Raw genomic sequence first — 56391 nt, 5'->3', positions numbered from 1 at the left:
GATGAGCCCGTGGTGACCCAGGTCAACGACGGAGCCGACCCCGGCGACAACGAACGCTGGCCGTCCTGTTCCGCGTCCGCCCCCTCCATCGTCTTCCGCATGCTCGACATGCTGAACGTGCGGGACGGGGACCGCGTGCTGGAGATCGGAACCGGAACGGGCTGGAACGCTGGTCTCCTCGCCCACCGGGTGGGATCCGCTCTGGTGACTACGGTGGAGGTGGACCCGGCCCTGGCCGACCGTGCGACAGCCAACCTGAAGGCCGCCGGTCTGGAGCCGACCGTCATCACAGGAGACGGAGCCACACTGGAGGTGGGCAAGTCCCTGGACCGTCTCCTCGCCACCTGCTCCGTCCGGCGAATCTCCCCTGCCTGGGTGACTGGCATGGCGCCGGGCGGCGTCATGCTGCTGCCCTGGGAAACGCCATGGATGTGCTTCGGCCTGTTGCGGCTCACCGCATACTCCGACGGGACCGCCTCCGGCCGCTTCCACCCGCACAGCGCGTTCATGCTCATGCGCGGCCAACGCACCGATCTGCGGATCTTCCGGGACGTCGTACGGGACGACCACGTACCCGACGAGCGGACCACAGGCCTGGCCCCCTGGACGGTTACCGGCGACGACTGGGCAACACAGTTCGCCATCGGCCTCCAACTCCGTGACGTGTGGTGCACCTGGCACGAGAATCCCGACGTGGACGGCGTCGCCTCCCGCCTCTGGGTGGCCACCACCGACGCGACGTCTTGGGCCGCCGTCGACTACGACGGACGGCAAGATGAACGGTTCACGGTCTGGGAGCACGGGCCCCGGCGCCTATGGAGCGAGGTAGAAGCGGCCCACCACTGGTGGCACACGGTAGGCCGCCCCACACCGGATGCGTTCGGAATGATAGTGGACGCAGACGGCACGCAAGCTCCTTGGCTGAAAACGCCAGGACACCCGATCCCGATCATGGGATGACCGTCTGCTGCCGAGTTGGCCCTACAGGCCGCCCTCGGTCATGCCGTGCACGGCCGGGATCGTGCCGAGCCGGCCCTTTTGGAAGTCCTCGAAGGCCTGCTCAAGCTCGGCGCGGGTGTTCATCACGAACGGGCCGTAGTGCGCCATCGGTTCGCGTATCGGCCGGCCGCCGAGGAGGACGACCTCCAGGTCGGGCGCGTTCGCGTCCTGCTTCTCGTCGGCGCGGACGGTCAGCGAGCCGCCCTCGCCGAACACCGCCGTCTGCCCGGTGTGCACGGGCCGCCGTTCGGCGCCCACGGTGCCGCGTCCGGCCAGTACGTACGCGAGTCCGTTGAAGTCCTCCCGCCAGGGAAGGGTCACTTCCGCGCCCGGCGCCAGCGTCGCGTGCACCATCGTGATCGGCGTGTGCGTGATGCCCGGGCCCTCGTGGCCGTCGAGCCCGCCCGCGATGACACGCATCAGCGCGCCCCCGTCCGGGGAGGTCAGCAGCTGCACGGAGCCGCTGCGGATGTCCTGGTAGCGCGGGGCCATCATCTTGTCCCTGGCCGGCAGGTTCACCCACAGCTGGAGCCCGTGGAAGAGCCCGCCCGACGTCACCAGGTGCTCCGGCGGCGCCTCGATGTGCAGCAGACCGGAGCCCGCCGTCATCCACTGGGTGTCACCGTTGGTGATCGTGCCGCCACCGCCGTTGGAGTCCTGGTGGTCGAAGATCCCGTCGATGATGTACGTGACCGTCTCGAAGCCACGGTGCGGGTGCCACGGGGTGCCCTTGGGCTCGCCCGGCGCGTACTCCACCTCGCCCATCTGGTCCATCATGATGAACGGGTCGAGGTACTTGTAGTTGATCCCGGCGAACGCGCGGCGCACCGGGAAACCCTCCCCCTCGAACCCCTGCGGAGCGGTGGTCACGGCGAGGACCGGCCGCGCCGAAACGCCCTCCGGCGCGGTCACGCGCGGCAGGGTCAACGGGTTTTCGACGGTCACAGCAGGCATGGGACGGCCCTCCTTGCGGGATGCTCTACATTCAAAGTAGTTGAATCCTGAACATCCGGCAAGGCGTGCTTCATTCCCGTGAGGTGCCGGGGGGTGCGAGGGGGGGTTGGCGAGGGGGTTGGGCGAGGTGGGTCGGGTGCGGTCCTGGGCGCGCGCTTCGGGGGGCCCGCGGCGGCGGCCCGTCACCGCCCTATCGGGAAGGAGGGCTGGAGGGAGAGCCCTGGTCGCTCTGCGGCGACGCACCGTAGTTCGCGGTCAGCTCGGCGGCGTACGCATCGGGGACGGACCGGCCGGGGAAGGTCACCGGCAGCCAGAACTCCAGCGCACCGGCCGCATCCACGAAAGGCCCGTACCGGACACTCCACTCGTGCCGGGCGGCCTCGTCCGGGAAGCCTCGGACGACGGCCACCTCCGGGTCCCGTTCGCCCCAACAGCCCCAGCGGCCGGAGGGACCGGTCAGCACGACGGTCTGCGTCATGATGGCGATCGAATCCACGAAGTCCCGGCCCTCGTGGAACCCGATCTCCGCCCAGTAGTCGTCCGCGGTCGCCTCGACGGACAGCGACAGTGCCGACTCGGCGATGCCGTGCCCCTCGACCACGACCAGGTCGACCCGCTGGTCGCCGTGCAGCCCGGCCAGCGCGACGAGCGCCGGCCAGGCGTCCGGTGTGAGCAAATAGTCGAACTCGCAGAACACCGCGTCGTCGGCGAGTTCCCGGAACACCCGCGCGGGCAACCTGGCATCGAGGTCGAAGACGGCGGCGGCGCGGGCGCGGACGGCGTCCGGGTTCGAGGTCATGAAGGGGGTCCTGCTCCTTGGTTTCGCCCGGTGCCCGCATGGGCGGGGCGGTCACCGGCGAGCGTACTCACGTCATGATCGGCCGGACGCTCCTAGCCGTACATGCGCCGCATCGCGAAGTCGACCATCTGCTCCACGGCCTTCGCGTCGAAGACCATCCGGTGGTCGCCCTCCATGTCGAGCACGAAGCCGTACCCGGTCGGCAGGAGGTCGATCACCTCGGCTCCGGTGATCACGAAGTACTTGGACTCCTTGCCCGCGTACCGCCGCAGCTCCTTGAGCGAGGTGAACATCGGGATCACCGGCTGCTGGGTGTTGTGCAGCGCCAGGAACCCGGGGTTGTCGCCGCGCGGGCAGTACACCCGGGCCCCCGCGAAGATCTGCTGGAAGTCCTCGGCGGAGAGCGAGCCGGTCGTGAAGGCCCGCACCGCGTCGGCGAGCGACGGCGGCGACGGCTCCGGGTACAGCGGCTGCTCGCCGTAACCGCCCTGCATCTGCTGCTGGGGCGGGGCGTACTGCTGCTGCGCGCCCGGGTTCTGGTCGTAGCCGTACATGACCCCCAGCCTACCGACGCGGGGTCCCGGCGAACACCGGGTCTCAGCCGCCGAGTGCCGAGCCCTTGACCGCCTGTATGAAGGGTGCCCATGCGCTGGCCGCGATGATCAACGCCGGGCCCCCGTCGACCTTGCTGTCCCGCACGGGGACGACTCCGGGGAGGCTGTGGGCCACCTCTACGCAGTTGCCGCCGTCGCCGTTGCTGTAGCTGCTCCTACACCACCGGGCTATGTCCAAGTCGACCGCTGTGCCCACCATTTCGGTACTCCTCAGCCGCCTCTTCGATCAGGGCGAGGGACGCCTCGAGCGGCAGCGCGGCAGCCCTCAGCCGATCGTATGCCTTGTGGTAGTGCCTCACGATCACCGGATCGTCGATGATCTGCCCGTGGTACGGGCCCTCCGTGTACAAGGTCGGCGGCTCCGCCTCGAACTCCATGAACGTAAGCGACAGCATGGTGCAGGGCTGCGGAGGCACGTTCCACGGCAGCACTTGTAGAACGACGGACCGGCGACGGATCAACGCGACGATCTGGTCGAGCAGTTCCGCCATGTCGGCACGAGGCAGCAGCGGGTTGCGCAACAATGACTCGCCCAGGATCACCCAGTACTCCGGCCGCCTGGGCGCACCAAAAACCGCAGCCCTCCGTAACCGGGCTTGCACCTTCGCATCGACGTCCGCAGCAGGCGCCAGAGGGTGCGTCGCGTGAATGACGGCTCGCGCATACGCCTCCGTCTGGAGCAGTCCCGGGACGAGAGCGTTTGCCCACTCCTCGATGACCAACGCCCGCGTCTCACTCTCCGCCACCGGGGCGAAATATGCAGCGTGAGCACCCTGACGCGCCTTGCGCACGTCCTCGCAGCAGCGCTCGAAGAATCCGTTCGTTCCCAGCACCTGATCGACATGGCGGGCCAGATCCAGCGGCATCTTGCGCTGACCCCGCTCGATCTCGCTGAGGTAGCTCACCCCGTAGAAGCTGCCCTCCACCAGGCCCTCCAGCGTGAGCCCGGCCCGCTCGCGCTGATAACGCAACTCCTTGCCGTAGAACTCCGGCACACCGGCCGATCCGTCAATCTCCTTGCGCGCAGCCATGGTTGCCGCCCTTCCACCACCCGGGCCGTGGACCCCGAACCCCTTCCGAAGGTACGCGAGGCCACCCCACCCTGTGAGGAGTTCGTCACACACCGCACTCGCAGGAGGCACCCCATGACCCGCACCCCCGCACCCCTCACGCCCCGCCGGGACGACACGTACAACACCGTGATGGACCTGCGCGCCGCCCTCGCCGAGCACGGCATCGCGCTGCCCTCCCTCGGGCGGGACTTCGGTACGCCCCCGCTCGTGATCCTCGGGAACTGCAACACGGACACCGCGCGGGCGCTGACGGCGGCGCTGCGGGAGGGGCGGAGCTGAGGGGCCGGGGGCGTGCCCGGGCCCCGGGTGGCCCGGCAGGGTTTCCCTGCCTGACGCGTCACAGTTCTCGGCCAGAGGTTGCGCGTTATTACCCGCGGGTAGCATCATCGTAGGGACTGACCTACTTGCTGGTAGATGTAACCGACACCCTGCTTACGGAGCCGTCGCCATGGGGCACTACAAGTCGAATCTCCGCGACATCGAGTTCAACCTCTTCGAGGTGCTCGGACGCGACAAGCTGTACGGCACCGGCCCGTTCGGGGAGATGGACGTCGACACCGCCAAGTCGATCCTTGAGGAGATCGCCCGCCTCGCCGAGAACGAGCTGGCCGATTCCTTCGCGGACGCGGACCGCAACCCGCCGGTCTTCGACCCGGCCACGAACACCGCTCCGGTCCCGGAGTCCTTCAAGAGCTCCTACAAGGCGTTCATGGACTCCGAGTACTGGCGGCTCGGCCTGCCCGAGGAGATCGGCGGCACCGTTTCGCCCCGCTCCCTGATCTGGGCGTACGCGGAGCTGCTGCTCGGCTCGAACCCCGCGATCTGGATGTACTCCTCGGGCCCGGCCTTCGCCGGCATCCTCTTCGCCGAGGGCAACGAGCAGCAGAAGAAGATCGCCGAGATCGCGGTCGACAAGCGCTGGGGCTCGACCATGGTGCTGACCGAGCCGGACGCCGGTTCGGACGTCGGCGCCGGTCGCACCAAGGCCGTCCAGCAGGACGACGGCTCCTGGCACATCGAGGGCGTGAAGCGCTTCATCACCTCCGGTGAGCACGACATGGAGGAGAACATCCTCCACTACGTCCTGGCGCGCCCCGAGGGCCACGGCCCGGGCACCAAGGGCCTGTCCCTCTTCCTCGTCCCGAAGTTCCACTTCGACTGGGAGACCGGCGAGCTGGGCGAGCGCAACGGCGTGTACGCGACGAACGTCGAGCACAAGATGGGCCTGAAGGCGTCCAACACGTGCGAGATGACGTTCGGCGACCAGCACCCCGCCAAGGGCTGGCTGATCGGCGACAAGCACGACGGCATCCGCCAGATGTTCATGATCATCGAGTTCGCCCGCATGATGGTCGGCACGAAGGCGATCGCGACGCTGTCGACGGGTTACCTCAACGCCCTTGAGTACGCCAAGGAGCGCGTCCAGGGCAGCGACCTCTCGCAGTTCATGGACAAGACCGCGCCGAAGGTGACGATCACTCACCACCCGGACGTGCGGCGCTCGTTGATGACGCAGAAGGCGTACGCCGAGGGCATGCGCTCGCTCGTCCTCTACACCGCCTCCATCCAGGACGCGATCCAGGTGAAGGAGGCGGCGGGCGAGGACGCGAAGGCGCTCATCGGCCTGAACGACCTGCTCCTGCCCATCGTGAAGGGCTACGGCTCGGAGAAGTCGTACGAGAAGCTGTCGTCCGAGTCGCTTCAGACCTTCGGCGGCTCCGGGTACCTCCAGGAGTACCCGATCGAGCAGTACATCCGTGACGCGAAGATCGACACGCTGTACGAGGGCACGACGGCGATCCAGGGTCAGGACTTCTTCTTCCGGAAGATCGTCCGTGACCAGGGCGCGTCCCTGAACACGCTCTCCGAGGAGATCAAGAAGTTCCTCGCCGAGCAGAACGGCAACGAGGCGCTGGGCGGCTCGCTCGACTCGCTGGCCAAGGCGGCCGTCGACCTGGAGGCGATCGTCGGCACGATGATCACGGACCTCACGGCGACGGGCGAGGACGTCAAGAACATCTACAAGGTGGGTCTCAACACGACGCGCCTGCTGATGGCTTCGGGTGACGTGGTCGTCGGCTACCTGCTGCTCAAGGGTGCGGCTGTGGCTGCCGAGAAGCTGGCCTCGGCCTCGGTCTCCGCGAAGGATGCCGCCTTCTACACCGGCAAGATCGCCGCTGCGAAGTTCTTCGCGGCGAACGTTCTGCCGGGGGTCGCCATGGCCCGTTCGCTGGCCGAGACGGTCGACAACTCGCTGATGGAGCTGGACGAGGCGGCGTTCTAGCCTCTGCGGTGCCGGGGGCTCGGGGTGGTCGGACCCCGGGCCCCTTTTCGCTGCCCCGGCCCCGACCCGCCCCGGTCCCCGGGAACGGCCACGCATGGCGCGGGGCCTTTTCGCGCAGTTCCCCGCGGCCCTTGAGGGGTGGGTTGTCGGGTGCGGGTTGTGGACGGTTGCTCGCGCAGTTCCCCGCGCCCCTCAACCCCCTCTCGCCTGCGGGCCGTGGTCGCTTTTCGCGCAGTTCCTCGCGCCCCTTGAGGGAGCGGTTTCGGGTGCGGGCCGGGCGTGGCTGGTCGCGCAGTTCCCCGCGCCCCTTGAGGGGCTGGCTTTCGTCCGCGGGTCGTGGGTTCTTCTCGCGCAGTTCCTCGCGCCCCTGTAGGGCATCCGGAATCGCTTCTCGCGGCCACCGCGGCAGAAACTCGCCTTCGTCCGCGGGCTGTGCGTGGCTGGTCGCTCAGTTCCTCGCGCCCCTGTCAGCACTGGTGCAGGGGCCGTGCTGGCCTGCTCGGGCATCTTCAGCCTGTCCGGCGATTGAGGACGAGCGCCGTTCAGGCGCGAACGGGGGGGCAGGGGGCGGAGCCCCCGCCCGGGGTCTGGGGCGGAGCCCCAGGGGGCTGGACCTTTCGGCATCCGTCACGGGCGGGTGGGTGGGAAAACCCTCGGGGTCTGGGGCGCAGCCCCAGGGCGCCGCACCCCCAAGTAGCCGCACAGGATGGGGGCCGCCCGCACCCCCTGCCGGGGGACGGGAGGGCAGACCCCGCGAGGGCAAACGGGGCAAGACGCTCGGCGCCCGGAGGCGGGGTCGGGCCGCCGTTAGGGTGGCGGGCATGAGCACACCCTCCCGCTTCGACCGCGGCCACACCGACGACCTGATGACCTTCCTCGCGGCGAGCCCGTCGCAGTACCACGCCGTGGCCAACGCGGCCGCTCGCCTGGAGAAGGCCGGGTTCCGGCAGGTCCGGGAGACGGACGCGTGGGACGGCACGCACGGCGGGAAGTACGTGCTGCGAGGCGGCGCCATCGTGGCCTGGTACGTGCCCGAGGGCGCCGCCCCCCACACCCCGTACCGGATCGTCGGCGCCCACACCGACTCCCCGAACCTGCGCGTGAAGCCGCAGCCCGACTCGGGGGCGTACGGCTGGCGGCAGGTGGCCGTCGAGATCTACGGCGGGACGCTGCTCAACACCTGGCTCGACCGCGACCTCGGCATCGCGGGCCGCCTCACCCTGAAGGACGGCAGCCACCGCCTGGTCAACGTGGACCGGCCGCTCCTGCGCGTGCCGCAGCTCGCCGTTCACCTGGACCGCTCGGTGAACACCGACGGGCTCAAGCTCGACCGCCAGCGTCACCTCCAGCCGATCTGGGGCCTGGGAGACGACGTACAGGAAGGCGACCTGATCCGCTTCCTGGAGGAGGAGGCCGAGCTCGACGAGGGCGCGGTGGCCGGCTGGGACCTGATGCTGCACTCGGTTGAGGCGCCCGCCTACCTGGGCCGCGACCGTGAGCTGGTGGCCGGTCCCCGGATGGACAACCTGCTGTCCGTGCACGCCGGAGTCGCGGCACTCGCCGCCGTCTCCACCGCCTCCCCCACTTCCGGCACTTCCCGCACTTCCACCACTTCGGCCGCCGACGAGCTGCCCTTCATCCCGGTGTTCGCCGCCTTCGACCACGAGGAGGACGGCTCGCAGGCCGACACCGGCGCCGACGGCCCACTGCTCGGCAACGTCATGGAGCGTTCGGTGTTCGCGCGCGGCGGCACGTACGAGGACCGCGCCCGCGCCTTCGCCGGAACCATCTGTCTGTCGTCCGACACCGGGCACGCCGTGCACCCCAACTACGCCGAGCGCCACGACCCCACGCACCACCCGCGTGCCAACGGCGGCCCCATCCTCAAGGTCAACGTGAACGCCCGGTACGCCACCGACGGCGCCGGCCGCGCCGTGTTCGCGGCGGCCTGCGAGCGCGCCGGGGTGCCGTGGCAGACCTTCGTGTCCAACAACGCGATGCCCTGCGGCACGACCATCGGCCCCATCACCGCGGCCCGGCACGGCATCCAGACCGTCGACATCGGTGTGGCGATCCTGTCGATGCACAGCGCGCGCGAACTGTGCGGCGCCGACGACCCGCACCTGCTCGCGGCCGCCCTCACCGCGTTCCTGGCAGGCTGAGTCCCCGACCCGTACAACCACCGCACCGCGCAAAGGGATTGACCGTCCGGGGCCCGGGTACTCGGACGGTCCACCACCTTTCACGGAGGCGAGATCCATGGGCTTGGGCGGCTGCATCATCCTCATCGCGGTGGGGGCGATCCTCACGTTCGCGACGGACTGGCACGCCAGCGGCGTGAACGTCGACGTCGTGGGCCTGATCCTGATGGCCGTCGGCATCATCGGCGTGGCCGTCTTCACCAGCGTGCTGCGCAGGCGGCGCGTGGTGCCGGGCGCGACCGTGGTGGAGGAGGAACGCCACCACGACGGCCTCCTGTAACCGAGCCGAACCCACCGGCCGTTCCCCGGCCGCCCCAGTGGCTGTGTCCACCGCCTCACGTGACCCGTGCCACCTGTGGCCCGGGGAGTGAGCCCTGCCCCCGCGACCCCGCGTATCCTCGACTGTCCGGACCCCGACCAGGTCAGGACAGGTCAGGACAGGTCCGGGAAGCCGGGAACGGGGAGCTAGGGGGTACCGCCACCGTGGAGTTCCGTGTCCTGGGGACGGTCGCCGTGGCGACGGAGGACGGCGCGTTCCTCGCACTCGGCCCGGCCAAGCGGCGCAGCCTGCTGGCCATGCTGCTGCTCCAGCCCAACACCGCGGTCTCCGTGGAACGGCTCACCGAGGCGCTGTGGGACGAGGAGCCGCCCCTGCACTCGCGCACCGTCCTTCAAGGGCACATCTCGCGGCTGCGGGCGCTGCTGGCCGAGCACGGCGCCGAGGCGTACGGCATCGAACTGGCCACGCAGGGCCCCGCCTACGTCCTGCGCCTGCCCGAAACCCTCATCGACGCCCACCGCTTCGAAGAGCTCGTCACGCTCGCCCGCGGCCGGCACCGGCCCGACGACGCGGTGCTGATGCTGCGCGACGCGCTCGCCCTGTGGCAGGGACCCGCGCTCACCGGCACCGTCGCGAGCCCGCCCCTGCAAGCCGCCTCCCACACCCTCGAAGAGCTCAGGCTCGCCTCCGTGGAGGCCCTTGCCGAGGCGTACGGGGAGCTCGGCGAGCACGGCCGCGCCGCCGCGGTCCTGCGCACCGAAGCCGTCGCCCACCCCCTGCGCGAGCCCCTTTCGGCCGCGCTGATGCTGGCGCTGAGCCGGTCCGGGCGCCAGTCCGACGCCCTCGAATGGTTCCACCGCACCCGCCGCCTGCTCGCCGACGAACTCGGCGTGGATCCGGGCCCCGCGCTCTCCGAGGCGTACGCCGTCGTCCTGCAAGCCGGTGTCCCCCCTGTCGCGGCCGGGCCCGCCTCCACCGCCGAGCCCGAACTCGCCTTCACCGTACCGGAGTTGCTGCCGCGCAGGCCGCGCGGCTTCACCGGCCGGCACAACGAGCTCACCGCTCTCGGGCTCGCCACCGCCGGGCAGTACGGCGCCATCGCGCTGGTCACCGGCGGCGCGGGCGTCGGCAAGACGGCGCTCGCCGTGCACTGGGCGCACGAGCGCCAGAACGACTTCCCCGACGGCCGCCTCTTCGCCGACCTGTGCGGCTACAGCGACACCCCGGCCCGCCACGTCACCGTCGTACTGCGCGAGTTCCTGCTGGCGCTCGGCGTGCCCGTGCAGCGCATACCCGAGACCGAGGCCGGCATGGGCGCGCTCTACCGCTCCCTGACCGCCGACCGCCGGATGCTGGTCGTGCTCGACAACGCCCGCGACTCCGAGCAGGTCCGCCCGCTGCTGCCGGGCGGCGACCACAGTGTCACCCTGGTCACCAGCCGCGACCGGCTCGGCGGTCTCGTCGCGTCCGACGCGGCCCGGCCCGTCCGCCTCGACGAGCTGCCCACCGCCGACTGCACCGCCCTGCTGGCCGCCGTGCTCGGCGAGAACCGCGTCGCCGCCGAACCCGAGGCCGCCGCCCACCTGGCCGGCCTCTGCGACGGCCTCCCCCTCGCGCTGCGCGTCACCGCCGCCCGCCTCGCCGCCCGCCCCCAGTGGACGCTGGCCACGCTCGCCGGTGAACTCGCCGACGAGCAGCGCCGGTTGGGGCTGCTGCGCGTCGAGGACACCGGGGTGGCGGCCGCCCTGCACCTGACCGTGCGGCAACTGCCCGAACAGGCCCGCCGGATGTTCTGCGCCCTTGGCCTGCACACCGGCTCCGAACTCGACCGCTACAGCGCCGCGGCGCTCGCCGGCTGCACCCCCGACCAGGCCGCCGCCGCCCTCGAACGGCTCGCCGCCGCCCACCTGGTGGTCGAGTCGGGACCCCACGGCCCCGCCCACATCCCGGCCCGCCCGGACGCTTCGGCCCGCCCGGACGCGCCGAGCCGTACGGACGCGCCGAGCCGTACGGACGCGCCGAGCCGTAGGGACGCGCCGGCCCGCCCCGACGCGTACGCCCTTCACGACCTCGTACGCCTCTACGCCCGCGCGCTCGCGCCCGAGGCCGACCCGGACGGCCTCACCCGCCTCCTGGACCACTACCTGCACACCGGTCTGGTCGCGACCGCCACCGCCGAGCCCGGCAGCCAGCCCTGCTTCACCCCGCCCCCCGGGGCCCGGCGGCCCGCCGCAGTGCGTGAGTTCGAGGACCGCCAGGCGGCCCTCGCCTGGTACGACGCCGAGCGGGCCACCCTGCGCGGCGCGGTCGCCGCCGCCGTCACCGCCGGGATGCACGACCGGGCCTGGCGGCTCGTCCTGCTCCAATGGCCGCTCATCCTGTGGCGGGTCCGCGACGGCTGGGTCCCGCTCCTCGAACAGGCCCTGGCATCAGCCGAGTTGGAGCAAGAACTCGACGCGCAGTCCCGCACCCGGGCCCTGCTGGGCTGGGTGCTGCACGAGGAGGGGCGCTACGACGAAGCGCTTGCCCAGCTGGAGAAGGCCCCCGACCTGGCCCGCCAGGCCGGCGACGTCACCAGCGAGGCCATCGCCCGCATCAACCTCGCCCTCATCCTCACCCAGTACGGCGAGATCGACCGGGCAGGCGACCTGCTCGCCCACGCCCTCACCCTGGCCGGCCGTGTCCGCGACCGCTCCACCGAGATGCTGGCCCACCAGCACCTCGCCCGGCACTTCCTGAACGCGGCCGCCCATGAGCTCGCCCTCGAACACTCCCGCCGCGGCCTCGAACTCGGCCCCTCGCCCGAGGCGATCCCCCGCCGGGTCCTGCTGCGCACCAGCTACGGCGAGGCCCTGGCCGGGCTCGGGCATACCGAGGAGGCGCGGCGCGAACTCATGAACGCGGCCCGCGAGGCCGACGACCACGGCTACGAGGAGGGCGCTGCCGCCGCCCGCACCCACCTGGCCGAACTGCCGCCCGCCTGACCGTTCTATTGTCTGACCGTGCGCCCGACCGCCCGTACCCGCGCCCCGGCATCGCTCGCGCGACGCGTCAGCTGAACGACCGGGATGCCGGTGAGGCTGGTGGGACGCATGTGGGCGAGCGATGTGTGTGGGCGAGCGGTGTGCCCGGCACACGGACTCGAATCGGACCTGACCTGACCTGACCTGACCTGACCTGACCGGGAGACGCGATGCGTGAACGCGAACGCGAACGCAGGCGCAGCCGCATGCGCGTAGACGTACGGGTAGGCGCAGGCGTGGGCGTACGCGTGGGCGTCGGCGGAGGCGTAGGTGTGGGTGTGGGTGTGGGTGTGGGCACGACCGCCGGGGTCGGGGCGGGCGCGGGCAGCGGTAGCGGCGCGGGCAGCGACCCGGCCGTCGGCACGACCTCCCGTGTCGTTCCCGCCCTGCTGTGCGCGGTGTTGTGCGTCGCCGCCCTGACGGCCTGCACCGACCGCGTCCCGCCCGCGGCGTCCGGCTCCGGCTCCGGGACCACGACGGTGGCCGGCGGCTCCCACTCGCCGGAGTCCGGGACCTCGCGCGAGCGGGCCGGCTCCCGGCCCTCCGTTCCCGCGTCCGGCAACGGCAACGGCAACGGCACGGCCGAACCGGGTCCGACGTCCGGTGCCGCCGTCTCCAGCGGCGCCCTCGGCGCCACTCCGGCCGCCCTGCCCGTCCCGCCCACGCACTCCCCCTCGCCGAGCGCCACGGGCGCGCAGCTCCCCACGCGCCCGGCGGACGACGGCGGCGAGGACGCCCGCGTCTTCTGCTCGCCCACCGCGCTGTCCTTCACCTTCCGTGTCGCGAACGGCCCATCCGGGGGCGGCGGTTCACGGCACGGCGCCGACGCCCGGGTTCAGGACGACGCCGTCCTGGTGGCCCGCAACACCTCCGGCCACACCTGCGTCCTGCGGGGGCTCGCGGAGCTGACCGTCACCGACGCCACCGGCCGTCTGTCGATCCCCTCCGCCCTGACCGAGGCGGCCGCGAAACCCTTCGCCCTGCACCCGGGGGCGGGCGGGACGGCGCACGTGCGCTACCTCACCCTCCCCGGCTGCCGGGGCACCACGGTGCGGGTGACGCTGCCCGGCTTCGACAGCGCGAGCACCGTGCCGGCCCTGGACGCGCACGGCCGCCCGGCCACCCTGTCCGTGTGCGGGCCGGCCATACGCACCGGGGAGTTCAAGCCGGGGTTCGGCTAGCCGGCGGACGTCTGGTCCGCCGCGGGGTCCATCCCGGCAAGCACCAGCGGCAGCCGGGTCACGCCGGCCTCGGCGATCCGTACCGGCACCCCCCAGTCCTGCTGGTGGACGTGGCAGGCGGGGTACTCGTTCGCCGGGTCGTCGTCGCAGGAGGCCGCCATCGCCGACACGTGCAGCACGCCCTCGGTGACGTCCGGGTTCAGGCTCAGCTCGCGCGCGAGGTCCGTACCCGTACCCTCGCCCGCCAGCAGCAGCTCGGGCGGGGTCGAGGAGACGAGAAGCCGGGTGGAGGGCCCGTACCGGGTGTCCAGTTTCTGCCCCGCGGGTGCCTGGAAGACCACGTCCAACCGGAGCCCGCCCGGGGCCACTTCGGTCGCCGCGCGCCGGGTGCGGTGGGCCACCGCCTCGACCCGTACGGCCTCGTCGGGCAGCCGCAGCCGGGTCAGCCGGTGCCGCGCCGACTCGACGACGACGATGTCGTCCCCCACCAGCACCGCGCCGCTCGGCTCCCTCAAGTCCGTTGCCAGCGTGCTCACTTCACCGCTGCTCGGGTCGTAGCGGCGCAGCGCGTGGTTGTACGTGTCCGACACGGCGACCGAGCCGTCGGGCAGCGCGGTGACGCCCAGCGGATGCTGGAGCAGGGCCTGCGCGGCGTCCCCGTCGCGGTGCCCGAAGTCGAAGAGTCCCGTACCGACGGCGGTGTGCACCGCGCCCTCGGTGTCGACGTAGCGCAGCGCGGACGTCTCGGAGTCGGCGACCCAGAGCCGGTCCTCGGTGGCCGCGAGCCCGGACGGCTGCGCGAACCAGGCCTCGGCGCCCGGCCCGTCCACCAGGCCCTCGTTGGTGGTGCCGGCCGCCACCTCGACCGTCCCGGTGGCGGGGTCGTACGTCCACAGCTGGTGCACCCCGGCCATGGCGATCCACACCTTGCCCCGCCACCAGGCCACGTCCCACGGCGAGGACAGGTCGACGTCGAGCGCGGGCCCGGACGTCGGCTGCCCCTGCCACCACTGCCTGCCGGTCCCCGCCAGCAGCTCGATCTCCCCGCTCACCGGGTCGAAGGCGCGCAGCGCGTGATGGACGGTGTCGGCGACGACCACCCTGCCGTCGGGGAGCAGCGCGAGCCCCTGCGGCTCCTTGAACTGCCCCTCCCCGCCGATCCGCCGCACGACGCTCTCACCGTCGGGGGCGAGCTCGACCAGCTGGTGGCGGGTGGTGTCGGACACCAGGAGGTTCCCGCTGGGCAGCACGAGCGCCTTGCCGGGGAAACGCAGGTCGGTGGCGACGGGCTCCGGCGGCACGTACGGGCCGTCGCCGCGCCGCAGCGTGCCCTTGGCGCCGTGCTCGGCCTCCAGCTCCTCGACGAGCCGTTCAATGGCGTGGGCGTGACCCTCGCCGGCGTGCTGGGCGACGACATACCCCTCGGGGTCGATCACCACGAGCGTGGGCCAGGCCCGCACGGCGTACTGCTTCCAGGTCGCCAGGTCCGGATCGTCGAGCACGGGGTGTTCCACGCCGTACCGCTCGACGGCGTCGACCACGGCCTGGTGCTCGGCCTCGTGCACGAACTTCGGCGAGTGCACGCCGATGATCACCACGGTGTCGCGGTGCTTCTCCTCCAGCTCGCGCAGTTCGTCGAGGACGTGGAGGCAGTTGATGCAGCAGAACGTCCAGAAGTCGAGGATCACCGTCCGTCCGCGCAGCTCGGCGAGGGTGAGCTCCTTCCCGCCGGTGTTCAGCCAGCCGCCCTTGCCGATCAGCTCGGGGGCACGGACTCGGGCACGTCGTCGGGGCGCGGGCGCGGGGGTGGGCGCCGGGGCGGCATCGTTCATGCTTCCAGCTTGCCATCCCGGTATGAACAGCTCGTGTCGCCGTTCGGCGGGGCTCCGGGACGGGCAGGGGTGTAGCCATGAAATACCTCGTGCGGGACAAGATCTTCGCGATCGGCGACGACTACTGGATCGAGACGGAGGACGGCCGCCAGGCCTTCCTCGCCGACGGCAAGGCGCTGCGGCTGCGCGACACCCTGGAGCTGAAGGACCCCTCGGGGCGGGTGCTGATCACGCTGCGGGAGAAGATGTTCAGCCTGCGGGACGCGATGACCATCGAGCGGGACGACCAGGCCCTGGCGACGGTGCGCCGCAAGCGCCTCTCGCTGCTGCGCAACCACTACCGCGTGAACCTGGTCGAGGGCAGCGAGCTCGACGTCACCGGGAAGATCCTGGACCGCGAGTTCACCGTCGAGTACGAGGGTGAACTGCTGGCCCACGTGTCGCGCAAGTGGTTCCGGGTGCGCGAGACGTACGCGGTGAATGTGGTGCGGGAGGACGCGGATGCGGCGCTGATGATCGCGGTGGTGATCTGTGTGATCCGCATGGACGAGAAGGAACGCGACCACGCGACCTGACCCCCACCCCGCGCAACCCCCCACCCCGGCGCCCTCCAGGGGCCCAGCCCCTGCCACCCCGGCCGCTCTACTGGGGTGCGGCCCGCTGCCACCCCGGCCGCCCTACCGGGGCGCGGCCCCGCTGCCACCCCGGGTGCCCTACCGGGGCGCGGCCCCATTGCCATCCCGGGTGCCCTACAGGGGCGCGGCCCCGCTGCCACCCCGACCGCCCTACCGGGGCGCGGCCCCATTGCCATCCCGGGTGCCCTCCAGGGGCGCGGGGAACTGCGCGACCAGCCCCTACCGACCCGCAGCCGGAATCGCCACCGAGGACCCGGGGCTCCGCCCCGAACCCCACACGCGCCTGAACGGCGCTCGTCCTCAAACGCCGGACAGGCTGAAGACGTCACCCCCGCCCCACACCAAATCGCCCAGCGAGGCAGCATGCCAACCCCGCCCGACACCAACCCCCCAAGGGGCGCGGGGAACTGCGCAACCAGCCCCCACCGGGCCGCGGCCGGAGACGAGACCGCAGACCCGGGGTCCAGACACGCTGAAGACCCCGACCCCGCCCGACACCCAACCCCCAAGGCCCGCGGGGAACTGCGCAACCCAGAGACCCCCCAGCCCCCTACAACCCCGGCACCCTGTCCTTGAGGGCCGGAAAGACCTCCCGCGTCTCGGCGACCCTCGCAGCGTCGAGATCCACGGTCAGAATCTCCTCACCCCGTCCCGCCTCCGCCAGCACCTCGCCCCACGGGTCGACGACGACACTGTGCCCCGCCTGCTCGACCCCCGCATGCGTCCCGCCCGTCCCGCAGGCCAGAACGTACGCCTGGTTCTCGACCGCCCGCGCACGCGCCAGCAGCGTCCAGTGGGCGCGGCGGCGCTCGGGCCAGCCCGCCGAGACGACCAGCGCATCGGCGCCCGCGTCGATCAGGCCGCGGAACAGTTCCGGGAAGCGCAGGTCGTAACAGGTGGCCAGCCCCAGCGTGAGCTCGGGCAGCGGCACCGTGACGAGGCGGTCACCCGCGCCCATCAGCACCGCCTCGCCCTTGTCGAAGCCGAACCGGTGGATCTTGCGGTAGCTGTGCGCGAGCGCCCCGTCGGGCGAGAACACGAGGGAGGTGTTGTAGAGCGCGCCGTCCTCACCCCGCTCCGGAACCGACCCGGCGTGCAGCCAGATCCCGGCGTCCCTGGCCGCCTCGGACATCGCCTGCGCCGTGGCGCCGCGCAGCGTCTCCGCCTCGTCCGCGAAGAGTTCGTAGGCGAACGCGCCCACCGTCCACAGCTCGGGGAGCACGACCAGATCGCTCGCCCGTTGCTCCCGTACCAGTGAACCCACCCGATGGCGACGGGAATTGACGGACTCGTCGGGGTTTACGTCAATCTGGATGAGCGAAGCGCGCACAGTACCACCGTCCTGGCCTTCGAGCCGTCAGCACTATGGGAAACAGCCTACGATCGTCACACGAAAGCACTGCCGGGGTGCTGCCCGGCAGCGTAACTTAGCGACCAAGCCTCCCACGCAGTCCCGCAGTCCAGCCCGCGTACAAAAGAACCGCCGAGGGGTCCCGTGACCGTCCATCCCAGCCTTCAGACCTACGCCGATGCCTGGACCCACTCCATCGAAGCGATATCGGAGCTGGTCCAGCCGCTCGTCGAGGGCGAGTGGAACCGCGCGACACCGTGCCCCAACTGGTCGGTGCGCGACATCGTGTCGCACATCATCGGCATGGAGTGCGAGCAACTGGGCGACCCGAGGCCGATCCACACCCTGCCGCGCGACCTCTTCCACGTACAGACCGAGTTCGCTCGCTACATGGAGATGCAGGTCGATGTGCGCCGGCACCACACGGCGCCGGAGATGACCTCCGAGCTGGAGTACACGATCATCCGCCGGGCGCGTCAGCTGCGCAACGAGAACCGTGACCCCGACACCAAGGTGCGCGCCCCGCTCGGCGCCGAGCAGACCCTGGAACTCGCGCTGCGGATGCGGGCGTTCGACGTGTGGGTGCACGAGCAGGATCTGCGCTGGGCCCTCAACAAGCCGGGCAATCTGGACTCTCCGGGTGCGTACGTGGCCCGCGACATCCTGCTGAGCGCGCTGCCCAAGGTCGTGGCGAAGGGCGCGGGCGCACCGGTCAACTCGGCGGTCGTCTTCGACATCCACGGGCCGCTCGAATTCCTGCGTACGGTACGGATCGACGCGGACGGCCACGGCACCATCGACGGCGCGCCGTCGCTCGGCCCGCTGGCCACCCTCGCCATGGACTGGGAGACGTTCCTGCGGCTCGCGTGCGGCCGGGTCCGTCCGCACGCCGTCGTCGACCGGGTGAAGGCGGAGGGCGACCAGGACCTGGCCGACGCCATCCTCAGGGAGTTCGCGGTCACCCCGTAGGGCGAGGCGCCCCCGCTACACGGGCACATGCACCGCTTCCACCCTGCTCGCCACCAGCCGGTCCCGCTCGCGGCGCTGGGCCCGCGCCCGCAGCCGCAGGATCTGGGCCAGACCCAGCGCCTCCAGGAAGAACACCGAGGAGAACGCCACCCGGTAGTTGTCCCCGGTCGCGTCGAGCAGCACGCCCACCGCGAGCAGTGTCGTCATGGAGGCGATGAAGCCGCCCATGTTGGTGATGCCGGAGGCGGTGCCCTGGCGCTCGGGCGGGTTGGCGGGGCGGGAGAAGTCGAAGCCGATCATCGAGGCGGGCCCGCACGCGCCGAGCACCAGGCACAGCGTGACGAGCAGCCACATCGGCGCGTGCGCCCCGGGACAGGCGATGGTGGCGGCCCACATGAGGGCGGTCGCCCCCACGGTGCCGAGCGCCAGGGGCAGGCGGGCCGCGTGGTGGCGGGCTATGAGCTGGCCGTACACCAGGCCGATCACCATGTTGGAGAGCACCACCAGGGTGAGAAGGCCGCCGGCCGTCCCCCGGTCCAGGCCCTGCGCTTCGACGAGGAACGGCATGCCCCACAGCAGCAGGAACACCATCGCGGGGAACTGGGTGGTGAAGTGCACCCACATCCCCAGCCGGGTCCCCGGCTCGCGCCACGACTCGGCGATCTGACGGCGGACGAACGCCGCGCCGGCGTGGTGGGCGGGCGGCGGCTCGTGGCCCTCGGGGTGGTCACGCAGGAAGAGCAGCAGCAGGACAAGGACGACGACTCCGGCGAGCGAGCTGCCCGCGAAGGTCTGTGTCCAGCCGACGCCGTGCAGGGCGCGGGCGATGACGAGGGTGGACACCAGGTTGCCGGCCATCCCGAACAGCGCGGCGACCTGCCCGATCATCGGGCCGTGCTTGGCGGGGAACCAGCGCGAGCCGAGGCGCAGCACGCTGATGAAGGTCATCGCGTCGCCGCAGCCGAGCAGCGCGCGGGAGGCGAGCGCGGTGGCGTACGAGGGGGAGAGCGCGAAGCCGAGCTGCCCGACGGTGAACAGGACCGTCCCGAGCACCAGGACCTTCTTGGTGCCGAGCCGGTCGACCATGAGGCCGACGGGTATCTGCATCCCCGCGTACACCAGCAACTGGAGTATGGAGAAGGTGGAAAGGGCCGAGGCGTTGACGTGGAAGCGGTCGGCGGCGTCCAGGCCCGCGACACCGAGCGAGGTGCGGAAGATGACGGCGACGAAGTAGACGCCGACGCCTGTGCCCCATACGAACGCGGCCCGGCGCCCGCCCAGTGGCTGCGGGGCCGGCAGTACGGCAGAACTCATCGGTCGTCCCCCCTGACCAGGACCTTGACCCAGCTCAGGTGCTGGCGCACACAGTGCGCGGCGCGCTCGCCGTCGCCGTCCCTGATCGCGGCCAGCATCTCCTCGTGCTCGGCGATGTTCTTGGCGACGCGGTCGGGCTGGGCGTGCATGACGGCGACGCCCATGCGCAGCTGCCGGTCGCGCATCTGGTCGTAGAGGCGGGCCAGGATCTCGTTCCCGGCGTTGCGCACGATCTCGGCGTGGAAGCAGCGGTCGGAGACCGCGAGCGCCGCCAGGTCGCCGGCGGCGGCCTGTGCCTTCTGTTCCGCGAGCAGTTCCTGGAGCCGCACGACGAGACGCGCGGGCGCGGGCACGGCTCTGCGGACCGCGAACTCCTCGACGAGCAGCCGGGTTTCGACCACGTCGGCGGTCTCCTGTGCGGAGACGGCGAGCACGAGGGCGCCCTTCTTCGGATAGAGCTTGATGAGCCCTTCGACTTCGAGCTTGAGCAGCGCCTCGCGCACCGGTGTCCGCGACACCCCTACCGCCTCGGCCAGTTCGCCCTCGGTGAGCAGCGTGCCGCCCTCGTAGCGGCGGTCGAGCACCGCCTGCTTGACGTGCATGTAGACGCGGTCGGCGGCGGGGGGCCGCTTGGTGACGGGGGCGGGGGCGGGGGCGGAAGACATGCGCACAGGATAGATACAACAGGGGTGCATCTGGAACCACCGTCCGGATCGCGGGACGGGGCGGAACAAGGCGGGGCGGGGCGGGGCCGGGTGAGGTGGGGCCGGGGCGGGGCGGGGCGGGGTCGGCTCTGGACAGGGCGCTGCCCCGGACGCGCCAGGCGCCCGGGGCAGCGGGTTCGAGCGATGCGTACGCGGTCAGCGCCGGTTCGCGGCGCGGCGGCGCAGGACCGTGTAGCCCGCCCCGCCCACCAGCACGAGCCCGGCGGCGCCCGCGGCGAGCGCCGGCGTGTCGCTGGACTGCTCCTTGAACTCGGCGCCCGCCGCGACCGCGCCCTTGGGCACGACGGAGGTCTGGCCCGCCGTGTTCACCGACGGCGCGGAGGACGGGACGGACGGCGTCTTGGCGGGCGTGGCGCCGTTCAGCGTGCACCCCTTGGGGAGCTTCGGGAAGTTCTGGATGGCGTACTGGGACCCCGCGCCGCCCTCCACCTTCGACTTGAGCTGCGGGGCGGTGCCGTAGGGGTTGAGGATTTCCGCGTAGATGCCGGCCGACGCGGGCAGCTTGGGGTGCTTGCGGTCGAGCGTGCCCAGCGAGGGGACCGGGGTGCCGGGGCCGTCCTGGAAGGTGACCTTGGGGCCGTTCGGGCTCATGGTCAGCACCGCGGCGGTGCCCGCGCCGATGGAACGGCTCTGGGTGACGGTGCAGCCCTTGGTGGTGACGCCGCTCGCCGCGGGGGCGCCGGGCTTCGTGGTGGGCTTGCTCGCGGGCTTGCCCTGGGGCAGGGCGTACGTCTTGGCGGTGCCGCCGGGAGACGTGATCCTCACACTCGGGGTGGCGCCCGACGCGTTGATCAGCTCCGCCTTGAGGCCGGGCACGTACTCGTGGGCGGTGGACACCGGCTGGTCACGGTTCACGACGGCGATGACCTTCACGGCCCAGACGTCGCCCGGCTTCCAGCCGGGGCCCACGGCGCGCAGCCAGACCTCCGGCCCCTCGGCGCCGTTGCGCAGCACCGCGAGCACACCGTGTGTGGCGTCCTTGTGGACGAGGACCTTCTCGCCGTCGTAACGCGGGTTCGCAGACTGGCTCGCCGCGGGCTTGGGGGCGTCGGCGGCGAAGGCGACGGCCGGGGTGAGGAGGGCTCCGGCGAGTGCGGCGACGGCGATCGCGGCGCGGAGCGGGGTACGGAGCGAGGTACGGGCGTAGGTCGACATGAACGACTCCAGGGCACAGGGCGGCCGGACGGCCGAAGGAGGAAGAAGGAGAGGTCGCATGCCGCCTCCTCTGCCGGGTGGGGCCGTTGAGGCTGGGCGGGGCTGCAAGAACAAACCTAGGGAGCACCTGTGCGAGAAGCGTCCGCTCCCTGTCACGGGAGCGTGACAGACCTCACGTCCGGGCAGCCCCGCCGCCCGTCACACCACTGTCCGCTTCCCTCGCGGCCCTGTCCACCGGGCTCACGCACGGCACCGGTTTCCGGACGCACCGCGGCCCCCGGCGCGTCCGGGGACGCATCGGGGGCCGCGGGCCAACCGCCGCTGGGAACAGCCGTGTCGCAGGAGCGGTCAGCCCTGGGGGCCGGGCCGGTCAGGCACTGCTCAGGCCCAGGTGATGAGGCGCTTGGGGCGCTCCAGGACGGCTGCCACGTCCGCGAGGACCTTCGAGCCGAGCTCGCCGTCGACCAGCCGGTGGTCGAAGGAGAGCGCCAGCGTGGTGACGTGGCGCGGCTTGACCTTGCCCTTGTGGACCCACGGCTGGAGCTTGATCGCCCCGACCGCGAGGATCGCGGCCTCGCCCGGGTTGAGGATCGGAGTCCCGGTGTCCACGCCGAACACGCCGACGTTGGTGATGGTCACCGTGCCGCCCGACATCGCCGCGGGAGACGTCTTGCCCTCGCGGGCCGTCGACACCAACTCGCCGAGCGATGCGGCCAGTTGCGGCAGGGTCTTGGCGTGGGCGTCCTTGATGTTCGGGACGATCAGACCGCGCGGGGTGGCCGCGGCGATGCCCAGGTTCACGTAGTGCTTGAGCACGATCTCCTGGTTCACCTCGTCCCACGCCGCGTTGACGTCCGGGTTGCGCTTGATCGCCACCAGGAGCGCCTTGGCGATCAGGAGCAGCGGGTTGACCCTCAGGCCCGCCATGTCCTTGTCGGCCTTCAGCTCCTCGACCAGCTTCATCGTCCGCGTCACGTCGACGGTCACGAACTCCGTGACGTGCGGCGCCGTGAACGCCGAGCCGACCATGGCCTGCGCGGTCGCCTTGCGGACGCCCTTGACGGGGATCCGCGTCTCGCGGGCGTCCCCGGACTGAACGGCCGGAGCGGGAGCGGGAGTTGTTTCACGTGAAACAGGGGTCGCTTCGGCGGGGGTGGGCGCCGCTGCGGCGTGCACGTCCTCGCGCGTGACGACGCCGTCGGGGCCGGTCGGCACCACGGTGGCGAGGTCGATGCCGAGGTCCTTGGCCAGCTTGCGGACCGGGGGCTTGGCGAGCGGGCGGTCCGGCGCGGGCGCCTGGCCGTTCAGCTCGGTCTGCACGGCACGCAAAGCCTCGGCCGGGGCCTGCTCGGGGACGGAAGCACCCTTGCGCGGGCGGCGCTTGGTGGAGGCCTCGGAGACGCCGTAGCCGACGAGGACGGGCTGGCGGCCCTTGGGCGCCTCCTCCTCGGGGGCTTCGGCGGGCACGGCCGGTGCCTCGGGTGCGGCGTCCTGGGCGGGCGCCGCGGCCGAGGGGTCCTCGGTGCCCGGGGCCACGTCCACGGTGATGATGGACGTGCCCACGTCCACCGTCACGCCCTCCTCGAAGTGCAGGGAGCGCACCACACCGTCGTAGGGGATGGGGAGTTCGACGGCCGCCTTCGCGGTCTCGACCTCGCACACCACCTGGCCGTCGGTGACGGTGTCACCCGGCTGCACGTACCACTTGAGGATTTCCGCCTCGGTGAGTCCTTCGCCGACGTCCGGCATCTTGAACTCGCGGTAGCGGGCTGCGTTCTCAGTCATTGTCGTCACGACCATTCCCTCAGTACGCCAGCGAGCGGTCGACGGCGTCGAGCACCCGGTCGAGACCCGGCAGGTACTCCTCCTCCAGGCGGGCCGGCGGGTACGGGGCGTGGTAGCCGCCGACCCTGAGCACCGGGGCCTCCAGGTGGTAGAAGCAGCGCTCGGTGATCCGGGCGGCGATCTCCGCCCCGGCGCCGTAGAAGACCGGAGCCTCGTGGACGACGACCAGGCGGCGGGTGCGCTCGACCGAGGCCTGGATGGCGTCGAAGTCGATGGGCGACATCGAGCGCAGGTCCAGGACCTCGATCGACTTGCCCTCTTCCTGCGCGGCGGCCGCGGCTTCGAGGCAGACCTTCACCATCGGTCCGTACGCCACCAGCGTCAGGTCCGAACCGGCGCGCGCCGTACGGGCCTTGTGGAGCGGGTCCGGGATGGCCTCCGTGTCGAGCTCGCCCTTGTCCCAGTAGCGCCGCTTCGGCTCGAAGAAGATCACCGGGTCGTCGCACTGGATGGCCTGCTGCATCATCCAGTACGCGTCGGACGCATTGGAGGGGCTGACCACCTTCAGGCCCGCCACGTGCGCGAACAGCGCCTCGGGGGACTCGCTGTGGTGCTCGACCGCGCCGATGCCACCGCCGTAGGGGATGCGCACGACGACCGGCAGCTTGATCTTGCCGAGCGCGCGGGCGTGCATCTTGGCGAGCTGGGTGACGATCTGGTCGTACGCGGGGAAGACGAATCCGTCGAACTGGATCTCCACGACGGGCCGGTAGCCGCGCAGGGCCAGGCCGATCGCGGTGCCGACGATGCCGGACTCGGCGAGCGGGGTGTCGATGACCCGGTCCTCGCCGAAGTCCTTGAACAGCCCGTCGGTGACCCGGAAGACGCCGCCGAGCTTGCCGACGTCCTCACCCATGACCAGGACCTTGGGGTCGGTCTCCATCGCCTTGCGCAGCGACTCGTTGATCGCCTTGGCGATCGGCAGCTTCTGAACGGCCATGGCTAGTTGCCCTCCCCGTCCGAGAACGACGCCTGGTAGGCGGCGAACTGGGCGCGCTCCTCGTCGACCAGCGCGTGGCCGTCGGCGTAGATGTGGTCGAAGATCGCCATCGGCTCGGGGTCGGGCATGGCACGCACCACCTCGCGCACCCGCTTGCCCAGCGTCTCCGACTCGCTCTCCAGCTCCTCGAAGAACGCCGCGTCCGCGTGGCCGGCGTTCTCCAGGTAGGCCCGCAGACGCAGGATCGGGTCCTTGGCCTCCCAGGCCTCGCGCTCCTCGTCGGCCCGGTACTTCGTGGGGTCGTCCGACGTGGTGTGCGCGCCCATCCGGTACGTGAACGCCTCGACCAGGGTGGGTCCTTCACCCCGCCGGGCCCGCTCAAGGGCGGACTTCGTCACGGCGAGGCAGGCCAGCACGTCGTTGCCGTCGACCCGTACGCCGGGGAAGCCGAAGCCCTGGGCGCGCTGGTAGAGCGGCACGCGCATCTGCTTCTCGGTGGGCTCGGAGATCGCCCACTGGTTGTTCTGGCAGAAGAACACGACCGGGGCGTTGTAGACGGCGGAGAAGGTGAAGGCCTCCGCGACATCGCCCTGGCTGGAGGCACCGTCGCCGAAGTAGGCGACCACGGCGCTGTCCGCGCCGTCCTTGGCCACGCCCATCGCGTACCCCGTCGCGTGCAGCGCCTGCGAGCCGATCACGATCGTGTACAGATGGAAATTGTTGGTGTTCGGGTCCCAGCCGCCGTGGTTGACGCCACGGAACATTCCGAGCAGGTTGGTCGGATCGACGCCACGGCACCAGGCGACGCCGTGCTCGCGGTAGGTCGGGAAGACGTAGTCGTCGTCCCGCAGCGCACGCCCGGAGCCGATCTGAGCGGCCTCCTGGCCGAGCAGCGAGGCCCACAGGCCGAGCTCGCCCTGCCGCTGGAGCGCGGTGGCCTCGGCGTCGAAGCGCCGGGTCAGCACCATGTCGCGGTAGAGACCGCGCAGTTCCCCGGCGCTCAGGTCGATGTCGTAATCAGGGTGCTCGACCCGCTCGCCCTCGGGCGTCAGCAGCTGTACGAGCTCGGGTTCGGCGGCCTTCTTCGCGCCGGCGCCGGCGGTGCGCTTGCTGCTGCGGCGCGGTTTGCGCGCGGCAGTGCTCTCCACGGTCACGTGCGTGCTCCTCCGTCTGTCCGGCTCCCGGGTTCGCCGGTGAGCCTGGGGGTCCCCCCGGCTCGTCCGGAGCTTGGGGGAGGCTCGCCTGTCCGTCTCAAGTGCACGGGGTGTGTGCGCTCGGCCGGGGATCAGGCGTGACAGGTGCCCCGGCGAGCGCCCTGCCAAAGGCACGTTACCCAGTGCTGCGCATTACTGCGAAACCCCACTTGACCTGCGATTTTGCTTGGATTTCCAAGTAAATCGAGAAACTGGGGAACAGTCGCTGGTCACAGCCTTGCAGGCCGCCGGAACAACGGCACGTTATCCCGGTCACGGACGTTCGGGAAGGGGTCACTTATGGCACTCTTCGGCGTGCTTCGGATGAATGTGTGAGACTGATTCCGTGCGCGAAACAGGCAAAATCACCGTATTCCTGCTCGACGACCATGAGGTGGTCCGTCGCGGCGTCCACGAAATGCTCTCGGTCGAGGACGACATCGAAGTGGTGGGCGAGGCCGGCACCGCGGCGGACGCCCTCGTCAGGATCCCGGCCACCCGTCCCGACGTCGCCGTCCTGGACGTACGGCTCCCGGACGGCAGCGGCGTCGAGGTCTGCCGCGAGATCCGTTCGGGGAACGAGGACATCAAATGCCTGATGCTCACCTCGTTCGCGGACGACGAGGCGCTTTTCGACGCAATCATGGCCGGGGCCTCGGGATATGTCCTCAAGGCGATTCGCGGCAGTGAGCTGCTGACCGCCGTGCGCGATGTCGCGGCCGGCAAGTCCCTGCTCGACCCGGTGGCCACGGCCCGCGTCCTTGAGCGACTGCGCGACGGCGGCAAGAGCAAGGGTGACGACCGCCTGGCCGGCCTCACCGACCAGGAGCGCAAGATCCTCGACCTGATCGGCGAGGGACTGACCAACCGCGTGATCGGCGAACGTCTGCATCTCGCGGAGAAGACGATCAAGAACTACGTCTCGTCGCTGCTCTCCAAACTGGGCATGGAGCGCCGCTCCCAGGCCGCCGCGTACGTGGCCCGGATCCAGGCGGAGAAGCAGCACTGAAAGCGCCCGGCCCGCGAGGGTCCGGGCCCCTGCTCCGCGAGCGCCCGGCGTAGGCCCCGAAGAGCATTCGGGACCTACGGCCCCGGCGTCACGGGGCTCCCAGCTCTTCCACCTACCGCCGCGGAACGCAAAAGTAGGGGGCATGTCCTCCGAGGAAGCCCGCGCCATCGACCTGCTCGGCCGTGTTCCGTACGGCCGCGTGGCCACGATCATGCGTGCCCTGCCGTTCGTCGCCCCGGCCCGCCACATCGTGGTCGACGGCCGGGTCCTGCTGCGCCTGCACTCGGGCCTCGGCTACCACCACGCCTGCCTGGGCAGCGTGATCGCCTATGGCGCGGACAACTGCGGCTCGGGCGCGGACCAGGTGTGGTCGGTGCAGTTCACCGGCACCGCCGAGCCCTTCGAGCCGACCGCCGAGGAGCTGGCGCTCTTCGGCGCCGCGCCCCGGGAAGTGGACGGTGAGCCCTTCGACCCGGTGTACATGCGCATCGAACCCCAGTTCGTCACGGTTCATTCGCTGGACTACTCCACAGAGCGCCAATCCACAGAGCGCCAACTCAAACACGTTGCGTGATCTAACATCTGTCGGGTGCCGCGCTCATCTGCAACTCCACCCGTGAGCGCCCTGCTGCGCCGCTACGAAGCCCCCGGTGAACCGCTTTCCTGCGAACGGGTGGCCCAGGGCCTGCTGAACCGCGGCTACCGCCTCGCCACCACCCGCGGCGACTACTTCCTCAAGCACCACCTGGACGGCGACCACGAGGCCATCGCCCGCCAGCACCGGGCCACCGAACGCCTCCAGACCCTCGGCGTCCCCGTCGCCCCGCCCGTACCCGACGCCCACGGCGACACCGTCGCGGTGATCGGCGGCCACTGCTACGCCCTGCACCCCTGGGTGCACGGCCGCCACCGCGACGGCGCCCAGCTCTGCACCGTGGAGTCCCGCCGGCTCGGCGCGCTGCTCGGACTCGTGCACACCAGCCTGGCCCAGGTCATGGAGCCCGACGTGGCGCAGGGCGAGCACCACAGCGCCGACCCCGCGGACAGCCTCGCGCTCATCGACGACCTGGTGGCGCGGGCCCGCAGGCACCGGCCCCGGGACAGCTTCGACGAACTCGCCGAACACCGGCTCCTGGAGCGGCGGGTGCTGCTCGGTGAGCACGCCCACCGGCGCCCCGCGCCCCCCGCCACCGGAGCCTGGGTGCACGGCGACTTCCACCCGCTGAACCTGCTGTACCGCGGCGAGGGCCGCTCGGCCGAGCCCGCCGCGATCGTCGACTGGGACCGGCTCGGTGTGCAGCCACGCGCCGAGGAGGCGGTACGGGCCGCCGCGATCTTCTTCGTGCGCCCCTCCGGCGAGCTGGAACTGGCCAAGGTACGGGCCTACGCGCGGGCCTACCGGCGGGCCACCGGAGCCGACGCCGAGGAACTGGCCGCCGCCGTGCACCGGGTGTGGTGGGAGCGGCTGAACGACTTCTGGATCCTGCGCTGGCGCTACCAGCTGCACGACAGCAGGGCCGACCCGCAGTTTCCTGCGGCATCGGCCCTGGCGGTCTGGTGGACCCGCGAGTACGAGGCGGTGTGCGAGGCCTTCGCGGGGTGAGGGTCAGTCTTACGGGGTCGGCTTGGTGCCGCCGGTGTTTCCGGTGGTGGTGCCCGTGTTCCCGGCGGTGGTGCCACGCGTGGTCCCGGTGTTCCCGGACGACGTGCCCGTGTTGCCACTGGACGTGCCCGTATTGCCGGAGCTGGTGCCCTCGGTGGTCCCGGTGTTCCCGGACGTCGTACCCGTGTTGCCACTGGACGTGCCCGTGTTCCCGGAGCTGGTGCCCTCGTTCCCGGAAGTGGTGCCCTCGGTGTCCGTGCCCTCGTTCGTCCCCGACGTCGTGCCCTGGTCGGTGCCCGGCGAGTGCGACGACTGGGACTTGCTCGGGGACGGCGACGCGGAACGCGAGCGGTGACGCGAGGGCGACTCGCCGTTGCCGTTCGTGCTGCTGCTGTACGACTGGCCCTGGCTGGTGCCCGGGGTGTCCGGGGTCTGCGGGTTGTCCGATGCGGGAGCCGACTGCGAAGTCTTCGGGGAGTTCGAGGTCGTTCCCCCGCCGCCGCCCGAGCCTCCGCCCGAGCTCTGCGTCGCCTTCAGCGCGAAGGCCACACCCGCGGCGATCGCGACAATGGCGAGCACCACGAAGAGCACCATCCTGCCCGAGCTGCTGCTCCGCTTCGGAGCGCCGTGACCGTACCCGTCGTACCCGCCGTCGTCCGGGTTGGACGGCGGCAGGAGCGGGCCGCCGAACTGCGAGGTGTCCCCGTGCACGGGGTGGCCCATGGCCGCGGTGGCACCGGCACTGCCCATCGCCGGGGTGCGGGGGCCCTCGTGCATCAACGCGACCGGGCCGGTGTTCCAGGTGCCGGTGTGGCCGCCCTGCGCCTGAAGCATCTGGAGCCCGTACTGGACCAGGCCGCGCATCTCCTCGGCGGACTGGAACCGGTCGTCCGGGTCCTTGGCCAGAGAACGCATGACGAGGCCGTCGAGCTCGGGCGGCGCGACATGAGCCACCTGGGACGGCGGTACCGGCATGTCCTGGACGTGCTGGTAGACCACCGACAACGGTGTCTCGCCGATGAACGGGGGCCGCTGCGCGAGGAGTTCGTACAGCAGACAGCCGGTCGCGTACAGGTCGGAGCGATGGTCGACGGCCTTGCCGAGCGCCTGCTCCGGCGAGAGGTACTGCGGGGTGCCCATGACCATGCCGGTCTGCGTCATCGTCGACTGGGCGCCGTGCAGGGCGCGCGCGATGCCGAAGTCCATCACCTTGACCGCGCCGGTGTCGGTGATGATCACGTTGGCGGGCTTGATGTCACGGTGCACGATGCCGTGCTGATGCGAGTACGCCAGCGCCTCCAGCACCCCCGCGACGATGATCAGCGCCTGCTCCGGCGGCGGCGCGTCCGCGTCGACCAGGAGCTCACGGATGGTGCGCCCCTCGACGAGCTCCATCACGATGTACGGGACGATCTGGCCGCCCACGACGTCCTCACCGGAGTCGTACACCGCCACCACCGCGTGGTGGTTGAGGCCGGCCACCGACTGCGCCTCACGCGTGAAGCGCGCCTTGGACACCGGGTCCTCGGCGAGATCGGCCCGGAGCAGCTTCACCGCGACGGTGCGGCCGAGGCGCACATCCTCGGCGGCGAACACCTCCGCCATGCCGCCGCGACCCAGCCGGTGGGTGAGGCGGTAACGGCCGTCGCCGACGAGACCGCCGACCCACGACTCGTGTTCCTGCCCATCGGCCATCCCGGCGCCGTTTCCGTCGGGTTCGGGTGCCATCAGTCCTCGCCGTCGTATCTGGCCGCGTCCGCGGTCTTCCTGAGGGTCTTCCGTCGTACTCATCCGCTGGTTGTGCAGTAGTGCACGCTACAGCGTTGGCGCGTGACCCCGGTCCGGGATGGACCGGCCATCCAATCGGTTCCGCGTGTACCCATGCACATCTCGTACGCTTTCCATGCCATTCCTGTAACGCTTGCGCGTTTCTTGCCGCGCGTACGGTCACGGAACGGGCACTCAGCTTGACGTGAACCACCCCTCGGGCAGACTTGGCCTGAAAAATCGAGGATCATCACTGGCCACCGCGCCAAGGGGGATGCACAGTCATGAGCCAGGACGGCGCACACGGCCGCTATGCGGGCGGTTCCATCGCGGGCGGGCGCTACCAGCTCCGCGACCTCCTCGGCGAGGGCGGAATGGCGTCGGTGTACCTCGCGTACGACTCCGCCCTGGACCGCCACGTCGCCATCAAGACCCTGCACACCGAACTCGGCCGGGAACAGTCGTTCCGCGAGCGGTTCCGCCGCGAGGCACAGGCGGTCGCCAAGCTCCAGCACACCAACATCGTCTCCGTTTTCGACACCGGCGAGGACACGGTGGTGTTCAGCGGCTCCGGCGCCGGTGGCGACGGCGTGATGCCGTACATCGTCATGGAGTACGTGGAGGGCGAACCGCTCAGCTCGACGCTCCAGCGCGACATCCAGCAGTACGGCGCGATGCCCGCCGACAAGGCCCTCAAGGTGACCGCCGACGTGCTGGCCGCCCTTGAGGTCAGCCACGAGATGGGCCTGGTCCACCGGGACATCAAGCCCGGCAACGTCATGATGACCAAGCGCGGCATCGTGAAGGTGATGGACTTCGGCATCGCCCGCGCCATGCAGTCCGGCGTCACCTCCATGACGCAGACCGGCATGGTCGTCGGCACCCCCCAGTACCTCTCGCCCGAGCAGGCGCTGGGCCGCGGCGTGGATGCCCGCTCCGACCTGTACTCGGTCGGCATCATGCTCTTCCAGCTGCTCACCGGGCGCATCCCCTTCGACGCGGACTCGCCGCTGGCGATCGCGTACGCACACGTCCAGGAGGAGCCGGTCGCGCCCTCCTCGGTCAACCGGTCGATCACGCCGGCCATGGACGCGCTGGTCGCCCGCGCGCTGAAGAAGAACCCGAACGAGCGCTTTCCCAGCGCCCAGGCCATGCATGACGAAATCCTCCGCATCGCCTCGTCGGGCCACATGGGAGCCGCCCCCGTCATCACCGGCGGCGGTCCCCTCTCCAGCGGCGCGAACGTCGGCGCGACGGTCTTCCCGCCGCTCGACTCGCAGGCCGCGCCCGGCCTCCAGGGCAACGTGCAGACGCCGTACCAGACGGGCCCCTACGGCCCGCCCACCCCGGCGCCGACGCAGCAGCCCCAGCCGTCCTACGGGTATCCGCAGCAGCCCGCCCCGATGGCGTCCCACACGCCGCCGCCGTACTCGATGTCCCCGTCCCCGACCCCGTCGCCCGCCTCAGGCGGCGGCAAGCGCAACACCGGCGTGATCGTGGGCGCCGTGGCGGTGGCCCTGCTGGCGGTCGGCGGTCTCGTCACGGCGCTTGCGCTGAACAACGGCGACTCGGGCGACGGCGGAGGCGACGCCAAGGCCAGCAGCTCGGCGGCCGCCGGGCACAAGGGCCCCGAGCGTGAGCGCACCATGGACACCGACAAGTGCACGTCGCCCCAGACCTCCACGCTCGACCCGGGCAAGGTCCAGGCGCCCGACTTCTCGTACAAGGACATCCTGTCGGTGAAGTCCTGCATCCAGGCCGCGGGCTGGAAGGTCAACACCGAGACCGTGGACAACGGCCAGTGGGGCCAGGACGTGGTGGTCACTCAGTTCCCGGCCGCCGGCGTGGACGTGGACAAGAAGAACGCGCAGTTCACGATCCAGATCTCGTCGGGCAACCCGCCCGGGCAGTAACCACGCCCCGCTCCTCCACCCGAAGGCCCGTCGCCCCTGCCGCCGGGCCTTCGGGCGTATGGGGGCACGGCGCGTGCCGGGCCGCCCCGCGTGCCGACGGCCGGTGCCGCTTCCGAAGGGAACCCCGCCTCCCGGCGGCCGTCCCATTCGGCGCACTCGGGACGGCTTTCGGGATGCCGCACAACTCGCCCCGTGTGACGCTGATTCGGCCACCCCAGGCGATCTCGCGCACCGTACGGGAAGGGGCCTCTGCCATGGCTCCAGGGATCCGGTCGCTCACCGCGGCCGTTTCACTGACGGGGGCTCTGCTCCTGACGCCCCTGCCCTACGCGGCTGCCGTCGGCGACCCGCCCTCCGGCCCGTCCGTGTCTCCCTCGACCACGGCCGGGCCCTCGCTCTCACCCTCTTCCTCTTCCTCTTCCTCGCCCTCAGCCTCTTCCTCGTCCTCGCCCGACCCTTCCGGTACTCCCTCGTCCCGGGTCTCCTCCGAGGAGCAGCACCTGGCGGGCAGCAGGGCGGGCGTGGGCCGGACGCGGCCCGGCCGGGTCGATGCCCAGTACCCCTCCGTGCCGGACGCTCCCGACGAAATCGCCTCGGCCCTGAACGAGGCACAACCGCGGCCCGCCGAGCGGACCCCCGCCCCCGAGCCCTCGCAGCCGGGGTCGCCGCAGGCGTCCATCCCCACGGCGCCCCAGCCGCCGGCCCGGCACCGCCAGTCGCCCCGGGCCCTCTCCACCGAATCCGATCTCCGCTTCCATGTCCTCTCGCTGGGAGCGGGCCTGACTCTGACGGGCCTCGGTCTCGGATTTCTGGGGCTGCGGCTCCGACGACTCTGAACGAGGCGCGGCACGGTCGGCGGTGTTTCACGTGAAACACCGCGCCGTGGGCCGGAATCACCGCCCGCCGGGCGGTGGATCACCCCTTCCCGGGGGCACAACGTGATGTGAGGCACGTGTGCGAGAGAATGGGCGGCATGGAGATGCCGAGGAACGATAAGTCGCCGGACAGCCCCCACATCCTGGTCGTAGGCCAGGACGGGATGGCCATCGGCGGTGGAGACGACGAGTCCCGCGAGGTCCCGGTGACGGAAATGGTCGAACAGCCGGCGAAGGTCATGCGGATCGGCAGCATGATCAAGCAGCTCCTTGAGGAAGTCCGCGCGGCTCCTCTCGACGAGGCGAGCCGCGTACGCCTGAAGGACATTCACGCCTCGTCCGTGAAGGAACTGGAAGACGGCCTCGCGCCGGAGCTGGTCGAAGAGCTGGAGCGGCTCTCCCTCCCGTTCACGGAGGAGGCGATCCCTTCCGAGGCCGAACTGCGCATCGCGCAGGCCCAGTTGGTGGGCTGGCTCGAAGGTCTCTTCCACGGGATCCAGACGGCGCTGTTCGCCCAGCAGATGGCGGCCCGCGCCCAGCTGGAGCAGATGCGCCGTGCGCTGCCGCCCGGGGTGTCGCACGACGAGGACGACGAGGACGGCCCGCACACGGGCGCCCGCTCGGGCCCGTACCTGTAACCCGTCCGCGGCGTCGGATCTACGGGAGGGGGGCGCTTGTGGCGCCCCCCTCCCGGCGGATTCACGCGGACACCCGGACGTCAGGCGGTCACGTCACGCCCACGGGTCGTCGGATGCGTCCCTCACCCGGCCGCGAGCAGGACCTTCCCGATGTGCTGGGAGGCTTCGAGCACCCGGTGGCCCTCGGCCGCGTCCGCCAGCGGCAGCGTCCGGTCCACCACGGGCCGCACCCCGCCGCCGGCGATCAGCGGCCACACGTGCTCACGCACGGCCGCCACGATCGCCGCCTTCTCCGCCGCGGGCCGCCCGCGCAGCGAGGTCGCGGTGACCGCGGCCCGCTTGGTGAGCAGCGCGCCCAGGTTCAGCTCGCCCTTGGCGCCGCCCTGGAGACCGATCACCGCGAGCCGCCCGTTGACGGCGAGCGCCCGTACGTTCCGCTCCAGGTACTTGGCGCCCATGATGTCGAGGATGACATCGGCGCCGATACCGTCGGTCGCCTTCAACACCTCGTCCACGAAGTCCTGTTCGCGGTAGTCGATGAGGATGTCCGCGCCCAGTTCGGCGCAGCGCGCCAGTTTGCCGGAGCCTCCGGCGGTGACCGCGACCTTGGCACCGATCGCCTTGCCCAGCTGGATCGCCATGGTGCCGATACCGCTGGCCCCGCCGTGCACCAGAAGCGTCTCGCCGGGCCGCAGGTGGGACACCATGAACACGTTCGACCAGACGGTGCAGACGACCTCGGGCAGGGCCGCCGCCTCGGTCAGTCCCACGCCCTCGGGCACGGGCAGCAGCTGCCCGGCCGGCACGGCCACCTTTTCGGCATAGCCGCCGCCGCTCAGCAGCGCGCACACCTCGTCGCCGACTTTCCACCCGGACACCCCGGGCCCCAGCGCGGAGATCCGCCCGGAACACTCAAGGCCGGGATACGGGGACGCCCCGGGCGGCGGGTTGTAGAAGCCCTGCCGCTGGAGCACATCGGCACGGTTGACGGCGGCCGCGGCCACCTCGACGAGGACTTCGCCCTCGCCCGGTACGGGATCGGGGACCTCGGCCCAGACCAGCGCCTCGGGACCGCCCGGCTCAGGAATCGTGATCGCATGCATGCGGTCGACGCTACTCCGGCTCGCCCCCCAAGGGCGTGCCACCGGCTCGTACGATCGTGATGAGCCGGTCCGTCAGCTGGAGCGGGCTCGCCCTGGGGTCGTCGTACGCCAGCAGTCGGTGCCCGCGCAGCACGCTCACCACCAAGTCCTTGGTTTCCCGGACCCCGCGCCCCACCTCGTCCTTGCGCACGGGCCGCTCCACCATGTCCAGCCCGCTGCCCTGCTGGATCAGGTCCTCCATCACGGTGCCGGCGCTCGGACTGAGCACGGAAAGACCGAGCAGCCGGCCGGCCGCGCTGGCGCTGGTGATGACGGCGTCGGCGCCGGACTGGCGCAGCAGCGGCGCGTTCTCCTCCTCGCGCACCGCGGCGACGATCTTGGCGCCCCGGTTGAGCTGGCGGGCCGTCAGCGTGACCAGGACCGCGGTGTCGTCGCGCTGGGTGGCGATGACGACCTGGCGTGCCTTGTGCAGCTCGGCGCGCACCAGCACGTCGCTGCGGGTGGCATCGCCGATGACTCCGACGAATCCCTCCGCGTTGGCGGCTTCGATCACTTTGGCGCTGGGGTCGACGACCACGACCTGGTCCTTCTTCAGGCCTCTCGCGCACAGGGTCTGGATCGCAGAACGGCCCTTCGTCCCGAAACCGACGACGACGGTGTGCTCTCGCAATTGCGCCTTCCAGCGGTTGAGCCGCCACTCTTCCCGCGTCCGTTCGGTGAGGACTTCGAGGGTGGTGCCGACCAGGATGATCAGGAACAGCACGCGCAGCGGTGTCACGAGCAGGATGTTCGTGAGCCGCGCGGTGTCGCTGTAGGGGACGATGTCGCCGTAGCCCGTCGTGGAGAGGGTGACGGTGGCGTAGTAGACGGCGTCGAGGAAGTCGACCTTGCCATTGGCGTTGTCGTGATAGCCGTCGCGGTCCATCCAGACGATGAGGGTCGTCAGTATCAGCACGGCGAGTGCCATGAGGATGCGTTTGGCGACCTGCCGAAGGGGCCGGTCCACCACCCGGCGGGGGAGTTGCACCCGCCGGGTGATCAGGTTCTCGCCCGCCTGGCGTGCCATCGCGTCATGGCCGGGCAGTTTCACGTGAAACTCCCTTGTCGGCAACGGGAGTTGACGGGCGTTGCGACATGTTTCACGTGGAACATCCCCTGCCGCCAGGCGCGGTGTCGGCGCCGCGATGAGGTTTCACGTGAAACACCCGCCGCCCGATCCCGCCTGCGCCCACGGAAGGTCGAGGATTTCGACTTCCTGACCCGCCCGTGCCCCGCCCGGCGGCACCACCGCGAGCCCGTCGGCGGCGGCGATTCCGCGCAGCATCGCCGGGCCGTTGTAGTGCAACGGCACGACCCGTTCCGCACGGTGCACGACCGGGACGAGGCGGGTGTCGTGCGGATGGCCCTGCACCTCGTTGCGCAGCGGCGCGGTATAGCTCACCGGGCGTGCCCGCCGGGCCAGTTCACGCAACAGCGGCTCCGCCAGGGTGAGCAGTCCTGAGACCGCGGCCAGCGGATTGCCGGGCAGTCCGACCAGGTGTTTGCCCACTCCGATCTGCGCCAGCAGCATGGGGTGGCCGGGCCGCACGGCGACGCCGTCGACCAGGAGCTCGGCCCCGGCCTTGTGCAGCACGGGGTGGACGTGGTCGACGGGTCCGGCCGCGGTGCCCCCGGTGGTGATCACGAGGTCGGCCGCGGAGCCGGTGACGGCGGCGAGCAGCGCGCCCGCGTCGTCCTTCAGCCGACGGGTTCCGAGCACGTCGGCGCCGATCGCCTTCAGCCAGACGCCGAGCATCGGGCCCAGCGCGTCGCGGATCAGCCCGTCGTGCGGGCGACCCTGCGTGAGCAGTTCGTCGCCCAGGACCAGCACCTCGACGCGCGGTCTCGGCACGGTGCCGAGCTCGTCATATCCGGCTGCCGCGGCCAGGCCGAGCACGGCCGGGGTCACGAGCGCGGTGGCGGGCAGCAGCACATCGCCCGAGCGGCACTCCTGGCCGCGCGGGCGGATGTCCTGGCCGTGCAGCACCACGCGATCGGCCTGGAGCAGGGTGCGGGCCGCGTCGCTGCGGGCGTGTTCGCTGCGGATCACCGCGGTGGCGCCGGACGGGATGCGGGCACCGGTGGCAATGCGCACGGCCTCGCCGTCGCCGAGCGGGGCCGGTGCCGCGTGCCCGGCGAGGATGCCGCCGTCCTGCACCGCCCAGGGACCGGGTCCTGCGACCGCCCAGCCGTCCATGGCGGAGGTGTCGAAGGAGGGCAGGTCGGTGAGCGCGGTGAGCGGTTCGGTGAGGATTTCACCCAGGGCCCGCTCCAGCGGCACCCGGTGGGCACGGGGCGGCGCGGACCGGCCGGCCCGAGCGGCCACGGCCCGGGCGTCGTCCCAGGCGGAGGCGCGGTGGCGCGGCGTCTTGTGGGCGCCGGACGCGGGGAGCTCCGTGGAGGGCCGGTTCGCGACCACGGTCTCTCGCTGCGGGATGGCCGGGCCGGTTTCCCGCAGCAGGGCGAGGGCTTCGTCGGATCCGTCGTCCGCCGCCGGGGTCTTGGCGGTCATCCCGCGTCGTTCTTCGGACCGTCGGAGGCTTCGGCCTCGGCCGCCCAGCGGTTGGCGAGGGCGGCCGCCCGGCGGGCCGCGTCCACGACGTCGTTGCCCTCGCCGCCCGCTTTCGCCGCCGCGTAGCCGACCAGGAACGTGGTGAGGGGGGCGGCGGGCCGGGCCACGCCGTGCGCGGCGTCCCTGGCCAGGTCGAGCAGGACGCCGGTGTCGACGTCCAGTTCGATGCCGAGTTCGTTCTTGACTGCGGTGATCCATTCGTCCAGCACGTCCCCATGGTCCCTGATCCGGGCCCGCGCCGCTGCGAGGTCTTCCCAGGTGTCGCAGTCGAACGAGGCCAGCGGATCCGCCGTGACGCGGGTGAGGTCGAGTCTGCGGGTGAGCAGCCGCAGCGGGAGACCGGCGAGCGAGCCGTGTTCGGCGGCGAGCAGGGCGAGCTCGCGGCGCAGCGGTTCCGCCCGGTAGACGGCGACCAGCGGCTGGTCGCGGCCGTCGGTGTCGGCGCAGAGCGCGCCCTCGCGGCCGGTGCTGCGCAGCGCGTCGAGAAGGGCTGCGACGGTGGGCGCGGCCAGGAAGGGCAGGTCGGCCGAGAGCACGAGCACGGACTTGGCCGACGTGTGCCGTACCCCGGCGTCGAGAGCGGCCACCGGCCCTCCGCCTGCCGGTTCCTCCCGGGCCCAGGTCACCGGTCGCGCGGTGGTCCGCCTGCCCCCCACCACGACGGTGGTCGCGGCGCCGGCGCAGGCGGTGAGCACCCGGTCGAGCAGGGAACGGCCGCCCACGCTGAGCCCGGGTTTGTCGGCGCCGCCGAGCCGCTTGGCGGCGCCCCCGGCGAGCACCACGGCGTCGTACGCGGCCGCGTCGTCGTGCGCCGTGTGCGCGGCGAACCGCGCGGTCTCGATGGCGTCCCGCCCGGTTGCGATGTCCTGCTCGGGAGCTGCGGCGTCCTGCTCGGGGGCTGCCGCGGCGTTGTGCGGGGTGGCGGCGGCGTCATACGCGGTCATCTCCCGAGTATGGGCCGCCGCCCGATCACCGCCACCACCGCTACCACCGGGGCCACCGCGACCACCGCGACCACCGCGACCACCGCGACCACCGCGATCACCGCGATCACCGCGAACGTCCCGGGTCGGCGGGAACGTTTGTCACAGGGTGCGCAGCAGCACCACCGGGTGCTCCACACAGTCCGCGACGTACCGCAGGAAGCCGCCCGCCGTACCGCCGTCGCAGACCCGGTGGTCGAAGGTGAGGGAGAGCTGCACGACCTGGCGTACGGCGAGTTCTCCTTCGTGCACCCACGGCTTGGGAATGATCCGGCCGACGCCCAGCATGGCGGCCTCGGGGTGGTTGATGATCGGCGTGGAGCCGTCGACGCCGAAAACCCCGTAATTGTTGAGGGTGAAGGTGCCGCCGGTCAGCTCGCCCGGAGTCAGCGTGCCCGTGCGGGCCGCCTCGGTGAGCCGGACCAGCTCGGCGCCGATGGATTCGACGTCGCGGGCGTGGGCGTCACGCACGACGGGGACGACCAGGCCGCGCTCGGTCTGGGCGGCGAAGCCCAGGTGCACCTCGGGCAGCCGCACGATCTCACGGGCCGCCAGGTCGACCGTCGAGTTGAGCTCGGGGAACCGGGCGAGCGCCGCCGTGCAGATCCGGGCGAGCAGCGCGAGGACGGACACCTTGGGGCCGCCTGCCGCATTCATGGCGGTGCGCGCCGCCATCAGTTCGGTGGCGTCGGCGTCCACCCAGCAGGTCGCGTCGGGAATTTCGGTCCGGCTGCGGCTGAGCTTGTCGGCGACCGCGCCGCGGATGCCGCGCAGCGCGATCCGCTCGCCGCCGGCCGTGCGGGAGGCGGTGCTCGACGCGGCGCCCGTGGCGGCCACGGGTGCGGGCGGGACCGGGGCGGGGGAGGCCGGCGCGGGGGAGGCCGGGGCCTTCATCGCCGTCTCCACGTCGGCGCGCAGAATCAGCCCGTCGGGCCCGGACCCGCTCAACTCCCGCAGGTCGAGCCCGTGTTCGCGGGCAAGCCTGCGTACGAGGGGTGAAATGACCGGCACGGGCCCCGTCGCCACGGCCGGGGCGGAGGGTTTCGCCGGGGTGGTGACCGCCGTCGCGGGAGCCGGGGCGCCGACGGGCGCCGCGAGCGACACGGCGGGCCTGATCCGGCCGCGGCGGCGGGCGGTGGCCGCCCCCGTCCCGTAGCCGACCAGGACGTTGCCCGAGTGCTCGGAGGATGCGGCTTCCTCGGCCGCCTCATGCTCCTGCGGAGCGCCGACCGCCACGGTCAGCAGGGGCGCGCCGACGGGCAGTTCGGTGCCTTCCTCGCCGAAGCGCGCGGTGACCACTCCCCCATAGGGGCAGGGCACCTCGACCATCGCCTTGGCCGTCTCCACCTCGACAACCGGCTGGTCCACGGCCACCACGTCGCCGACCGAGACGAGCCAGCGCACGATCTCCGCCTCGGTCAGCCCCTCACCGAGGTCGGGCAGCTTGAACTCCAGGACCTTCGGCATCAGCGCCCCGCCTCCCACTGGAGCCGCGCCACCGCGTCGAGCACCCGGTCCACGCCCGGCAGATGGTGCTTCTCCAGCATGGGCGGCGGATAGGGAATGTCGAACCCGGCGACCCGCAGCACGGGCGCCTCCAGGTGGTGGAAGCAGCGCTCGGAGATCCGGGCCGCGATCTCGCCGCCGGGGCCGCCGAAGCCGGCCGACTCGTGGACCACGACGGCCCGCCCGGTGCGGCGCACCGACGCGCACACCGTCTCGTCGTCGAACGGCACCAGCGAGCGCAGGTCGACGACTTCGAGGTCCCAGCCCTCCTCGCGGGCCGCCTCGGCCGCCTCAAGACACACCGGCACGGACGGGCCGTATGTGATGAGCGTGGCGCTGGTACCGGTGCGGCGCACGACGGCCTTGCCGATGGGCTCGACCGGCGTCGGGTCCTCGGGCGACCAGTCGGACTTCGACCAGTACAGCCGTTTGGGCTCAAGGAAGACCACCGGGTCGTCGGACGCGATGGCGGCCCTGAGCATCCCGTAGGCGTCCTCCACGGTGGCGGGGGTGACGACCTGGAGACCGGGCGTCGCCATGTAGTAGGCCTCGCTGGAGTCGCTGTGGTGCTCGACACCGCCGATGCCGCCGCCGTAGGGCACCCGCACCACGAGGGGCATGGCCATTGCGCCGCGGGTGCGGTTGCGCATCTTGGCAACATGGCTGATCAACTGCTCGAACGCCGGATAGGCGAAGGCGTCGAACTGCATCTCGACGACCGGCCGCAGCCCGTACATCGCCATGCCGACGGCCGTGCCGAGGATCCCGGCCTCGGCGAGCGGGGTGTCGGTGCAGCGGTCCTCGCCGAACTCCTTGGCGAGCCCGTCGGTCACCCGGAAGACCCCGCCCAGGGTGCCGACGTCCTCGCCGAGGACGTGCACGGTGGGGTCCGCGGCCATGGCGTCGCGCATGGCGCGCTGGAGCGCCTGCGCCATGGTGGCGGGCTTCTTGGCGGTGGTGGCGGTGGGGGTGGCGGTGGCCATCAGCGGGCCTCGGCTTCCAGCTCGGCGCGCAACTGGGCCGCCTGCTCGCGCAGTTGCCCGTTCTGCTCGGCGTACACCTGGGTGAACAGGTCCATGGGGTCGAGGACCGGGTCGGCGTTCATCTGCTCGCGCAGCGCCGCCGCCATGGCCTCGGCGCCCTCGGCGGCGGCACGTATGCCGTCCTCGTCGAGGATCCCCCGGGCGGTCAACTCGTCCTCCAGGATCCGGATCGGATCGTGCTCGCGCCAGGCCTCGACCTCGGCGGAGCCCCGGTAGCGGGTCGCGTCGTCGGCGTTGGTGTGCGCCTCCATCCGGTACGTGACCGCCTCGATCAGGGTGGGGCCGCCGCCGCGCCGGGCGCGGGCGACAGCCTCCGAGAGCACCTGGTGCACCGCGGGCGCGTCATTGCCGTCCACCAGGCGGCCCGGCATTCCGTAGCCGACGGCCTTGTGGGCGAGGGAGGGCGCGGCGGTCTGCTTGGCGAGCGGCACGGAGATCGCGAAGCCGTTGTTCTGCACCAGGAAGACCACCGGGGCCTGCCACACGGCCGCGAAGTTCAGTGCCTCGTGGAAGTCGCCCTCGCTGGTGCCGCCGTCACCGACCAGGGCGAGCGCCACCACGTCGTCACCCTTGAGGCGGGCCGCGTGGGCCAGACCCACCGCGTGCGGCAGCTGCGTGGCGAGGGGGGTGGAAAGCGGCGCGATGCGGTGCTCCCGCGGGTCGTAACCGGTGTGCCAGTCGCCGCGGAGCAGGGTCAGCGCCTGCATGGGGTCGAGGCCACGCGCGACGGCGGCCAGGGTGTCGCGGTAGCTCGGAAACAGCCAGTCGCGCTCCTCAAGGGCGAGCGCCGCGGCGACCTCGCAGGCCTCCTGGCCGGTGGAGGACGGGTACACGGCGAGGCGGCCCTGCTTGGTGAGGGCGGTCGCCTGCGCGTTGTAGCGGCGGCCACGCACCAGCTCCGTGTACAGCTTCAGCATCAGCGGGCGGTCGAGCTCGGCGCCGGTACCCAGGACCCGGAAGGGCTCGGGGTCCGGGAGGAGCGGCGCGGGGTCGGTGCGCGGCCTCCAGGCGGGCGGAGGGGTCGGCCGGTATGCGGCGGCACCGGGGAGCTCTTGGACCGTCATGCCAATGCACCTCCTTGTAGGGAGCGGACATCCAGGGCGGGGCGCGCGACTGTGACGCCCCTCACCTACCGATTGTTCGGTCGTGGACGCATTTTGGCTACAGGCACCCTCAGCCTGTGGACAAACGGTTCTCCACAGCCTGTGATGGGAACAGGTCGTCCACAACAGGAAGGCGGGGGGACATGGCAGCTGAACAAATGGCCACCGGCGACGCCCGGCCGGTGCCGGCGCGCCCGCTGGACGAGATCGACCACGACATCCTGCGCATCCTCCAGACGGACGGCCGGGCCTCGATACGGTCCGTGGCCGAGCGGGTGCACGTCTCGCGCGCCAATGCCTACGCCAGGATCAACCGGCTCGTCGAGGACAGCGTGATCCGCGGCTTCACCGCGCGCGTGGACCACGAGAGGGCGGGCCAGGGCGCCGCCGCGTACATCACGCTCAAAATCGTGCAGAACTCCTGGCGCACCGTGCGCGCACAGCTCAGGCAACTGCCGGGCGCGGCACACATCGCCCTGGTGAGCGGTGACTTCGACGTACTGCTCCTGGTGCACACCCCGGACAACAGGGCCTTGCGCGAACTCGTCCTGACCCGGATCCAGTCCATCCCGGAGGTGCTGTCCACGCGCACGCTGCTGGTGTTCGAGGAGACGGACCTCGACCCCGTCTGAGCGCCGCCGACGGCGCCCGGGCGCAGGTGACGACCGATGGCGCCCGGGCGCAGGTGACAACCGATGGCGCCGTGGCACAGGTGACGACCGATGGCGCCGTGGCACAGGTGACGACCGATGCTCCTGGGCGGGGTGCCTGCCCCGGCCTTCTTGGCAGCGGCCCGTCAACGGCCCCGGGCCTCAGTGCCCGGTCCGCAACCCGTCGAACGCCATCCTGACCACGGTGTCCGCCATCTGGTCCCCGTCCGCCTCGCCCTCGCGCTGGGGCCGGTACCACTCCACCAGGGAGTTGACCATGCCGAAGAGCAGCCGGGTGGCCAGCCGGATGTCCAGGTCGGCCCGGAGATCACCGTCGGCGACGGCCGCCTTGAGCAGGTCGGCGACGCGCTGGTCGAACTCCCTGCGCCGCTCCATCGCCCAGCGTTCCGTCTTGGTGTTGCCGCGGACGCGCAACAGCAGCGTGACGTAGGGCAGTTCCGCCGTCAGGACTTCGACGGTACGCCGCGTGACGTACTCGACGCGCTCGATGGAACGGCCGCGCACGGCGCCCGGCTCGTCCAGGACGCCGAAGAGGCCGTCGATGGCACGGCTCACGGCCCGCCGAAGCAGCTCCTCCTTGCCGGCGACATGGTGGTAGATCGACGACTTGGAGATCCCGGCGGCCTTGGACAGGTGCTCCATCGAGGTGCCGTCGTAGCCCCGCTCGTTGAAGATCCGGACCGCGACCGTCAGAAGCGTCTCCGGCGTGTACGTGTCGCGCTTCGCGGTCGTCATGAGCCCGTCTCCTCGTCGCCGGCGTACGCCTGTCGGTACAGCGCGAGCGAGGGCGCGTAGCGGCCGGTGGGGCAACGCTCGTGAAGCGCCGACAGCAGGTCGTACGCCCAGTCCTGACCCAGGCGCCGGTTCCATTCGACGGGCCCGAGCGGGTAGTTGACGCCGAGCCGCATCGCGGTGTCGATGTCCTCGGGCGTGGCGACGCCCTTGGCGACGGCGTCGGCGGCGAGGTCGACGAGCATCGCGACGGTACGGGCCACGATCATGCCCGGCACGTCACCGATGACGCTGACCTCCTTGCCGAGCTTCTGGAACAGGCCGACGGCCTCGCTGACCGCACGTTCGGAGGTGTCCTCGCTCGCGGAGAGCGCGATGCGGGTGGCGCCCCGGTAGTCGAGGGCGAGGTCGAAGTAGACGACGTCCGCGAACTCCACGGACGTCTTGCCGTCGGCCGGGACGAGCTGTCCATCCCCCGGAAGCTCGATGTAGGGGCCGCCCTCGTTGACGCTCTTCACGTCGATGCCGGCCTCGGTCATCATCGCGACCAGATCGCGGGCGGGGCCCAGGTCACCGACGACGGTGACGGCTGCGGGTGCCTCGGCGGGCGGGGCGGTGCGGGGCGCCGGGCGCCCCGCCTCCTTTGAGGGCGCGCCCCCAGCGGCACCGGGCGCTTCGTAGGCGTACCAGCCGCGCCCGCTCTTGCGTCCGTGCAGGCCGGACTCGACGAGCCGGCGCTGGGCGAGGGACGGGGTGAACTTGGGGCTCTGGAAGAAGGACTCCCAGACCGAGCGCGTCACCGCCTCGTTCACGTCCTGCCCGATGAGGTCGGTCAGCTCGAACGGGCCCATCCGGAACCCGCCGCACTCGCGCAGCACCGCGTCGATGGTGGCCGGGTCCGCGCCGCGCTCCTCGTGGACGGCGAAGGCCTCGGCGTAGAAGGGGCGGGCGATGCGGTTGACGATGAAGCCCGGGGTGTCGGTGCAGCGCACCGGCGTCTTGCCCCAGGCCTTCACCGTTTCGTACGCCCGGACCGCTGCGGCCTCGTCGGTGGCGAAGCCGCTGACGACCTCGACCAGCGGGAGCAGCGGCGCCGGGTTGAAGAAGTGCAGGCCGACGAAGCGGCCGGGGTGCCTGAGCGCCCCCGCGATCGCGGTGACGGACAGCGACGAGGTGTTGGTGGCGAGCAGGCAGTCCTCGGCCACCACCGCCTCCAGGGCGCTGAACAGCTCCTGTTTGACGGGGAGTTGTTCGAGGACCGCTTCGATGACGAGCGCCGCGTCGGCGAGCTCGGCGAGATCGGCGGCCGGGTGCAGCCGGGCCAGCGCCGCATCGCGCGCGGCGCCGTCGATGCGGCCCTTGTCGACCAGCCGGTCCAGGCGTCCGGCAAGGGCGTCGGCGGCCTCGCGCGCGCGGCCCGGCACGGCGTCGTGGAGCCGTACGCGGTGCCCGGCGACCAGGGCGACCTGGGCGATGCCCTGGCCCATGGTCCCGGTGCCGACGACGGCGACGGTACGGCTCGGCGCGATCGCTGAGGCGCTGGCGGTTTCGGTCATGAACGCGATCCTCCCCTACGGCGTGCCCGCGGGCCCGGCGGGCCCCCTTGCGGGGCCGCACGACAGGGGCCCCGACGGGCGCGGCCGGCAGTTGTCCACAGGTTTCCCCGGGCCCTCTTGTCCCGACCGATCGTTCGGTTACTCTAGCGGTGTCCGGCTCTCCCTGCCCAGCTCGAAGACTCGACGAGGAGTTGCTCCATGCAGCTGACCGAGAAGCACAGGCCCACCTTGGACGGGGCCCTGGAGGCAATCCGCACGCGTGCGTACTGGTCGCCGCACCCGGAGCACCCCAAGGCCTACGGGGAGACGGGCGCCGAAGACGGCAAGGCGGCCTTCGACGCGCTCCTGAACCGCCGCTTCGACCTCGACCAGCCGGGCACCGACGACTGGGCGGGCGGCGAAGTCTCGCCCTACGGCATCGAGTTGGGCGTGCAGTACCCGCACCCCGATCTGGACGTGCTGCTGCCCGCGATGCGCGCCGGCATGGCCGACTGGCGGGCCGCCGGACCCGAGACGCGCGCCCTGGTCTGCATCGAGATCCTGGCCCGCATCGGCGCACGCACCCACGCGTTCGCGCACGCGGTCATGCACACCAGCGGCCAGGCCTTCATGATGGCGTTCCAGGCCGGCGGCCCGCACGCCCAGGACCGCGGCCTCGAGGCCGTCGCGTACGCCTACCAGGAGCAGACACGCACCCCGTCGGGCAGCGCCGCCTGGTCCAAGCCGCAGGGCAAGCGGGAGCCCCTGGAGCTCACCAAGACGTTCACACCGGCCGGGCGCGGCATCGCCCTCCTCATCGGCTGCAACACCTTCCCGACGTGGAACGGCTACCCGGGCCTGTTTGCCTCGCTCGCCACCGGCAACCCGGTCCTGGTCAAGCCCCACCCGCGCGCGATCCTGCCGCTCGCGATGACGGTGAAGGTGGCGCGCGAGGTCCTGGCCGAGGCCGGCTTCGATGCCAACCTGGTGGCGCTCGCGGCTGAGCGGCCCGGCGAAGGCATCGCCAAGACCCTCGCGGTGCGCCCCGAAATCAAGATCATCGACTACACGGGCTCCACGGAATTCGGCGACTGGCTCGAGACCAACGCGCGCCAGGCGCAGGTCTACACGGAGAAGGCCGGCGTCAACACGGTGGTCATCGACTCCACCGACAACTACAAGGGCATGCTCGCCAACCTGTCCTTCTCGCTGTCCCTGTACAGCGGCCAGATGTGCACCACCCCGCAGAACCTGCTGATTCCGCGCGACGGCATCACCACCGACGCGGGGAAGAAGTCCTACGACGAGGTCGTCACCGACATCGCGGGTGCGGTCGGCGGTCTCCTCGGCGACGACGCCCGGGCCAACGCGCTGCTCGGTGCCCTGGTCAACCCGGACGTGAAGTCCCGTCTTGAAGCCGCCTCCGGCCTCGGTGAAGTCGCCCTGCCCTCACGGGAGGTGGCCAACCCCGAGTTCCCGGACGCGGTGGTGCGCACCCCGGTGATCGTCAAGCTGGACGGCGCGAAGCCGGACACGGAGGCCGCCTACCTCTCGGAGTGCTTCGGCCCGGTCTCCTTCGCCGTCGCCGTCGACTCCACGGCGGACGCGATCGAGCTGCTGCGCCGCACGGTCCGCGACAAGGGCGCGATGACGGTCGGTGCGTACACCACATCGTCCGAGGTGGAGCGCGCGGTGGAGGACGTCTGCCTGGACGAGTCGGCCCAGCTGTCGCTCAACCTGACGGGCGGGGTCTACGTCAACCAGACGGCCGCCTTCTCCGACTTCCACGGCTCGGGCGGCAACCCGGCGGCCAACGCGGCCCTGTGTGACGCGGCGTTCGTGGCCAACCGGTTCCGCGTGGTGGAGGTCCGCAGGCAGGGCTGAGCGCAGGGCTGAGCCCAGGGTTTCGAAGGGGCGGGGGCGCGTGCGTCAGTCGGGGACGACGGCGTGCCTCTGCACCCAGGCGTGCATCGCGATGGCTGCCGCGGCTCCCGCGTTGATCGAGCGCGTGGAGCCGAACTGGGCGATGGAACACACCAGGTGGGCGTGCTCGCGCGCCTCCTCGGTGAGCCCGGGGCCCTCCTGGCCGAAGAGCAGCACACACCGCCGCGGCAGCTCGGTCCGCTCAAGGGGAACCGCGCCGGGCAGATTGTCGATGCCGATGATCGGCACACCCTCCGCCGCAGCCCACGCCGTCAGCGACTCGGTGTCCGGGTGGTGGCGCACATGCTGGTAGCGGTCGGTGACCATCGCCCCGCGCCGGTTCCAGCGGCGCCGCCCGACGATGTGGATCTCCTTGGCCATAAACGCGTTGGCGGTGCGCACCACGGAGCCGATGTTGAAGTCGTGGCCCCAGTTCTCCACGGCCACATGGAAGTCGTGCCGCCGGGTGTCGAGGTCGGCGACGATCGCCTCCCGCGTCCAGTACCGGTAGGCGTCGACGACATTGCGCCGGTCGCCGTGCGCCAGCAGTTCCGGGTCGTACCGCTCGCCCTCCGGCCACGGCAGCGGGTGCGGGCCCACCCCGACCTCGGCCGGGCCGAAGCCTTCGTCGTACTGGATGGGGTCGCCGGCCGGGGCGTCCTCGGCCGGGGCCGGCTGTTCGGTGCTGCTCACCCCACGAGCGTACGTGGCCGCTCGATCTCCTCTGCCCGCTGCCCGCGCCGCTCGGGACGGCGCACGCCCGGCCTGAGCCGGGCCGCCAGCGCACCCACGGCGCGCAGGAAGGGCGTCGGCAGGAAGACGGCGTCGGCGGCGATCATCGCGAGCGAGAAGAACGGCAGGCCGAGCAGGACGGCGATCCCCGCGTGCTCCAGCATCATCCCCACCAGCAGGACGTTCTTGACCCGCCGATTGAACAGCGTGAACGGGAACGCCACTTGCACCATGACCGTTCCATAGGTGAGCAGCATCACGATCACGCCGCTCGCGCCCAGGAGGGAGGAGAGTTCGGGCCACGGCGAGAAGTAGTCCAGCTTCAGCGGGTAGAACAGCGCGGTGCCGTCCTGCCAGCGGCTGCCCTGGATCTTGTACCAGCCGGCCGTCGCGTAGACCAGGCAGACCTCCGCCATGATCACGACCATGGCCGCGTTGTGGACGAGGTTGCCGAGGACGTCGAGCAGCGCCCGTGAGTCGCTGCTCGCGAACCTGGCCACGGCCCACCACAGGCCCTGACCGGCCCACACGCCCCAGAACACGACCCACAGCCACCACTCGCCGCCACCGAAGACACCGGACCCGGACATACGCCAGGTGCCGGCCAGCAGCGCAAGGCCGCACACCGCCCACAGCACCGGGCCGACCCGGTCGCGCCCTGCCCCGCGCGCCGCGCGCCGCGCGTCCAGCGACCACACCTGCGCGCACCGCGTGAAGACCAGATAGATCGCCATCAGGTGGATGACGTTGTCACCGCCGTCCCCCTCGAAGACGGAGCGATTCTGCAGGGAGAGCACACCGATCATGAAGACGACGGACATGGTGCGGGTGCGCCAGCCCAGCATCAGGAGAGCGCTGGACACGATGGCCAGCGCGTACACGATCTCGAACCAGACCGTGCTGCTGGACCACAACAGCACGGTGAACGCGTGGTTGCCGGACACCAGACGGTTGCCGAGATCCCAGCTCCAGGGGCCGTCGGGCCCGTACAGCTCATGCCGGTTGGGCAGTTCGCGCAGCAGGAAGAACAGCCAGGTCGCGGAGAAGCCGATGCGCACGACGGCGCTCTGGTACGGCCCGAGCGCCGCGGCCGAGGCAATCCGCAGGGCCCGCGCCGCATGCGTCTCGGGCGCGGGAGTCTGCTCGGGGGCCGAGGGGCGCTCGGGGGCCGAGGGGCGCTCGGGGGCCGAGGGGCGCTCGGGGGCCGAGGGCCGCTCGGGGGCCGAGGGGCGGTCGGGGGCCGAGGGGCGCTCGGGGGCCGAGGGGCGCTCGGGGGCCGAGGGCCGCTCGGGGGCCGAGGGGCGGTCGGGGGTGAGGGTGCTGGCGGGCGTGGGGGTCTGCTCGGAAGCCGGGGCGTGCGGTGGCGCTTCGGCGCGGGCGGCGCCGGGCGCCGCCTCCGCTCCGCGCTGCGGGCCGTTCGGCGTTCGCCCGTGCGCTGCCGGGCCGTCGTGGTCGTACGTACTCACCGCTTCGCCTCCGTGCCTGCGTCACCGGCGCCCTTGGGCAGGTCGGCCGGGGTCACCGTCCACCACGGCACCACCCGGTAGGTCGGCCGGGTGTCGGTCTTCTCGTCGCTCCACGGGGGGCTCTTGACGGATGTGGTCATGGACCTGACCTGGATCCGGTCGACGGTGCCGCCATCGCGGTGGGTGCCGAGCCGGAGCATGACGATGCGGCGCAGATACTGCTCCGAGAGCTCGCCGCGCAGACCGCTCGGCTTGTTGTCGTCGGTGTGCGATCCCACGAAGAAGTCCCAGCTGCGCCGCAGTTCGTTCTGCTCGGTGTGGCTGGGCAGCGGATTGTGGCGGATCCCCGCGCCGTCCTGTGCGGAGAAGTCGATCCAGTCGGTGGTCCTGGTGCTGCCGTCGGGCAGTTTGATCTCGGCGCGCGCCTGGACGTCGATGTTCTGCTGGAGCGGATTGGGCGCGAAGAGCTTCCAGTTCTGCTCGAACTCGGGGTAGATCCAGTCGTCCACGACCTTGCCGTACTGCTTGCTGATCGTGTTGGACGGCGCCACGTGCAGGAACACCATCCCGATCTGGAAGCAGGCGACCACGGCGATGGCGGCGAGCCCCAGGGCGGCCACGAACTGGAACCGGACGGGCAGCCCCGCGATCCCGAGCCCGGAACCGGCCCCCCCGTCGGCGTCCGCACCTCGCGAAGGACCGGCCGCGCCGCCGGCGCCCGCAAGGGCCTGGGGAGGTACGAGCCCCTGGCCGTCGGCGGGGTGGCCCGGGCCGTCCGCGGTAGCGGGGCGGTTGGCCGAACCAAGGCCGTCGGCCGACTGAAGGACGTCGGCCGGGTGGAGGTTATGGGCCGGGTGGAGGTCATCGGCCGGTTCCGAACCGTCGGCCGGTTCAGGACCATCGACCCGTTCAGGACCACCGGCCCGCTCGGGACCGTCGGCCGGGCGACGGCCATCGACCGGTGGGTGAGGGGTATGTCCGTCATGGGCGACCGCCGAACCGAAACCGGCGCCCTCGCCCGCACCGGAAGCCTGGCCGGTTTCCGGGACCGGACCCGGTGCCCGCGAGGCTCCGCAGTCGCACGTCACCCGGTTGCCGGATCCGTCCTCAACGGCCCTGACCTGCTCGGATTCCGCCCCGTCGGCCTTGCCCCCGGCCCCGGTCCCGTCCCTGTACGAATCCATCCCGCCCCGATCGGCACCCACTGAGTTATCCACAGGGTTGACACCCTACGGGCCGTCGACTCACCATTGAAGTCATTGAACCGAACGATCGGTCGGTTGGTAGACCGCCGCACAGCAGCTCGGCAGGGGGCCGGAATGACCGGAGTGACCGCGACAGCCACGGCAGCCGCAGAGACGGGTGAGTCGCACCAGGCGGTGTTCGACGCGGCCGTCGCCGCGGACGAGCGGATCGAGCCACGCGACTGGATGCCGGAGGAGTACCGCTCCTCGCTGGTCCGCCAGATGGCGCAGCACGCCCATTCCGAGATCATCGGCATGCAGCCCGAGGCGAACTGGATCACCCGTGCGCCGTCCCTGCGCCGCAAGGCGATCCTGATGGCCAAGGTGCAGGACGAGGCGGGCCACGGTCTCTACCTCTACAGCGCGGCCGAAACGCTCGGGACCGGCCGCGACGAGCTCCTGGACAAGCTGCACTCGGGTCGCCAGAAATACTCGTCGATCTTCAATTACCCCACCCTCACCTGGGCCGACGTCGGGGCGATCGGCTGGCTGGTGGACGGCGCGGCGATCACCAACCAGGTCCCGCTGTGCCGCTGCTCCTACGGTCCCTACGCCCGCGCGATGGTCCGCATCTGCAAGGAGGAGTCCTTCCACCAGCGGCAGGGGTACGAGCTGCTGCTCGCCCTGTCCCAGGGGACACCCGAGCAGCACGCGATGGCGCAGGACGCGGTGAACCGCTGGTGGTGGCCCTCACTGATGATGTTCGGCCCGCCCGACGACGAGTCGGCGCACTCCGCGCAGTCGATGACGTGGAAGATCAAGCGCCACTCCAACGACGAGCTGCGCCAGCGCTTCGTGGACATAGCGGTCGGCCAGGCGGAGGGCCTGGGGCTCACGCTGCCCGACCCCGAGCTGCGCTGGAACGAGGAGCGCGGCCACCACGACTTCGGCGCGATCGACTGGACGGAGTTCTGGGAGGTCCTGAAGGGCAACGGCCCCTGCAACGAGCAGCGGATCACCCAGCGGCGCCGGGCCCACGAAGAGGGCGCCTGGGTCCGCGAGGCGGCGGCCGCCCACGCCACCAAACAGCAAGCGCAGCACGCGAACGGAGGGGCAACGGCATGAGCACGCACGACTGGCCGCTGTGGGAGGTGTTCGTGCGCTCACGCCGCGGGCTGTCCCACACCCACGCGGGAAGCCTGCACGCGCCGGACGCCGAAATGGCCCTGCGCAACGCCCGGGACCTCTACACCCGCAGGTCGGAGGGCGTCTCGATCTGGGTCGTGCCGTCCGCCGCGATCAGCGCCTCCTCGCCCGACGAGAAGGACTCGTTCTTCGACCCGGCCGCCGACAAGCCCTACCGCCACCCGACGTTCTACGAGATCCCCGAAGGGGTGAAGCACCTGTGACGGCCATCGTCTCGGCGGACGCCGCCCTGGCCCTCGGGGACGACGCCCTCGTGCTGTCGCACCGGCTCGGGGAATGGGCCGGCCACGCGCCCGTCCTCGAAGAGGAGGTCGCCCTGGCCAACATCGCGCTCGACCTGCTCGGCCAGGCCAGGGTCCTGCTCTCCCAGGTCGGCGACGAGGACGAACTCGCCTACCTCCGTGAGGAGCGCGCCTTCCGCAACCTCCAGCTCGTCGAGCAGCCCATCGGCGACTTCGCCCACACCATCGCCCGCCAGCTGTACTTCTCGACGTACCAGCACCTCCTCTACGGCGAACTGGCGTCCGGGGAGGGCGAGTTCGCGGCGCTGGCGGCGAAGGCGGTCAAAGAAGTCGCCTACCACCGCGACCACGCCGAGCAGTGGACGCTGCGCCTGGGCGACGGCACACAAGAGAGCCACGGACGCATGCAGCGGGCCTGCGCGGCACTGTGGCGCTTCACCGGCGAGATGTTCCAGCCCGTGCCGGGACTCGACATCGACTGGGCCGCTCTCGAAACGCGGTGGCTGGAATCGGTGACCACGCTCCTCGGCCGGGCCACCCTGACCGTCCCCGAAGGCCCCCGCTCCGGAGCCTGGGCGGCGGGAGCGGGCCGCCAGGGACTGCACACCGAGCCGTTCGGGCGCATGCTCGCCGAAATGCAGCACCTGCACCGCAGTCACCCGGGGGCGTCATGGTGACCGACACCCGCCCCAGCGCGCTGGAAACCGAGCTGCGCCGCCTCGCCGGCTCCGTCCCCGACCCGGAACTGCCGGTGCTGACCCTCGACGAGCTCGGCGTGCTGCGCGGACTGCGCGTCGAAGCCCCCGGCAGGGTGCGGGTCGAGCTCACGCCCACCTACACCGGATGCCCGGCCGTCGAGACCATGGCCACGGACATCGAGCGCGTGCTGCACGACCACGGCATCCCGGAGGTCTCGGTCGTACGCGTGCTGTCCCCCGCCTGGTCGACCGACGACATCAGCGCCGAAGGGCGCCGCAAGCTCGCCGAGTTCGGCATAGCCCCGCCGCGCCCCCACACCATCGATGGACCGGTCGCGCTCACCCTGTCGGTCCGCTGCCCGCACTGCGGCTCCACCGACACCGAACTGCTCAGCCGCTTCTCCTCCACCGCGTGCAAGGCGCTGCGCCGCTGTGTGTCCTGCCGTGAACCATTCGACCACTTCAAGGAGTTGTAGATGTTCCATCCGCTCCGGGTCAGCGAGGTCGAGCAACTGACCGACGACGCGGTGGCCGTCACCTTCGCCGTGCCGCCCGAGCTCCGCGAGACCTACCGGCACCTGCCCGGCCAGCACCTCGCCCTGCGCCGCGTCGTGGGCGGTGAGGAAATACGCCGCACGTATTCGATCTGCGCCCCCGCCGTCGAGGCGCCGGACGAGCCGGTCCTGCGCGTCGGCATCCGCGTCGTCGAAGGCGGCGCGTTCTCCACGTACGCGTTCAAGGAACTGTCCGTCGGCGACACGGTCGACGTCATGGAACCGATGGGCCGCTTCGTCCTGCCCCCGCGCCCCGGGCACTTCGCGGCGATCGTCGGAGGCAGCGGCATCACCCCCGTCCTGTCGATCGCGGCCACCCTGCTCGCCCGCGAGCCCGAAGCCCGGTTCTGTCTCCTGCGCAGCGACCGCAGCGCCGCCTCCACGATGTTCCTCGAAGAGACAGCCGACCTGAAGGACCGCTACCCCGAACGATTCCAGCTGGTCACCGTGCTGTCCCGGGAGGAGCAGCAGTCCGGGCTGCCCTCGGGCCGCCTCGACCACGAACGGCTGAGCGCCCTGCTGCCCGCGCTGCTCCCGGTCGGCGACATCGACGGATGGTTCCTGTGCGGGCCCCTCGGCCTGGTCGAAGGCGCGGAGCTGGCGCTGCGCGGCCTGGGCGTCGACCGAGACCGCGTCCACCAGGAGATTTTCCACGTCGACGCGGCACCGGCGCCGGCCGCCGCAGCCGCCGCCCCCGCGCACGCCAAGCTCACCGCCACCCTGGACGGCCGCTCGGGCAACTGGTCGGTGCAGGAAGGCGAAACCCTCCTCGAAACGATGCTGCGCGCCCGCGCGGACGCCCCGTACGCCTGCAAGGGCGGCGTGTGCGGAACGTGCCGGGCCTTCCTGGTCAAGGGCGAAGTACGGATGGAACGCAACTTCGCGCTGGAGCCGGAGGAGACGGAGGCGGGCTACGTGCTGGCCTGCCAGTCGCACCCCGCCACCGGGGAGGTCGAGCTCGACTTCGACCGCTGAGACCCGACGCCCGTCGGCGAGCGGCCATTCCCATCCCGTAGAACCTGTTCTATCTTGACGATCCGTCAGGTCCGGTCGGCGGCGCACCCACGCACACCGCGCCGCCCCACCCGGACAGAACCGGTGCACGCGGGAGGACAAGGCCGTGGACTTCACCTTCACCGAGGAGCAGCAGGCAGCCGTCGAAGCGGCCAGAGCCGTCTTCTGCGGCGTCGCACCCGACACAGTGCCAAGCCCCGCCCTCACCCCGGGTGCCGTCGCCGACGACTTCGACCGCGCCCTATGGGCCAAGGCCGCCGCGTCGGACCTGCTGAGTCTGGGCATCGACGCCGCATACGGCGGAGCCGGCCTCGACCCGATCGCCCTGTGCCTGCTGCTGCGCGAATCCGCCAAAGTCCTCGCCCGGCTGCCGCTCCTGGAAACCAGCGCGGTCGCCATGGCCGTACAGCGCTACGGCCATGCCCAGTTGAAGCGGGAACTCCTGCCCGCGATCGGCCGGGGCGAACTCGCCGTCACCGTCGCCGCCAACGGCCGCACCGGCCACGACAGCGCCGAACTCGCCGTCACCGCCCACCCCGACGGCGACCACTGGATCCTGGACGGCACCCAGACCGGCGTGCCCTGGGCCCAGACCTGCGACCGCATCGCCGTGCCCGCCCACACCGCAGAGGGACACACCGTCATAGCCCTCGTCCCCCGCGACCACCAGGGCATCACCCTCGCCGACCAGACCTCCACCAACGGCGAACGCTTCGCCGAACTCCACCTCGAAGCCCTACGCCTCGACGCGTCCGCAGTCGTCGAAGCCGACGGCGCATGGGAATGGCTGCGCGACCTGCTCACCACCGGAACCTGCGCCCAGGCCCTCGGCCTCGGCGAAGCCGTGCTCGCCATGACCAGCCAATACACCGGAAAACGCGAACAGTTCGGCCACCCGGTCGCCACGTTCCAGGCCGTCGCCGTCCAGGCCGCCGACCGCTACATCGACCTGCGCGCCATGGAAGCCACCCTGTGGCAAGCGGCCTGGCGCATCAGCAGCGGCGCCCAGAGCGCCCTGCCCGCCGCCGGTGACGTCGCGGTCGCCAAGATCTGGGCCTCCGAAGGCGTACGCCGCATCGTCCAGACCGCCCAACACCTCCACGGAGGCTTCGGCGCGGACACCGACTACGCACTGCACCGGTACCACGCCTGGGCCAAACAACTGGAGCTCGCCCTCGGCCCGGCCGCCGCCCACGAGGAAGCCCTCGGCGACCTCATCGCCGCCCACCCCCTCAGCCAGACCACGTAACGAGCCGGGCCGCCCAGCGGCACCCCGAGTCAGCGCACAACGGGCCGACCGGCCTGCGACTGCGTGGCGCTTGCAGCCGGGGGCTGCGGGCCAGCGGGGCTGCGGGTGGCAGCGGCCTGCGGGCCAGCGGATGGCAGCGGGTCAGCGGGTCAGCGGGTCAGCGGGTCAGCGGGTCAGCGGGTCAGCGGGTCAGCGGGTCAGATGACCGTGCCCGGGCCGCCCTGGCCGTCGACGACCTTGCGACCCGCCGCCTCCCACACCTGCATGCCGCCGTCGACGTTCACCGCGTCGATCCCCTGCTGCACCAGGTACTGCGTGACCTGAGCCGACCGTCCACCGACCCGGCACATCACATACGCCCGGCGCCCGTCCGCGACCGCCTCGGTCACCTCACCGAAACGAGCCCCGAACTCACTCATCGGCACATGCAGCGCACCCTCGGCATGCCCCGCCGCCCACTCGTCCGCCTCACGGACATCGAGGACCAGGGCATCGGCCGGCACACCGGCGACATCCACCGAGGGCAGCGGGGCGAAATTCATGGGTCATGCCTTCTCTCGTACGAACCCGGCAGGTCCTCCGCACGCTACTGCACCAGCTTGGCGAGCTCCGCCTCACGACCGGCCACCTCGGCCAGCAACTGCTCCGCGATCTCCTCAAGGAGCCGGTCCGGATCATCCGGCGCCATCCGCAGCATCGAACCGATCGCGCTGTCCTCCAGCTCCCGGGCCACCAGGGCGAGCAGTTCCTTGCGCCGGCTCAGCCACTCAAGGCGCGCGTACAGCTCCTCGCTCTCGCTCGGCCGCACCTCGGGCAGCGACGGCCCGGCCGCCCACTCCTCGGCCAGCTCACGCAGCAGCGCCTCGTCACCACGCCCGTACGCGGCATTGACCCGCGCGATGAACTCGTCCCGCCGCTCCCGCTCCGCGTCCTCCTGCGCCAGGTCGGGGTGCGCCTTGCGCGCCAGCTCGCGGTACAGCCTGCGTACCTCCTCGCTCGGCCGGACCCTCTTCGGCGGCCGCACCGGCTGGTCGGTGAGCATCGACGCGGCCTCGGGAGACAGGCCGTCGGAGTCCATCCAGTCGTGGAAAAGTTCCTCGACCCCCGGCATCGGCATCACGGCCGCCCGGGCCTCTTGCGCCTTGCGCACATCCTCCGGGTCGCCGCTCTGCACCGCCCGGGCCTCGGCGATCTCCGCGTCCAGCTCGTCGAGCCTGGCGTACATCGGGCCGAGCTTCTGGTGGTGCAGCCGGGAGAAATTCTCCACCTCGACCCGGAAGGTCTCCACCGCGATCTCGAACTCGATCAACGCCTGCTCGGCGGCCCGCACCGCGCGCTCAAGCCGCGCCTCGGGGCGCTCGGCCTCCGCCCCGCCCGGCGGACTCTCCTGCCCCGCTGCCGCGTCCGGCGCCGCGTCCGCTCCTGCCTGCCCGCCCAACGGCGTGCCTGGCTCGCCCCCCGCCGTCGCCCGGGTGGCCTGCGGGTCCTCGTTCCGGGCAGTCGTACCGCCGGCAGCTTCGTCCGTCACCGGTCCAGCGTACGGGCGGGACGGGGAACCTGGGGGCCCCTCCCCATTACCGTTTTGGTTGCCTCGCAATGGGGCGCCCGGCCTCCGGAGTTGGCATGACTTTCTCCCCCTGTCGATCGCATGTCTTGGGGGGTGG

51 protein-coding genes (1 of these 51 only partly in view) are annotated in these 56391 nt (G+C 71.5%); 23 read left to right on the top strand and 28 right to left on the bottom strand.

What is annotated here, in order from left to right; genetic code table 11:
* Window positions 1–960: the 3' portion of a methyltransferase domain-containing protein gene (locus tag ACGFW5_RS29600; RefSeq protein ID WP_393837376.1), read on the top strand. Its footprint begins 219 nt before the window's first position; 960 of the gene's 1179 nt are visible here — the last part of the coding sequence; its start codon lies beyond the left edge, outside the window; the stop codon is at window positions 958–960.
* Window positions 961–981: 21 nt separating this feature from the next.
* On the opposite strand, the gene ACGFW5_RS29595 is transcribed toward ACGFW5_RS29600, so the two are convergent.
* The 5 genes from ACGFW5_RS29595 to ACGFW5_RS29575 form a co-directional block, all read right to left on the bottom strand.
* Window positions 982–1953, bottom strand: a complete 972-nt coding sequence (locus tag ACGFW5_RS29595) for a pirin family protein (RefSeq protein WP_393837375.1) — start codon at window positions 1951–1953, stop codon at window positions 982–984.
* A 190-nt stretch (window positions 1954–2143) separates the two neighbouring features.
* Window positions 2144–2752, bottom strand: coding sequence for a hypothetical protein (locus ACGFW5_RS29590; RefSeq protein WP_393837374.1), 609 nt, complete (start codon window positions 2750–2752; stop codon window positions 2144–2146).
* 92 nt (window positions 2753–2844) lie between these two features.
* Complete coding sequence (locus ACGFW5_RS29585; RefSeq protein WP_100575483.1) at window positions 2845–3306, bottom strand: SseB family protein; 462 nt, start codon at window positions 3304–3306, stop codon at window positions 2845–2847.
* Window positions 3307–3349: 43 nt separating this feature from the next.
* Complete coding sequence (locus ACGFW5_RS29580) at window positions 3350–3565, bottom strand: DUF397 domain-containing protein (RefSeq protein ID WP_393837373.1); 216 nt, start codon at window positions 3563–3565, stop codon at window positions 3350–3352.
* Window positions 3522–4397, bottom strand: coding sequence for a Scr1 family TA system antitoxin-like transcriptional regulator (locus tag ACGFW5_RS29575; RefSeq protein ID WP_393837372.1), 876 nt, complete (start codon window positions 4395–4397; stop codon window positions 3522–3524). The genes ACGFW5_RS29580 and ACGFW5_RS29575 overlap by 44 nt, the downstream gene beginning before the upstream one ends.
* A 114-nt stretch (window positions 4398–4511) precedes the next feature.
* Between ACGFW5_RS29575 and ACGFW5_RS29570 the strand changes: the two genes are divergently transcribed.
* From ACGFW5_RS29570 to ACGFW5_RS29545, 6 genes are all read left to right on the top strand, one after another.
* Entirely contained in the window at window positions 4512–4718 is a 207-nt protein-coding gene (locus ACGFW5_RS29570; RefSeq protein ID WP_393837371.1) for a hypothetical protein, read from the top strand.
* 169 nt (window positions 4719–4887) lie between these two features.
* On the top strand, window positions 4888–6723 hold the full coding sequence (locus tag ACGFW5_RS29565) for an acyl-CoA dehydrogenase (RefSeq protein WP_393837370.1): 1836 nt from the start codon (window positions 4888–4890) through the stop codon (window positions 6721–6723).
* Between the two features lie 821 nt (window positions 6724–7544).
* The gene (locus tag ACGFW5_RS29560) at window positions 7545–8885 is read left to right on the top strand and encodes a M18 family aminopeptidase (RefSeq protein WP_393837369.1); all 1341 of its coding nucleotides are present in this window, start codon (window positions 7545–7547) and stop codon (window positions 8883–8885) included.
* A gap of 97 nt (window positions 8886–8982) precedes the next feature.
* Window positions 8983–9204, top strand: a complete 222-nt coding sequence (locus ACGFW5_RS29555) for a DUF6458 family protein (RefSeq protein ID WP_393837368.1) — start codon at window positions 8983–8985, stop codon at window positions 9202–9204.
* Between the two features lie 203 nt (window positions 9205–9407).
* Window positions 9408–12188 (top strand): BTAD domain-containing putative transcriptional regulator, encoded by a 2781-nt coding sequence (locus tag ACGFW5_RS29550; RefSeq protein ID WP_393837367.1) that lies wholly within the window; start codon window positions 9408–9410, stop codon window positions 12186–12188.
* A gap of 209 nt (window positions 12189–12397) precedes the next feature.
* A complete protein-coding gene (locus ACGFW5_RS29545; RefSeq protein ID WP_393837366.1) occupies window positions 12398–13408 on the top strand; it encodes a DUF4232 domain-containing protein in 1011 nt (336 codons plus the stop codon).
* Here ACGFW5_RS29545 and ACGFW5_RS29540 read toward each other — a convergent pair.
* Entirely contained in the window at window positions 13405–15240 is a 1836-nt protein-coding gene (locus ACGFW5_RS29540; RefSeq protein WP_393837365.1) for an NHL domain-containing thioredoxin family protein, read from the bottom strand. The genes ACGFW5_RS29545 and ACGFW5_RS29540 overlap by 4 nt on opposite strands.
* 77 nt (window positions 15241–15317) lie before the next feature.
* Between ACGFW5_RS29540 and ACGFW5_RS29535 the strand changes: the two genes are divergently transcribed.
* Window positions 15318–15815 carry an LURP-one-related/scramblase family protein gene (locus ACGFW5_RS29535; protein ID WP_393837364.1) on the top strand — a complete coding sequence of 166 codons (498 nt, stop codon included), beginning with the start codon at window positions 15318–15320 and terminating at the stop codon, window positions 15813–15815.
* A gap of 610 nt (window positions 15816–16425) precedes the next feature.
* Here the strand turns inward: ACGFW5_RS29535 and ACGFW5_RS29530 are convergent.
* A complete protein-coding gene (locus ACGFW5_RS29530; protein WP_393837363.1) occupies window positions 16426–17205 on the bottom strand; it encodes a carbon-nitrogen family hydrolase in 780 nt (259 codons plus the stop codon).
* Window positions 17206–17370: 165 nt separating this feature from the next.
* Here ACGFW5_RS29530 and ACGFW5_RS29525 point away from each other — a divergent pair, with 165 nt between their 5' ends.
* Complete coding sequence (locus ACGFW5_RS29525) at window positions 17371–18195, top strand: maleylpyruvate isomerase family mycothiol-dependent enzyme (RefSeq protein WP_393837362.1); 825 nt, start codon at window positions 17371–17373, stop codon at window positions 18193–18195.
* Between the two features lie 15 nt (window positions 18196–18210).
* On the opposite strand, the gene ACGFW5_RS29520 is transcribed toward ACGFW5_RS29525, so the two are convergent.
* The 6 genes from ACGFW5_RS29520 to pdhA (ACGFW5_RS29495) form a co-directional block, all read right to left on the bottom strand.
* A complete protein-coding gene (locus tag ACGFW5_RS29520; RefSeq protein WP_393837361.1) occupies window positions 18211–19509 on the bottom strand; it encodes a nitrate/nitrite transporter in 1299 nt (432 codons plus the stop codon).
* Entirely contained in the window at window positions 19506–20174 is a 669-nt protein-coding gene (locus ACGFW5_RS29515; protein WP_393837360.1) for a GntR family transcriptional regulator, read from the bottom strand. The genes ACGFW5_RS29520 and ACGFW5_RS29515 overlap by 4 nt, the downstream gene beginning before the upstream one ends.
* 195 nt (window positions 20175–20369) lie before the next feature.
* The gene (locus ACGFW5_RS29510; RefSeq protein WP_393837359.1) at window positions 20370–21389 is read right to left on the bottom strand and encodes a hypothetical protein; all 1020 of its coding nucleotides are present in this window, start codon (window positions 21387–21389) and stop codon (window positions 20370–20372) included.
* A gap of 381 nt (window positions 21390–21770) precedes the next feature.
* The gene (locus ACGFW5_RS29505) at window positions 21771–23183 is read right to left on the bottom strand and encodes a dihydrolipoamide acetyltransferase family protein (RefSeq protein ID WP_393837358.1); all 1413 of its coding nucleotides are present in this window, start codon (window positions 23181–23183) and stop codon (window positions 21771–21773) included.
* A gap of 10 nt (window positions 23184–23193) precedes the next feature.
* Window positions 23194–24174, bottom strand: a complete 981-nt coding sequence (locus ACGFW5_RS29500) for an alpha-ketoacid dehydrogenase subunit beta (RefSeq protein WP_393837357.1) — start codon at window positions 24172–24174, stop codon at window positions 23194–23196.
* Window positions 24175–24176: 2 nt separating this feature from the next.
* On the bottom strand, window positions 24177–25328 hold the full coding sequence (gene pdhA, locus ACGFW5_RS29495) for a pyruvate dehydrogenase (acetyl-transferring) E1 component subunit alpha (RefSeq protein WP_393837356.1): 1152 nt from the start codon (window positions 25326–25328) through the stop codon (window positions 24177–24179).
* A 385-nt stretch (window positions 25329–25713) separates the two neighbouring features.
* Between pdhA (ACGFW5_RS29495) and ACGFW5_RS29490 the strand changes: the two genes are divergently transcribed.
* The 3 genes from ACGFW5_RS29490 to ACGFW5_RS29480 all read left to right on the top strand — a co-directional run bounded on the left by ACGFW5_RS29490 (window position 25714) and on the right by ACGFW5_RS29480 (window position 27979).
* On the top strand, window positions 25714–26376 hold the full coding sequence (locus ACGFW5_RS29490) for a response regulator (protein WP_393837355.1): 663 nt from the start codon (window positions 25714–25716) through the stop codon (window positions 26374–26376).
* Between the two features lie 142 nt (window positions 26377–26518).
* Window positions 26519–26950: a pyridoxamine 5'-phosphate oxidase family protein gene (locus ACGFW5_RS29485; RefSeq protein ID WP_393837354.1), complete on the top strand. Its 432-nt coding sequence runs from the start codon at window positions 26519–26521 to the stop codon at window positions 26948–26950.
* A 15-nt stretch (window positions 26951–26965) separates the two neighbouring features.
* The gene (locus ACGFW5_RS29480) at window positions 26966–27979 is read left to right on the top strand and encodes a phosphotransferase (RefSeq protein ID WP_393837353.1); all 1014 of its coding nucleotides are present in this window, start codon (window positions 26966–26968) and stop codon (window positions 27977–27979) included.
* A gap of 9 nt (window positions 27980–27988) precedes the next feature.
* Here the strand turns inward: ACGFW5_RS29480 and ACGFW5_RS29475 are convergent, their stop codons facing one another.
* Window positions 27989–29707: a protein kinase gene (locus tag ACGFW5_RS29475; protein WP_393837352.1), complete on the bottom strand. Its 1719-nt coding sequence runs from the start codon at window positions 29705–29707 to the stop codon at window positions 27989–27991.
* A gap of 323 nt (window positions 29708–30030) precedes the next feature.
* On the opposite strand from ACGFW5_RS29475, the gene ACGFW5_RS29470 reads away from it, so the two are divergent.
* From ACGFW5_RS29470 to ACGFW5_RS29460, 3 genes are all read left to right on the top strand, one after another.
* Entirely contained in the window at window positions 30031–31659 is a 1629-nt protein-coding gene (locus ACGFW5_RS29470) for a protein kinase (RefSeq protein ID WP_393837351.1), read from the top strand.
* 254 nt (window positions 31660–31913) lie between these two features.
* Complete coding sequence (locus tag ACGFW5_RS29465) at window positions 31914–32495, top strand: hypothetical protein (RefSeq protein ID WP_393837350.1); 582 nt, start codon at window positions 31914–31916, stop codon at window positions 32493–32495.
* Between the two features lie 137 nt (window positions 32496–32632).
* Window positions 32633–33172: a bacterial proteasome activator family protein gene (locus ACGFW5_RS29460; protein ID WP_393837349.1), complete on the top strand. Its 540-nt coding sequence runs from the start codon at window positions 32633–32635 to the stop codon at window positions 33170–33172.
* Between the two features lie 122 nt (window positions 33173–33294).
* Here the strand turns inward: ACGFW5_RS29460 and ACGFW5_RS29455 are convergent, their stop codons facing one another.
* The 7 genes from ACGFW5_RS29455 to pdhA (ACGFW5_RS29425) all read right to left on the bottom strand — a co-directional run bounded on the left by ACGFW5_RS29455 (window position 33295) and on the right by pdhA (ACGFW5_RS29425) (window position 41482).
* The gene (locus ACGFW5_RS29455) at window positions 33295–34275 is read right to left on the bottom strand and encodes an NAD(P)H-quinone oxidoreductase (protein WP_393837348.1); all 981 of its coding nucleotides are present in this window, start codon (window positions 34273–34275) and stop codon (window positions 33295–33297) included.
* 10 nt (window positions 34276–34285) lie between these two features.
* Window positions 34286–35365, bottom strand: coding sequence for a potassium channel family protein (locus tag ACGFW5_RS29450; RefSeq protein ID WP_393837347.1), 1080 nt, complete (start codon window positions 35363–35365; stop codon window positions 34286–34288).
* A gap of 102 nt (window positions 35366–35467) precedes the next feature.
* Window positions 35468–36826, bottom strand: coding sequence for a molybdopterin molybdotransferase MoeA (locus ACGFW5_RS29445; RefSeq protein ID WP_393837346.1), 1359 nt, complete (start codon window positions 36824–36826; stop codon window positions 35468–35470).
* A complete protein-coding gene (locus ACGFW5_RS29440; protein WP_393837345.1) occupies window positions 36823–37830 on the bottom strand; it encodes an NTP transferase domain-containing protein in 1008 nt (335 codons plus the stop codon). The genes ACGFW5_RS29445 and ACGFW5_RS29440 overlap by 4 nt, the downstream gene beginning before the upstream one ends.
* Window positions 37831–37971: 141 nt before the next feature.
* Complete coding sequence (locus ACGFW5_RS29435) at window positions 37972–39336, bottom strand: dihydrolipoamide acetyltransferase family protein (protein WP_393837344.1); 1365 nt, start codon at window positions 39334–39336, stop codon at window positions 37972–37974.
* Window positions 39336–40358, bottom strand: a complete 1023-nt coding sequence (locus tag ACGFW5_RS29430) for an alpha-ketoacid dehydrogenase subunit beta (RefSeq protein WP_393837343.1) — start codon at window positions 40356–40358, stop codon at window positions 39336–39338. The genes ACGFW5_RS29435 and ACGFW5_RS29430 overlap by 1 nt, the downstream gene beginning before the upstream one ends.
* Window positions 40358–41482, bottom strand: coding sequence for a pyruvate dehydrogenase (acetyl-transferring) E1 component subunit alpha (gene pdhA, locus ACGFW5_RS29425; protein WP_393837342.1), 1125 nt, complete (start codon window positions 41480–41482; stop codon window positions 40358–40360). The genes ACGFW5_RS29430 and pdhA (ACGFW5_RS29425) overlap by 1 nt, the downstream gene beginning before the upstream one ends.
* Window positions 41483–41664: 182 nt before the next feature.
* On the opposite strand from pdhA (ACGFW5_RS29425), the gene ACGFW5_RS29420 reads away from it, so the two are divergent.
* On the top strand, window positions 41665–42153 hold the full coding sequence (locus ACGFW5_RS29420; RefSeq protein WP_393837341.1) for an Lrp/AsnC family transcriptional regulator: 489 nt from the start codon (window positions 41665–41667) through the stop codon (window positions 42151–42153).
* A 180-nt stretch (window positions 42154–42333) separates the two neighbouring features.
* On the opposite strand, the gene ACGFW5_RS29415 is transcribed toward ACGFW5_RS29420, so the two are convergent.
* Window positions 42334–42927 (bottom strand): TetR/AcrR family transcriptional regulator, encoded by a 594-nt coding sequence (locus tag ACGFW5_RS29415; RefSeq protein WP_393837340.1) that lies wholly within the window; start codon window positions 42925–42927, stop codon window positions 42334–42336.
* The gene (locus tag ACGFW5_RS29410) at window positions 42924–44480 is read right to left on the bottom strand and encodes a 3-hydroxyacyl-CoA dehydrogenase (protein WP_393837339.1); all 1557 of its coding nucleotides are present in this window, start codon (window positions 44478–44480) and stop codon (window positions 42924–42926) included. Before ACGFW5_RS29410 ends, ACGFW5_RS29415 begins: the two co-directional genes overlap by 4 nt.
* 198 nt (window positions 44481–44678) lie before the next feature.
* On the opposite strand from ACGFW5_RS29410, the gene paaN reads away from it, so the two are divergent.
* Window positions 44679–46343, top strand: a complete 1665-nt coding sequence (gene paaN, locus ACGFW5_RS29405) for a phenylacetic acid degradation protein PaaN (protein WP_393837338.1) — start codon at window positions 44679–44681, stop codon at window positions 46341–46343.
* 45 nt (window positions 46344–46388) lie between these two features.
* Here paaN and ACGFW5_RS29400 read toward each other — a convergent pair whose 3' ends face one another.
* The 3 genes from ACGFW5_RS29400 to ACGFW5_RS29390 form a co-directional block, all read right to left on the bottom strand.
* A complete protein-coding gene (locus tag ACGFW5_RS29400) occupies window positions 46389–47075 on the bottom strand; it encodes a TrmH family RNA methyltransferase (protein ID WP_393837337.1) in 687 nt (228 codons plus the stop codon).
* Window positions 47072–48220 carry an HTTM domain-containing protein gene (locus tag ACGFW5_RS29395; RefSeq protein WP_393837400.1) on the bottom strand — a complete coding sequence of 383 codons (1149 nt, stop codon included), beginning with the start codon at window positions 48218–48220 and terminating at the stop codon, window positions 47072–47074. The genes ACGFW5_RS29400 and ACGFW5_RS29395 overlap by 4 nt, the downstream gene beginning before the upstream one ends.
* A 356-nt stretch (window positions 48221–48576) precedes the next feature.
* Complete coding sequence (locus tag ACGFW5_RS29390; protein ID WP_393837336.1) at window positions 48577–49764, bottom strand: DUF5819 family protein; 1188 nt, start codon at window positions 49762–49764, stop codon at window positions 48577–48579.
* 135 nt (window positions 49765–49899) lie between these two features.
* Between ACGFW5_RS29390 and paaA the strand changes: the two genes are divergently transcribed.
* The 6 genes from paaA to ACGFW5_RS29360 all read left to right on the top strand — a co-directional run bounded on the left by paaA (window position 49900) and on the right by ACGFW5_RS29360 (window position 54727).
* Window positions 49900–50889 (top strand): 1,2-phenylacetyl-CoA epoxidase subunit PaaA, encoded by a 990-nt coding sequence (paaA, locus tag ACGFW5_RS29385; RefSeq protein WP_393837335.1) that lies wholly within the window; start codon window positions 49900–49902, stop codon window positions 50887–50889.
* Window positions 50886–51173, top strand: coding sequence for a 1,2-phenylacetyl-CoA epoxidase subunit PaaB (paaB, locus tag ACGFW5_RS29380; protein WP_393131100.1), 288 nt, complete (start codon window positions 50886–50888; stop codon window positions 51171–51173). Before paaA ends, paaB begins: the two co-directional genes overlap by 4 nt.
* Window positions 51170–51889 (top strand): 1,2-phenylacetyl-CoA epoxidase subunit PaaC, encoded by a 720-nt coding sequence (gene paaC / locus ACGFW5_RS29375; RefSeq protein ID WP_393837334.1) that lies wholly within the window; start codon window positions 51170–51172, stop codon window positions 51887–51889. Before paaB ends, paaC begins: the two co-directional genes overlap by 4 nt.
* Entirely contained in the window at window positions 51883–52386 is a 504-nt protein-coding gene (paaD, locus tag ACGFW5_RS29370; RefSeq protein WP_393837333.1) for a 1,2-phenylacetyl-CoA epoxidase subunit PaaD, read from the top strand. Before paaC ends, paaD begins: the two co-directional genes overlap by 7 nt.
* Window positions 52387–53439, top strand: a complete 1053-nt coding sequence (locus tag ACGFW5_RS29365; protein ID WP_393837332.1) for a 2Fe-2S iron-sulfur cluster-binding protein — start codon at window positions 52387–52389, stop codon at window positions 53437–53439. It begins immediately after the preceding gene.
* A gap of 145 nt (window positions 53440–53584) precedes the next feature.
* Window positions 53585–54727, top strand: coding sequence for an acyl-CoA dehydrogenase family protein (locus tag ACGFW5_RS29360; RefSeq protein WP_393837331.1), 1143 nt, complete (start codon window positions 53585–53587; stop codon window positions 54725–54727).
* Window positions 54728–54924: 197 nt separating this feature from the next.
* Here the strand turns inward: ACGFW5_RS29360 and ACGFW5_RS29355 are convergent, their stop codons facing one another.
* Together ACGFW5_RS29355 and ACGFW5_RS29350 are read right to left on the bottom strand one after the other, a co-directional pair.
* A complete protein-coding gene (locus ACGFW5_RS29355) occupies window positions 54925–55269 on the bottom strand; it encodes a rhodanese-like domain-containing protein (RefSeq protein ID WP_393837330.1) in 345 nt (114 codons plus the stop codon).
* 44 nt (window positions 55270–55313) lie between these two features.
* Window positions 55314–56255 carry a hypothetical protein gene (locus ACGFW5_RS29350; RefSeq protein WP_393837329.1) on the bottom strand — a complete coding sequence of 314 codons (942 nt, stop codon included), beginning with the start codon at window positions 56253–56255 and terminating at the stop codon, window positions 55314–55316.
* Window positions 56256–56391 lie beyond the last annotated feature (136 nt).

Source organism: Streptomyces sp. NPDC048416 (assembly GCF_043200435.1).
Taxonomy (GTDB): domain Bacteria; phylum Actinomycetota; class Actinomycetes; order Streptomycetales; family Streptomycetaceae; genus Streptomyces.
This window is presented reverse-complemented; position numbering and strand designations above follow the sequence as displayed.

Excerpts from the sequence above, each read along its gene's own strand:
- paaD (WP_393837333.1), top strand. The coding sequence starts at position 51,883 with ATGGTGACCGACACCCGCCCCAGCGCGCTGGAAACCGAGCTGCGCCGC.
- ACGFW5_RS29555 (WP_393837368.1), top strand. The coding sequence starts at position 8,983 with ATGGGCTTGGGCGGCTGCATCATCCTCATCGCGGTGGGGGCGATCCTC.
- ACGFW5_RS29465 (WP_393837350.1), top strand. The coding sequence starts at position 31,914 with ATGGCTCCAGGGATCCGGTCGCTCACCGCGGCCGTTTCACTGACGGGG.
- ACGFW5_RS29475 (WP_393837352.1), bottom strand. The coding sequence starts at position 29,707 with ATGGCACCCGAACCCGACGGAAACGGCGCCGGGATGGCCGATGGGCAG.
- paaB (WP_393131100.1), top strand. The coding sequence starts at position 50,886 with ATGAGCACGCACGACTGGCCGCTGTGGGAGGTGTTCGTGCGCTCACGC.
- ACGFW5_RS29560 (WP_393837369.1), top strand. The coding sequence starts at position 7,545 with ATGAGCACACCCTCCCGCTTCGACCGCGGCCACACCGACGACCTGATG.
- ACGFW5_RS29445 (WP_393837346.1), bottom strand. The coding sequence starts at position 36,826 with ATGACCGCCAAGACCCCGGCGGCGGACGACGGATCCGACGAAGCCCTC.
- ACGFW5_RS29500 (WP_393837357.1), bottom strand. The coding sequence starts at position 24,174 with ATGGCCGTTCAGAAGCTGCCGATCGCCAAGGCGATCAACGAGTCGCTG.
- ACGFW5_RS29365 (WP_393837332.1), top strand. The coding sequence starts at position 52,387 with ATGTTCCATCCGCTCCGGGTCAGCGAGGTCGAGCAACTGACCGACGAC.
- ACGFW5_RS29585 (WP_100575483.1), bottom strand. The coding sequence starts at position 3,306 with ATGTACGGCTACGACCAGAACCCGGGCGCGCAGCAGCAGTACGCCCCG.
- ACGFW5_RS29570 (WP_393837371.1), top strand. The coding sequence starts at position 4,512 with ATGACCCGCACCCCCGCACCCCTCACGCCCCGCCGGGACGACACGTAC.
- ACGFW5_RS29460 (WP_393837349.1), top strand. The coding sequence starts at position 32,633 with ATGGAGATGCCGAGGAACGATAAGTCGCCGGACAGCCCCCACATCCTG.
- ACGFW5_RS29440 (WP_393837345.1), bottom strand. The coding sequence starts at position 37,830 with ATGACCGCGTATGACGCCGCCGCCACCCCGCACAACGCCGCGGCAGCC.
- ACGFW5_RS29565 (WP_393837370.1), top strand. The coding sequence starts at position 4,888 with ATGGGGCACTACAAGTCGAATCTCCGCGACATCGAGTTCAACCTCTTC.
- ACGFW5_RS29540 (WP_393837365.1), bottom strand. The coding sequence starts at position 15,240 with ATGAACGATGCCGCCCCGGCGCCCACCCCCGCGCCCGCGCCCCGACGA.
- ACGFW5_RS29390 (WP_393837336.1), bottom strand. The coding sequence starts at position 49,764 with ATGGATTCGTACAGGGACGGGACCGGGGCCGGGGGCAAGGCCGACGGG.
- ACGFW5_RS29515 (WP_393837360.1), bottom strand. The coding sequence starts at position 20,174 with ATGTCTTCCGCCCCCGCCCCCGCCCCCGTCACCAAGCGGCCCCCCGCC.
- ACGFW5_RS29435 (WP_393837344.1), bottom strand. The coding sequence starts at position 39,336 with ATGCCGAAGGTCCTGGAGTTCAAGCTGCCCGACCTCGGTGAGGGGCTG.
- ACGFW5_RS29355 (WP_393837330.1), bottom strand. The coding sequence starts at position 55,269 with ATGAATTTCGCCCCGCTGCCCTCGGTGGATGTCGCCGGTGTGCCGGCC.
- ACGFW5_RS29545 (WP_393837366.1), top strand. The coding sequence starts at position 12,398 with ATGCGTGAACGCGAACGCGAACGCAGGCGCAGCCGCATGCGCGTAGAC.
- ACGFW5_RS29485 (WP_393837354.1), top strand. The coding sequence starts at position 26,519 with ATGTCCTCCGAGGAAGCCCGCGCCATCGACCTGCTCGGCCGTGTTCCG.
- ACGFW5_RS29580 (WP_393837373.1), bottom strand. The coding sequence starts at position 3,565 with ATGGTGGGCACAGCGGTCGACTTGGACATAGCCCGGTGGTGTAGGAGC.
- ACGFW5_RS29520 (WP_393837361.1), bottom strand. The coding sequence starts at position 19,509 with ATGAGTTCTGCCGTACTGCCGGCCCCGCAGCCACTGGGCGGGCGCCGG.
- ACGFW5_RS29430 (WP_393837343.1), bottom strand. The coding sequence starts at position 40,358 with ATGGCCACCGCCACCCCCACCGCCACCACCGCCAAGAAGCCCGCCACC.
- ACGFW5_RS29575 (WP_393837372.1), bottom strand. The coding sequence starts at position 4,397 with ATGGCTGCGCGCAAGGAGATTGACGGATCGGCCGGTGTGCCGGAGTTC.
- paaA (WP_393837335.1), top strand. The coding sequence starts at position 49,900 with ATGACCGGAGTGACCGCGACAGCCACGGCAGCCGCAGAGACGGGTGAG.
- ACGFW5_RS29595 (WP_393837375.1), bottom strand. The coding sequence starts at position 1,953 with ATGCCTGCTGTGACCGTCGAAAACCCGTTGACCCTGCCGCGCGTGACC.
- ACGFW5_RS29420 (WP_393837341.1), top strand. The coding sequence starts at position 41,665 with ATGGCAGCTGAACAAATGGCCACCGGCGACGCCCGGCCGGTGCCGGCG.
- ACGFW5_RS29535 (WP_393837364.1), top strand. The coding sequence starts at position 15,318 with ATGAAATACCTCGTGCGGGACAAGATCTTCGCGATCGGCGACGACTAC.
- paaN (WP_393837338.1), top strand. The coding sequence starts at position 44,679 with ATGCAGCTGACCGAGAAGCACAGGCCCACCTTGGACGGGGCCCTGGAG.
- ACGFW5_RS29590 (WP_393837374.1), bottom strand. The coding sequence starts at position 2,752 with ATGACCTCGAACCCGGACGCCGTCCGCGCCCGCGCCGCCGCCGTCTTC.
- ACGFW5_RS29455 (WP_393837348.1), bottom strand. The coding sequence starts at position 34,275 with ATGCATGCGATCACGATTCCTGAGCCGGGCGGTCCCGAGGCGCTGGTC.
- pdhA (WP_393837342.1), bottom strand. The coding sequence starts at position 41,482 with ATGACGGTCCAAGAGCTCCCCGGTGCCGCCGCATACCGGCCGACCCCT.
- ACGFW5_RS29470 (WP_393837351.1), top strand. The coding sequence starts at position 30,031 with ATGAGCCAGGACGGCGCACACGGCCGCTATGCGGGCGGTTCCATCGCG.
- ACGFW5_RS29510 (WP_393837359.1), bottom strand. The coding sequence starts at position 21,389 with ATGTCGACCTACGCCCGTACCTCGCTCCGTACCCCGCTCCGCGCCGCG.
- ACGFW5_RS29410 (WP_393837339.1), bottom strand. The coding sequence starts at position 44,480 with ATGACCGAAACCGCCAGCGCCTCAGCGATCGCGCCGAGCCGTACCGTC.
- ACGFW5_RS29415 (WP_393837340.1), bottom strand. The coding sequence starts at position 42,927 with ATGACGACCGCGAAGCGCGACACGTACACGCCGGAGACGCTTCTGACG.